Source organism: Streptomyces sp. NPDC051913 (genome assembly GCF_044593635.1).
In the GTDB taxonomy this organism is placed as follows: Bacteria; Actinomycetota; Actinomycetes; order Streptomycetales; family Streptomycetaceae; genus Streptomyces.
Genome location: NZ_JBIUCI010000008.1, coordinates 227,941 through 282,803, shown reverse-complemented (window position 1 = coordinate 282,803; position 54,863 = coordinate 227,941). Strand labels below are relative to the sequence as shown.

54 protein-coding genes and 2 pseudogenes (1 of these 56 running past the window's edge) are annotated in these 54,863 nt (G+C 69.4%); 24 read left to right on the top strand and 32 right to left on the bottom strand.

Annotated features, from left to right (window positions below):
- On the bottom strand, positions 1-390 hold the 5' portion of the coding sequence (locus ACIHIX_RS25545) for a YqjF family protein (protein WP_399960213.1). It extends 288 nt beyond the left edge of the window; the window shows 390 of its 678 coding nt (coding positions 1-390); its start codon is at positions 388-390; the stop codon falls past the left edge of the window.
- Between the two features lie 105 nt (positions 391-495).
- On the opposite strand from ACIHIX_RS25545, the pseudogene ACIHIX_RS25540 reads away from it, so the two are divergent.
- A pseudogene (locus ACIHIX_RS25540) lies at positions 496-1,034 on the top strand (methyltransferase).
- Between the two features lie 135 nt (positions 1,035-1,169).
- Here ACIHIX_RS25540 and ACIHIX_RS25535 read toward each other — a convergent pair.
- The 4 genes from ACIHIX_RS25535 to ACIHIX_RS25520 form a co-directional block, all read right to left on the bottom strand.
- The gene (locus ACIHIX_RS25535; protein ID WP_399959895.1) at positions 1,170-1,760 is read right to left on the bottom strand and encodes an alpha/beta hydrolase; all 591 of its coding nucleotides are present in this window, start codon (positions 1,758-1,760) and stop codon (positions 1,170-1,172) included.
- A 134-nt stretch (positions 1,761-1,894) separates the two neighbouring features.
- Entirely contained in the window at positions 1,895-4,714 is a 2,820-nt protein-coding gene (locus ACIHIX_RS25530) for a hypothetical protein (RefSeq protein ID WP_399959894.1), read from the bottom strand.
- Positions 4,711-5,346, bottom strand: a complete 636-nt coding sequence (locus ACIHIX_RS25525) for a hypothetical protein (RefSeq protein WP_399959892.1) — start codon at positions 5,344-5,346, stop codon at positions 4,711-4,713. The genes ACIHIX_RS25530 and ACIHIX_RS25525 overlap by 4 nt, the downstream gene beginning before the upstream one ends.
- Before the next feature lie 199 nt (positions 5,347-5,545).
- A complete protein-coding gene (locus ACIHIX_RS25520; protein WP_399959890.1) occupies positions 5,546-5,911 on the bottom strand; it encodes a hypothetical protein in 366 nt (121 codons plus the stop codon).
- A gap of 197 nt (positions 5,912-6,108) precedes the next feature.
- On the opposite strand from ACIHIX_RS25520, the gene ACIHIX_RS25515 reads away from it, so the two are divergent.
- The gene (locus ACIHIX_RS25515) at positions 6,109-7,404 is read left to right on the top strand and encodes a GNAT family N-acetyltransferase (RefSeq protein ID WP_399959889.1); all 1,296 of its coding nucleotides are present in this window, start codon (positions 6,109-6,111) and stop codon (positions 7,402-7,404) included.
- Positions 7,405-7,582: 178 nt separating this feature from the next.
- On the opposite strand, the gene ACIHIX_RS25510 is transcribed toward ACIHIX_RS25515, so the two are convergent.
- Positions 7,583-7,966 (bottom strand): MerR family transcriptional regulator, encoded by a 384-nt coding sequence (locus tag ACIHIX_RS25510; protein WP_399959887.1) that lies wholly within the window; start codon positions 7,964-7,966, stop codon positions 7,583-7,585.
- A gap of 75 nt (positions 7,967-8,041) precedes the next feature.
- Between ACIHIX_RS25510 and ACIHIX_RS25505 the strand changes: the two genes are divergently transcribed.
- On the top strand, positions 8,042-8,770 hold the full coding sequence (locus tag ACIHIX_RS25505) for an SDR family oxidoreductase (protein ID WP_399959885.1): 729 nt from the start codon (positions 8,042-8,044) through the stop codon (positions 8,768-8,770).
- A 178-nt stretch (positions 8,771-8,948) separates the two neighbouring features.
- Positions 8,949-9,095, top strand: a complete 147-nt coding sequence (locus tag ACIHIX_RS25500) for a hypothetical protein (protein WP_399959883.1) — start codon at positions 8,949-8,951, stop codon at positions 9,093-9,095.
- A 77-nt stretch (positions 9,096-9,172) separates the two neighbouring features.
- Here ACIHIX_RS25500 and ACIHIX_RS25495 read toward each other — a convergent pair whose 3' ends face one another.
- Positions 9,173-9,580, bottom strand: coding sequence for a RidA family protein (locus ACIHIX_RS25495; protein WP_399959881.1), 408 nt, complete (start codon positions 9,578-9,580; stop codon positions 9,173-9,175).
- A gap of 119 nt (positions 9,581-9,699) precedes the next feature.
- Between ACIHIX_RS25495 and ACIHIX_RS25490 the strand changes: the two genes are divergently transcribed.
- A complete protein-coding gene (locus tag ACIHIX_RS25490; RefSeq protein WP_399959879.1) occupies positions 9,700-10,080 on the top strand; it encodes a winged helix-turn-helix transcriptional regulator in 381 nt (126 codons plus the stop codon).
- 120 nt (positions 10,081-10,200) lie between these two features.
- Here the strand turns inward: ACIHIX_RS25490 and ACIHIX_RS25485 are convergent, their stop codons facing one another.
- The 4 genes from ACIHIX_RS25485 to ACIHIX_RS25470 all read right to left on the bottom strand — a co-directional run bounded on the left by ACIHIX_RS25485 (position 10,201) and on the right by ACIHIX_RS25470 (position 13,426).
- Positions 10,201-10,500, bottom strand: a complete 300-nt coding sequence (locus ACIHIX_RS25485; RefSeq protein WP_399959877.1) for a hypothetical protein — start codon at positions 10,498-10,500, stop codon at positions 10,201-10,203.
- A gap of 265 nt (positions 10,501-10,765) precedes the next feature.
- On the bottom strand, positions 10,766-11,227 hold the full coding sequence (locus tag ACIHIX_RS25480) for a hypothetical protein (protein WP_399959876.1): 462 nt from the start codon (positions 11,225-11,227) through the stop codon (positions 10,766-10,768).
- A 59-nt stretch (positions 11,228-11,286) separates the two neighbouring features.
- The gene (locus ACIHIX_RS25475; RefSeq protein WP_399959874.1) at positions 11,287-12,906 is read right to left on the bottom strand and encodes a phytoene desaturase family protein; all 1,620 of its coding nucleotides are present in this window, start codon (positions 12,904-12,906) and stop codon (positions 11,287-11,289) included.
- Positions 12,899-13,426: an SRPBCC family protein gene (locus ACIHIX_RS25470; protein WP_399959872.1), complete on the bottom strand. Its 528-nt coding sequence runs from the start codon at positions 13,424-13,426 to the stop codon at positions 12,899-12,901. Before ACIHIX_RS25470 ends, ACIHIX_RS25475 begins: the two co-directional genes overlap by 8 nt.
- Positions 13,427-13,702: 276 nt before the next feature.
- Here ACIHIX_RS25470 and ACIHIX_RS25465 point away from each other — a divergent pair, with 276 nt between their 5' ends.
- Positions 13,703-14,161, top strand: coding sequence for an SRPBCC family protein (locus ACIHIX_RS25465; protein ID WP_399959870.1), 459 nt, complete (start codon positions 13,703-13,705; stop codon positions 14,159-14,161).
- 87 nt (positions 14,162-14,248) lie between these two features.
- Here ACIHIX_RS25465 and ACIHIX_RS25460 read toward each other — a convergent pair whose 3' ends face one another.
- The gene (locus tag ACIHIX_RS25460) at positions 14,249-15,007 is read right to left on the bottom strand and encodes a DeoR/GlpR family DNA-binding transcription regulator (protein WP_399959868.1); all 759 of its coding nucleotides are present in this window, start codon (positions 15,005-15,007) and stop codon (positions 14,249-14,251) included.
- 48 nt (positions 15,008-15,055) lie between these two features.
- On the opposite strand from ACIHIX_RS25460, the gene ACIHIX_RS25455 reads away from it, so the two are divergent.
- Positions 15,056-15,439 (top strand): DUF4406 domain-containing protein, encoded by a 384-nt coding sequence (locus tag ACIHIX_RS25455; RefSeq protein WP_399959866.1) that lies wholly within the window; start codon positions 15,056-15,058, stop codon positions 15,437-15,439.
- The gene (locus ACIHIX_RS25450; protein WP_399959864.1) at positions 15,436-16,149 is read left to right on the top strand and encodes an NUDIX domain-containing protein; all 714 of its coding nucleotides are present in this window, start codon (positions 15,436-15,438) and stop codon (positions 16,147-16,149) included. The genes ACIHIX_RS25455 and ACIHIX_RS25450 overlap by 4 nt, the downstream gene beginning before the upstream one ends.
- A gap of 38 nt (positions 16,150-16,187) precedes the next feature.
- Here the strand turns inward: ACIHIX_RS25450 and ACIHIX_RS25445 are convergent, their stop codons facing one another.
- Both ACIHIX_RS25445 and ACIHIX_RS25440 read right to left on the bottom strand, forming a co-directional pair.
- The gene (locus ACIHIX_RS25445; protein ID WP_399959862.1) at positions 16,188-17,108 is read right to left on the bottom strand and encodes a YihY/virulence factor BrkB family protein; all 921 of its coding nucleotides are present in this window, start codon (positions 17,106-17,108) and stop codon (positions 16,188-16,190) included.
- Positions 17,098-17,727 (bottom strand): hypothetical protein, encoded by a 630-nt coding sequence (locus ACIHIX_RS25440; protein ID WP_399959861.1) that lies wholly within the window; start codon positions 17,725-17,727, stop codon positions 17,098-17,100. Before ACIHIX_RS25440 ends, ACIHIX_RS25445 begins: the two co-directional genes overlap by 11 nt.
- 625 nt (positions 17,728-18,352) lie before the next feature.
- On the opposite strand from ACIHIX_RS25440, the gene ACIHIX_RS25435 reads away from it, so the two are divergent.
- Positions 18,353-18,508: a hypothetical protein gene (locus ACIHIX_RS25435; RefSeq protein ID WP_399959859.1), complete on the top strand. Its 156-nt coding sequence runs from the start codon at positions 18,353-18,355 to the stop codon at positions 18,506-18,508.
- 439 nt (positions 18,509-18,947) lie between these two features.
- Here the strand turns inward: ACIHIX_RS25435 and ACIHIX_RS25430 are convergent, their stop codons facing one another.
- The 3 genes from ACIHIX_RS25430 to ACIHIX_RS25420 all read right to left on the bottom strand — a co-directional run bounded on the left by ACIHIX_RS25430 (position 18,948) and on the right by ACIHIX_RS25420 (position 23,556).
- Entirely contained in the window at positions 18,948-20,123 is a 1,176-nt protein-coding gene (locus ACIHIX_RS25430) for a PP2C family protein-serine/threonine phosphatase (RefSeq protein ID WP_399960211.1), read from the bottom strand.
- A 246-nt stretch (positions 20,124-20,369) separates the two neighbouring features.
- Positions 20,370-22,391, bottom strand: a complete 2,022-nt coding sequence (locus ACIHIX_RS25425) for an NAD-binding lipoprotein (protein WP_399959857.1) — start codon at positions 22,389-22,391, stop codon at positions 20,370-20,372.
- A gap of 211 nt (positions 22,392-22,602) precedes the next feature.
- Positions 22,603-23,556, bottom strand: a complete 954-nt coding sequence (locus ACIHIX_RS25420) for a YihY/virulence factor BrkB family protein (RefSeq protein WP_399959855.1) — start codon at positions 23,554-23,556, stop codon at positions 22,603-22,605.
- A gap of 500 nt (positions 23,557-24,056) precedes the next feature.
- On the opposite strand from ACIHIX_RS25420, the gene ACIHIX_RS25415 reads away from it, so the two are divergent.
- Positions 24,057-25,280 (top strand): phosphatidylserine/phosphatidylglycerophosphate/cardiolipin synthase family protein, encoded by a 1,224-nt coding sequence (locus ACIHIX_RS25415; protein ID WP_399959853.1) that lies wholly within the window; start codon positions 24,057-24,059, stop codon positions 25,278-25,280.
- Positions 25,281-25,555: 275 nt separating this feature from the next.
- Here ACIHIX_RS25415 and ACIHIX_RS25410 read toward each other — a convergent pair whose 3' ends face one another.
- Positions 25,556-25,819: a hypothetical protein gene (locus ACIHIX_RS25410; protein WP_399960209.1), complete on the bottom strand. Its 264-nt coding sequence runs from the start codon at positions 25,817-25,819 to the stop codon at positions 25,556-25,558.
- A 907-nt stretch (positions 25,820-26,726) separates the two neighbouring features.
- Complete coding sequence (locus ACIHIX_RS25405; protein ID WP_399959851.1) at positions 26,727-27,020, bottom strand: DUF1330 domain-containing protein; 294 nt, start codon at positions 27,018-27,020, stop codon at positions 26,727-26,729.
- Positions 27,021-27,208: 188 nt separating this feature from the next.
- Here ACIHIX_RS25405 and ACIHIX_RS25400 point away from each other — a divergent pair, with 188 nt between their 5' ends.
- From ACIHIX_RS25400 to ACIHIX_RS25385, 4 genes are all read left to right on the top strand, one after another.
- Positions 27,209-28,111, top strand: coding sequence for a LysR family transcriptional regulator (locus tag ACIHIX_RS25400; protein ID WP_399959849.1), 903 nt, complete (start codon positions 27,209-27,211; stop codon positions 28,109-28,111).
- Between the two features lie 184 nt (positions 28,112-28,295).
- Complete coding sequence (locus ACIHIX_RS25395; RefSeq protein ID WP_399959847.1) at positions 28,296-28,769, top strand: RICIN domain-containing protein; 474 nt, start codon at positions 28,296-28,298, stop codon at positions 28,767-28,769.
- Between the two features lie 28 nt (positions 28,770-28,797).
- Positions 28,798-31,029 (top strand): glycoside hydrolase domain-containing protein, encoded by a 2,232-nt coding sequence (locus ACIHIX_RS25390; RefSeq protein WP_399959845.1) that lies wholly within the window; start codon positions 28,798-28,800, stop codon positions 31,027-31,029.
- Positions 31,030-31,042: 13 nt separating this feature from the next.
- Positions 31,043-31,666 carry a hypothetical protein gene (locus tag ACIHIX_RS25385; RefSeq protein ID WP_399959843.1) on the top strand — a complete coding sequence of 208 codons (624 nt, stop codon included), beginning with the start codon at positions 31,043-31,045 and terminating at the stop codon, positions 31,664-31,666.
- Positions 31,667-31,677: 11 nt separating this feature from the next.
- Here ACIHIX_RS25385 and ACIHIX_RS25380 read toward each other — a convergent pair whose 3' ends face one another.
- From ACIHIX_RS25380 to ACIHIX_RS25365, 4 genes are all read right to left on the bottom strand, one after another.
- Entirely contained in the window at positions 31,678-32,682 is a 1,005-nt protein-coding gene (locus tag ACIHIX_RS25380) for a winged helix-turn-helix domain-containing protein (protein WP_399959841.1), read from the bottom strand.
- Positions 32,683-32,870: 188 nt separating this feature from the next.
- Positions 32,871-33,299, bottom strand: coding sequence for a hypothetical protein (locus tag ACIHIX_RS25375; RefSeq protein ID WP_399959839.1), 429 nt, complete (start codon positions 33,297-33,299; stop codon positions 32,871-32,873).
- A 29-nt stretch (positions 33,300-33,328) separates the two neighbouring features.
- A complete protein-coding gene (locus ACIHIX_RS25370; protein ID WP_399959837.1) occupies positions 33,329-34,270 on the bottom strand; it encodes a hypothetical protein in 942 nt (313 codons plus the stop codon).
- 149 nt (positions 34,271-34,419) lie between these two features.
- Entirely contained in the window at positions 34,420-34,875 is a 456-nt protein-coding gene (locus ACIHIX_RS25365; protein WP_399959835.1) for a hypothetical protein, read from the bottom strand.
- 421 nt (positions 34,876-35,296) lie between these two features.
- Here ACIHIX_RS25365 and ACIHIX_RS25360 point away from each other — a divergent pair, with 421 nt between their 5' ends.
- Together ACIHIX_RS25360 and ACIHIX_RS25355 are read left to right on the top strand one after the other, a co-directional pair.
- Positions 35,297-35,554 (top strand): STAS domain-containing protein, encoded by a 258-nt coding sequence (locus ACIHIX_RS25360; RefSeq protein WP_399959833.1) that lies wholly within the window; start codon positions 35,297-35,299, stop codon positions 35,552-35,554.
- Entirely contained in the window at positions 35,554-36,486 is a 933-nt protein-coding gene (locus ACIHIX_RS25355; RefSeq protein WP_399959831.1) for an anti-sigma factor RsbA family regulatory protein, read from the top strand. The genes ACIHIX_RS25360 and ACIHIX_RS25355 overlap by 1 nt, the downstream gene beginning before the upstream one ends.
- A gap of 104 nt (positions 36,487-36,590) precedes the next feature.
- Here ACIHIX_RS25355 and ACIHIX_RS25350 read toward each other — a convergent pair whose 3' ends face one another.
- Positions 36,591-37,655: a sodium:calcium antiporter gene (locus ACIHIX_RS25350; protein ID WP_399959829.1), complete on the bottom strand. Its 1,065-nt coding sequence runs from the start codon at positions 37,653-37,655 to the stop codon at positions 36,591-36,593.
- Positions 37,656-37,721: 66 nt separating this feature from the next.
- Positions 37,722-37,970: a helix-turn-helix domain-containing protein gene (locus ACIHIX_RS25345; RefSeq protein WP_399959827.1), complete on the bottom strand. Its 249-nt coding sequence runs from the start codon at positions 37,968-37,970 to the stop codon at positions 37,722-37,724.
- Positions 37,971-38,391: 421 nt separating this feature from the next.
- Here ACIHIX_RS25345 and ACIHIX_RS25340 point away from each other — a divergent pair, with 421 nt between their 5' ends.
- A complete protein-coding gene (locus ACIHIX_RS25340; RefSeq protein ID WP_399959825.1) occupies positions 38,392-39,018 on the top strand; it encodes a TetR/AcrR family transcriptional regulator C-terminal domain-containing protein in 627 nt (208 codons plus the stop codon).
- A 131-nt stretch (positions 39,019-39,149) separates the two neighbouring features.
- Here the strand turns inward: ACIHIX_RS25340 and ACIHIX_RS25335 are convergent, their stop codons facing one another.
- The 5 genes from ACIHIX_RS25335 to ACIHIX_RS25315 form a co-directional block, all read right to left on the bottom strand.
- Complete coding sequence (locus ACIHIX_RS25335; RefSeq protein WP_399959823.1) at positions 39,150-40,475, bottom strand: amidohydrolase family protein; 1,326 nt, start codon at positions 40,473-40,475, stop codon at positions 39,150-39,152.
- 58 nt (positions 40,476-40,533) lie between these two features.
- Positions 40,534-42,063, bottom strand: a complete 1,530-nt coding sequence (locus ACIHIX_RS25330) for an FAD-dependent oxidoreductase (protein ID WP_399959822.1) — start codon at positions 42,061-42,063, stop codon at positions 40,534-40,536.
- On the bottom strand, positions 42,060-42,965 hold the full coding sequence (locus ACIHIX_RS25325) for an alpha/beta fold hydrolase (protein WP_399959820.1): 906 nt from the start codon (positions 42,963-42,965) through the stop codon (positions 42,060-42,062). The genes ACIHIX_RS25330 and ACIHIX_RS25325 overlap by 4 nt, the downstream gene beginning before the upstream one ends.
- 19 nt (positions 42,966-42,984) lie before the next feature.
- Positions 42,985-43,818, bottom strand: a complete 834-nt coding sequence (locus ACIHIX_RS25320) for an alpha/beta fold hydrolase (protein WP_399959818.1) — start codon at positions 43,816-43,818, stop codon at positions 42,985-42,987.
- Between the two features lie 146 nt (positions 43,819-43,964).
- Positions 43,965-45,713, bottom strand: coding sequence for a glycoside hydrolase family 6 protein (locus ACIHIX_RS25315; RefSeq protein WP_399959816.1), 1,749 nt, complete (start codon positions 45,711-45,713; stop codon positions 43,965-43,967).
- An 877-nt stretch (positions 45,714-46,590) separates the two neighbouring features.
- Here ACIHIX_RS25315 and ACIHIX_RS25310 point away from each other — a divergent pair.
- The 3 genes and pseudogenes from ACIHIX_RS25310 to ACIHIX_RS25300 all read left to right on the top strand — a co-directional run.
- A pseudogene (locus ACIHIX_RS25310) lies at positions 46,591-46,944 on the top strand (glycoside hydrolase family 48 protein); the annotation flags it as partial.
- 244 nt (positions 46,945-47,188) lie between these two features.
- Positions 47,189-48,313 carry a cellulose binding domain-containing protein gene (locus ACIHIX_RS25305; RefSeq protein ID WP_399959814.1) on the top strand — a complete coding sequence of 375 codons (1,125 nt, stop codon included), beginning with the start codon at positions 47,189-47,191 and terminating at the stop codon, positions 48,311-48,313.
- Positions 48,314-48,572: 259 nt separating this feature from the next.
- Positions 48,573-49,595: a LacI family DNA-binding transcriptional regulator gene (locus ACIHIX_RS25300; protein WP_399959812.1), complete on the top strand. Its 1,023-nt coding sequence runs from the start codon at positions 48,573-48,575 to the stop codon at positions 49,593-49,595.
- Positions 49,596-49,662: 67 nt separating this feature from the next.
- Here ACIHIX_RS25300 and ACIHIX_RS25295 read toward each other — a convergent pair whose 3' ends face one another.
- A complete protein-coding gene (locus ACIHIX_RS25295; protein WP_399959810.1) occupies positions 49,663-50,058 on the bottom strand; it encodes a hypothetical protein in 396 nt (131 codons plus the stop codon).
- Positions 50,059-50,603: 545 nt separating this feature from the next.
- On the opposite strand from ACIHIX_RS25295, the gene ACIHIX_RS25290 reads away from it, so the two are divergent.
- The 4 genes from ACIHIX_RS25290 to ACIHIX_RS25275 are packed head-to-tail and all read left to right on the top strand — an operon-like array spanning position 50,604 to position 54,440.
- Positions 50,604-51,815 carry an RNA-guided endonuclease InsQ/TnpB family protein gene (locus ACIHIX_RS25290; protein WP_399959808.1) on the top strand — a complete coding sequence of 404 codons (1,212 nt, stop codon included), beginning with the start codon at positions 50,604-50,606 and terminating at the stop codon, positions 51,813-51,815.
- A 54-nt stretch (positions 51,816-51,869) separates the two neighbouring features.
- Positions 51,870-53,015: a cytochrome P450 gene (locus tag ACIHIX_RS25285; RefSeq protein ID WP_399959806.1), complete on the top strand. Its 1,146-nt coding sequence runs from the start codon at positions 51,870-51,872 to the stop codon at positions 53,013-53,015.
- Positions 53,016-53,046: 31 nt separating this feature from the next.
- Positions 53,047-53,244 (top strand): ferredoxin, encoded by a 198-nt coding sequence (locus tag ACIHIX_RS25280; RefSeq protein WP_399959804.1) that lies wholly within the window; start codon positions 53,047-53,049, stop codon positions 53,242-53,244.
- The gene (locus tag ACIHIX_RS25275) at positions 53,241-54,440 is read left to right on the top strand and encodes an NAD(P)/FAD-dependent oxidoreductase (RefSeq protein ID WP_399959802.1); all 1,200 of its coding nucleotides are present in this window, start codon (positions 53,241-53,243) and stop codon (positions 54,438-54,440) included. The genes ACIHIX_RS25280 and ACIHIX_RS25275 overlap by 4 nt, the downstream gene beginning before the upstream one ends.
- Here the strand turns inward: ACIHIX_RS25275 and ACIHIX_RS25270 are convergent.
- Positions 54,425-54,781 (bottom strand): hypothetical protein, encoded by a 357-nt coding sequence (locus ACIHIX_RS25270; protein WP_399959800.1) that lies wholly within the window; start codon positions 54,779-54,781, stop codon positions 54,425-54,427. The genes ACIHIX_RS25275 and ACIHIX_RS25270 overlap by 16 nt on opposite strands.
- Positions 54,782-54,863 lie beyond the last annotated feature (82 nt).

Sequence of the window (54,863 nt, the reverse complement as noted above, 5' to 3'; positions counted from 1 at the left end):
ACCCGCCCAGCGCGAACCGGAGTACGAGACGCTGCCCTCGCCTCGCGAGACATGCAGCGTCCCGGGGCTGTACGGCGCCCCGACGGCCCGCGCCGCCACCATCAGAGGGCATGCGACCTCGATCGACAGGAACCAGAGCCCGTCCCGCCCGTCCTCGCGCCGCACATAGGTGCGCAGGTTGGTCTCCGCGAACGTCGGCAGCCAGGGCGCGCAGGCAGGCACGACGCCCGGCCGTACGCACGACATGACGAACGGCGTCAGACTGACCCAGGCCGTTCCCTCGTACTCGTCGACGGCCAGTTCCCCGGGCAGGAGAGCCGCGACCGCCTGCGGCCGGAAGGGCCAGTGCACGAACGTCTGCGTGGCCCAACCGGCCCGCAACGCGGGCATCCTCACCCGCTGTTCCGCTCCGTAAGCCACCACACTGGTCGGGTCCCCGCCCACGCCTGCTGGAAACGTACAGGTCACGGACGCGGGAGTGGTCGTTGAGGTGGGATCACCGCGCCTTGGTCACCCAGAGTGACGCCAGCCCCTCAGCGGGACCGGGAGCGCGTCGACCCCGCGACCGACGTTCTGGACCTCGGGACCGGCAGCGGCGCGGTCGCCGCTGTCGACATCTCGCGGCTGGCCGTGTTCATCACGCGCGTCAATGCGCTGCTGGCACGACAGCGGGTGCGGGTCCGGCGCGGGGACCTCCCGAGGATGGTCAGAGGCGTGTCGTACGACCTCGTGGTCAGCAATCCGCCCTACGTCCCCTCGCCCGCGGCCAGGCTGCCGCACCGCGGGCCGGCCCGTGTGTGGGAGGCGGGCGGGGACTGCAGGGCGTTCGTGGACCGCATCTGCGAGGCGGCGCCCGGTCTGCTGCGTCCGGGCGGCGTCCTGCCATGGTGCCCTGCGGCCCCGTGCTGCGATCCCGGCGGCCCTGGCTGGTACGGCAGGGGCTGGTCGGCGTGGAAGACAGCCGCGAGAAGCTGGTGGCCGTCCGCGCCGAGCGGTCACCCGGTATGCCCACATGGTTGCCGACGGCCGGCTGACTGACTGAGCGCGACGACCGCACCCGCCCGCTCGCGGAGGCTGGCCGGGACTTGCGCCTGGTGAGCGAAGCCGGCCCCCCTCACGGCACGCTGGTCTGCCTTCCGAGCGGTGGGGGGGCAGCCAAGTGGATGGCCTCAGCGGTCGAGCGAGCCGATGAAGTCGTCCAGCCGGGAGACGACTTGCCGCAGGACGTCAACCGATCCTGCGGCATCGTCCGCGAGCTCCAGGCCGTGGTCCGCCGAGGGCACTTCCAGGACGTCGTGGCGCAGGGACGCGGCAATTCGTGAATCCCACAGCGTGTCGGCGCTTCCGCCGACGAGGAGGGTCGGCTCCGTGGTCCGTCGGAGAGCCGCGGCAACGCGGTCGATGGTCAAGAGCGGGGTGAGCCACGCTGCCGGGATGTTGCGGTCGGCCGTGACGCCGCAGGCGAGGGAGCCCAGGGACTTGCCGACGACGAGCCGACAAGCCCCCGACTCGGCTTCGATGGCTTCGGCGACCTGCCGCTCCACCCATGCGATCCGATCGTCCACCGTGAACTGCGCGAACCCATCGGGGATCCGCCACCACAGCTCCTGGACCGTCCAGCCGTGCTGAAGCAGGACGCTCCGAGCGAAGTGCAGCAGCGGCCGAGCGGGCGAGTACCCGACACCTGGAACGACAACTGCTACACGGCCTAGGCCTCCGTCGAAACGGGTGGGCATGCTGAAGGGGACGGGATCAGACATGGCCGCACACTACTAGTCAGCTGATCACGTGACTTCCCGTGCTCGACGGTCGACGCGCTGCGTGCCAGCGAGAACGCGCCACGGCGTGCAGCAGACCGGAGAGTCGCCGCGGAGTCGACGAGCGGTGGCTCGGGTCAACCCTGCGGGCACAGTTGGCGGACAGCGGGGCCGGAGGGGACGTAAGCGCGCCACTGATCCGCGTCGAAAGCGCCTCGTGCCCATCCGCACAGTGTCTGCACGGGGTCCACGGTGGCGTTCACATCCCAGAGCCGTGCGGTGTTGTCGTTGCTCCAGCTCACGAGCGTCTTGCCGGCGGGGCCGAAAACCAAGTCGGTGACGACAGCGGTGTGTCCTTGGAGCGGTGCGCCGATCTGTTGTCGGGTGGCGACGTCCCAGAGTCTGATGGTGAGGTCTCTGCTGCCGGTGGCCAGCGTTTTCCCGTCAGGGCTGAAGGAAAGGGAGGTCACGCTGTCGCGGTGGCCGGTCAATGGTTCGCCGATGTGTTTGCCTGTGGTCGTGCTCCAGAGCCGGACGGTGTTGTCCCGGCCCGCGGTGGCGAGCATGGCGCCGTCGGGGCTGAACTTCACCGCGTTGATCTCCGAGGTGTGGGCAGAGGGCGTCTCGCCGATGCGGCGCTGTGTGGTGGCGTCCCAGAGCGCCACCGTGTCGTCCTCGGTGCTGGTGGCGACGGTACGGCCGTCGGGGCTGAATTCGACGTGCGTCGCTCTGCCGTCGATCGCTCTGCCGATCTGACGTTGCGTTGCCGGATTCCAGATCCGCACCGAGTCCCCGTCGGAAACGGCGAGTCTTGTGCCGTCGGGGCTGAAGGTCATGGCGAGAACTTCTTCGGTGTGGTGGGGCAGGACCTGGCCGATCTGGCGGTGGGCCGTGAGGTCCCAGAGCATCACGTCGTAGTTCGTGTCGAAAGACGTCAATGCGAGCGTCCTGCGGTCCGGACTGACGGAGATTGTGGGGGAGATGCTCAGGTCGGCGGAGACGCGAGGATTCCTGCTCTGGCGGTGTGCGGCGATGTCCCAGAGGTGTACGGCGTCGTCGGATCCCACGGCGGCCAGGGTCTGAGCGTGGGGGATGAGTACGGGCGCGTCCAGGTCCTCCTGTGGGTCGAACGCCGTCCCGGTCTGTCGTTGGGTGCGGACATCCCACAGCCGGACCGTGGTGTCGTTACTGGCACTGGCCAGTGTCGATCCGTCTGGGCTGAAGGCCACAGCCCAGACCGTGCTGGTGTGGCCGGTGAACGCTGCCCCCACTGGGATGTGCCGGACGACGTCCCAGAGTTGGACGCTGCCGTCGTCGTATGCCGTGGCGAGCATCGTGTTGTCGGGGCTGAAGGCCACCGACTCGGCCCCTCGGTGATCGGCGATGAGCGGCTTGCCGACCGGGGCTCGGGTGGTGGTGTTCCAGAGGCGGACGCTACCGTCGAGATCGGTGGCGGCGAGGGTCTTGCCGTCCCTGCTGAAAGCGACGGACGAGATTCCGTAGCCTTCGCGTGTCAGTCCTTTGCCGATAGGGGTGCGGGAGTTGGTGTCCCAGAGGCGCAGGTCGTCGTCGATACCGGAGGCGAAGGTTCTGCCGTCGGGACTGAAGGCCAGGGCGGCACCGCCATAGGCTGGACCGCCGAGTGGCTTGCCGAGTCGGCGGTGTGCCGCCACGTCCCATATCCGTACGGAGGCGTCGGCCCCGCCTCCGGTGAGGAGGGTCCTGCCGTCAGGGCTGAGGGCGACCGCATAGATCGCTCCGGCGCGGGCGTCGAAGGCGGCGCCGATCTGCTGGTGGTCGGCGACGTTCCAGAGCCGGGCGGTGCCGTCGAAACTGGAGCTGGCCAGAGTCCCGCCGCCCGGTGCGAAGGCCAGCGACGTGATGCCGGCGTTGTGCCCGATGAGCGGGGGGCCGATCTTCCGCTGGGTCGCCGCGTCCCAGAGCCGCACGACGCCGTCGTAGCCACCGGTGGCGATGGTCCTGCCGTCCGGGCTGAAAGCGACCGCTCTCACCTGCCCGGAGTGAGCGAGCAAGCCGGACTCCGGGTTGACGGCGGCGTTGAGCACGGCGAGGCGGGATTCCGGGGTGGGGTCGATCCGCCATGCTGCCAGGGCTTTCAACCGGGAGCCGAACGGGTCGACGGTCGCGAGGGAGGAGCTCTGACTGATCAGCTGCTGGGCAATGGCGTGATCGCGCTGACGGGTGGCCTCGTCGCGTGCGATCACCGCGATCACGGACACCGAGGTCGCGATCAGGAGGAGCAGGCCCAGTACGACCGCGATGAACTTGGCTGTCTGTAGGTTGCGCTTGGTGTCGCGGAGACCTTCCGACCGCAGGTCGGCCTCTGGAAGATCACGCACGACGGAGGCGATACCGAGGGCGATTGTGTCGATGTCCGGCAGAGGATCGGCACCGCTGTCCGGGTGGCTGGGAACTGCGGTTTTCCAGGCCGGTTCATGGTCGAACTGTCCCAGCAGGCAGGCGGGCAACGCCGTTGAGCGTTCTGGATCCCAGTCGTCCCGTTGCTCGTCCCATACCAACTGTCCCGCGGTCACCACGAGCAGGATGGTCTCAGCCGACTTGTTCGTCAGCCACCAGTTGATCTCCCGGGTGACCCACTTCGATTCCTTCGCCTCCGGCGAGGCCATGACCACGAGCCAGTGGGAACGGGTGAGGCCTGCCACGATCTTCGCCCAGAGGCGGGGGCCGATCGGTACACCGCCGCTGCTGTCCAGGAAGACCCTGATCCGAGGCGGCAGGTACCAGGGGCGTGCCTGTTTCTCGATCGCCCGCTGCAGGTGCGGCAGCCACCGCCGGTCGCGGTCCCCGCTGTAGGAGAAGAAGGCTCGGCAACCGAGGTCGGTCCTGATACGCCGGCGGCGGGCGATACGGGCCCGCAGCCATGCGAACGCCCGACCGGCCCGCTGAAATGTGAGGGGCGTGCGCCTCGTCGTCATTCGGTCGGGAGGTATTCGCGGCCGTTCCAATGCAACGTGACTTTCGAGGTGGCGCCCTCGGCGCAGCTGGGGTCGCAGGAGTTCGTGTAGCTGACGATGGTGTACCGGCCGTCTCCGCCCGGGCCGGCGAGTCGGGCATGGTAGTAAGCGAGCTTTCCGCCGACGTAGTGGTTCTCCTGGTCGGTCCAGCCGGTGTCCTCGAACCCGTTTTTGGCAGGTACCAGGATCAGCACCCCGTCATAGCGTCCGGGGTTGTAGATCACGAACGTGTTCTTGGTGGCGTCGGATGCAGGGTCGGCGAATTTCAGTTCGTTTTCGTAGACCTCCACGTCGAGGGTTTTGAGGACCTGACCGCTGCCGGTGACGGATGCGACGCACCCGGGAAGGGGGTTGGAATCGGTCCGCCGCACCAGGAACACGCGGACCGTTCCGAGGTCCGGGTGCTTGATGTCGCGATGATCGAGCACCGTTCCCCGGCACCGCGCGGCGTCTGGCGGGCTGGACGGAAACGAGACGGGTGAAGGTGAAGTCGAGGGGGCGGAGCCGCTCTTGCCGTCTGTGCTCTTGCTGGATGTGCACCCGCCGACGAACGCCACCATGGTGGCCATTGCCACGGCCACTGGCAGTGCCATGGGAAGTCGACGTAAATGCCGGGAAGTCTGGAGAGGCATGCAATTCCCCCGATAGCCGCGGATTCGGCGGAGTCTATCCGGGCGGATGCTCCGCAGGGGAGAGAATGTGATTTCGGGTCAGATCCCCTTGTGCCGGCCACATCTGGCGTCCGCGGATATCACGCGCGTCTGTTTCGTGCTGACCGCCGCGCTTGGAGCGTCACCGCTCACGGTCGAACCAGGCCGTCGACTCGGGCAGGAACAACAGCACGATCACGGGTACCCCGAGCAGGATCCGTACGGCCGCGTCGAGGAACAGCCCGGGCGATTCCGCCTCGCTCAGGCGAGTGATGGTCGGCAGCACCATGAACGCCATCAGTGCGACGGTCGTCATCCGCACCCCGCCGCGTGCGCTTCCGTCGTAGGTGAGGCACAGCGCCGCGCTGACCCACACCAGCAGCCAGGGCGCCATCATCTCGCCCTGTCCGTAGGCGGTGAGGCTGTCGGAGAGCGCGAGCATCGAGACGATGCCGGCCAGCGTGAGCGTCAACAGCAGGATCTGGACGGCCCGCAGTGGTGCAGGCATCACACGTTCACGCACGTCAGACATCAGCATCATCCCCCAGGCGAAGATCGCATCGTAGCGGCCCGAACATCACTGCGGTAATCGCGCGGCGGCCTGCGCGGAGGCAGAGCGCTGCTTCGTCGGTGGGCGCCAAGTGACTGAGAGGCGCGGGAATATCTGGTTGCTCGTCCGTGAGGGCGGTGGCTGCAATGTCGGGCATGGTGACTGAGGTCCGCCCGCCCCTCCGGGATGAGATGGCCGCGTACTACCGGGCACTGCCGTTCGCGAACGGGCTGCCGAGCTGGGAGGCTGCGGACGCCGCGTGGCATGGTGGCCCGGAGCCATGGCCTCCCCAGCGCACGCCTGCGAGCGCAGAGCAGCTCGAGAAATGGGCCGCAGCCGACTTCGAGGACGGTTCCTTCCACCCGATCGCAACGTTCGTCGACGGCCGGTGTGTCGGCGCGTCAGCGATGATCTCCTTTGAGGTGACGGTTCCTGCCGAGAGAACGGTGGGGATGGCCGGCGTCACGGCTACCGGGGTGATCGCGACGCACCGTCGGCGCGGTTTCCTGCGGCAGATGATGCAGGCCATGTTCGAGGCCGCTCTGGAGCGAGGCGAGCCGTTGGCGATGCTCAGCGCGAGCGAGGGCAGCATCTACGGGCGGTTCGGGTTTTCGCCGGCGACCTACTGCACCCGGTGGGAGCTGGCGCGTCACGAAGCGGCCCTCCGTCCGGCAGACCCGGATCCCGGGTCGCTGGAGCTGGTCGACGCTGCTCAGGCGAAAGCGGCCTGGCCCCGGGTGCATGCGGAGGTGAGGGCGCGCCGCGTCGGTGAGCTCAGCCCTCCGCCTGGGCGCTGGGACGGGCTGTCCGACGAAGCAGACGGCACAAACGGACCGCTCCGCTTCCTCACCCATCGCGACCGGCACGGCAATGTGGACGGCATCGCGAACTTCCGACTGCCCTGGTCCCCGACAGCGGACCGGGCGGGCACGCTCGTGGTGGAAGCCCTGGAGGCGACGAGCTCTGTGGCCTACCGCGCTTTGTGGGGATTGCTGATCGACTTCGACCTCACCAAGACCGTCGTGGCGCCCGGCCGTCCGCGCGATGAACCTCTGCGGTGGATGCTCATGAACCCGCGAGCGATGCGCGTCACGCGGCAGACGGACAATCTCTGGGCCCGCCTTCTCGACGTCCCCCGAGCTCTGACACAACGCTCGTACCTCACACCCGGCGAGTTGAAATTCACCATCGACGACGACCAGATGTGCCCCGCGAACAACGGGACATGGCATCTCACGGCAGACGACACCGCAGCGACGTGCGCTCCGACCGACGAGAGAGCGGACCTGACCATCACGCTCCCCGCGCTCAGTTCGCTCTATCTCGGCGGTATGTCGGCACTCCACCTGGCGGATGCGGGCCACATCACTGAGCACGCCGAAGGCACGATCGGAAAGCTCGCCCGGATGTTCCGCACCGAACCCGAGCCACACAACTCTTTCGGCTTCTGACCACACTCGACCCGCCGACTTTGGGCACGTCACTCGAACACCGCATGGCCCCGACGGAGTCAGGAGCTGGCGCGAGTACCCAACGGCGCGGTGACATCAGTTCAAGTGACACGGCCAGGCCCGGCGTGCCCCCAGACCGCGGTGACGTATCGCTGATGAGACGTCTGACGGACTGCGCCTACGGGTGGTTGTCCGTGATCGCGATGACCTCGTCGAGGCGGTCCCGGGCGGCCTGGAGGTCGTCGATCTTGGCCTGGATGCGGTCGCGTTCGGCGCGCAGCATGGCTCGTTGGTCGGCGTCGGTGTGCCCGGCATCCCAGCACGGCATGAGTTCGGTGATCCTTCGGCTGGTCAGGCCCGCGGCGAACATCTGCTGGAAGAAGCGGACCCGGGAGATGGCGTCCTGTCGGTAGAGGCGCTGGCCGGAGGGACTGCGCTCCGCGATGAGCAGCCCTTGCTGCTCGTAGTAGCGCACGGCGCGCACCGAGACGCCGGCGCCCCGCGCCACCTCGCCGATGCGGATCAGTCGCTCGGTCAAGGTCGCGGTCTCGGTGGCGGTCATGGTGATCCCTCTCACTCCGGCCCTGACGACCAGCCCTTGCCTCTGACGTCAACGTCAGGTTTTAGCGTACCGGGCATGGACATCAACAACTCAGTCGCCCTTGTCACCGGAGCCAACCGCGGCCTGGGCCGCGCCTTCGCCCAGCGCCTGCTCGAACGGGGCGCCCGCAAGGTCTACGCGACGGCCCGCCGACCGGAGACCGTGGACCTGCCCGGGGTCGAGGTACTTGCCCTCGACATCACCGATCCCGCCGCCGTGAGAGCCGCTGCCGAAGCCGCCCCGGACGTCTCGCTTCTCATCAACAACGCGGGCATCAGTACGGGGACCGACCTGGTCACCGGCTCGCTGGACGCGGTGCGGCACGAGCTGGAGACCAACATGTTCGGCCACCTGGGAATGATCCGGGAGTTCGCGCCTTCGCTCGCCAGGAACGGCGGGGGCGCGATCGTCAACGTCCTCTCCGCCATGTCGTGGTTCGGGGGCAAGGGAGCCAATGCCTACCACCTGACCAAGGCCGCGGCCTGGGCCATGACCAACGGCGTCCGCCTGGAACTCGCCGAGCAGGGCACGCTCGTCACAGCGGTACACCTCGGCCTCGCCGACACCGACATGGCCGCGGGCTGGCCGGTGGACAAGATCGCTCCGTCGGACCTCGCCGACGCGGCCCTCGACGGTGTCGAGGCGGACTCCGCCGAGGTCCTCGCCGACCAGTGGAGCCGGGACGTCAAGTCCCGTCTACCGCTGACGCCGGAAGAGTTCAACGCCGCGATGGACCGCGCCCTGGCTGCGCTGATGGCGGTGTGAGGGATCTGGTCTCTTCCAGGGGCACTGGGCTTCTCCTCCGGGCGAAGTCGTCCGCGGTGACGAACTCCTCCAGCTTGGCGTAGGGGACCGCGCCTGTCCTGTCGCGGCAGCCGGCGCCGTCGCCCCGCGACCGCACCTCGACACCCCTGCCCAGCTGCGCTGACGCACTCGCTGTTGGATGCCCGCGGGCGAGATCTCCGGCGGCAACTCGAAGCTACTGGCGGCGGCTCTGGGGGTAGGCGGCACCGGCCATGTGCTGGTGATCGTCTCCTCGGCCCAAGTCCCCACCATCGCCGCCGAGTTCCTGGCAGCAGCCAGCTGCTGAACCGCCGTAGCCACAAGCAGGTGGGCAACTGAGCACACTCGTTGGCACTTCCCTGTTCTGTGGGTGAAGGGCGCTGTTCAATCGAGGATCGCGGTGGCTTCGATCTCGACCAGATGGTCGGGGACGTCCAAGGCCGCGACGCCCAGCAGTGTGGCCGGTGGGACCGGGGTGGTGCCGAGCTTCGCGGACGCCCGGGAGATGCCCTCCAGGAGCGTGGGCATTTTGTCGGGGGTCCAGTCGACGACGTAGAAGGTCAGTTTCGCGACGTCGTCGAAGGTGCCGCCGGCCTCGGCCAGAGCGGTGCCGATATTGAGGTAGCACTGCTCGACCTGCGCGGCGAGGTCGCCTTCGCCGACCGTGATGCCCTCGGCATCCCAGGCGACCTGGCCGGCGACGAAGACCAGCTTCGACCCCGTTGCGATCGACACCTGACGGTAGACATCGATCTTGGGCAATCCGCTCGGGTTCACCAGGTTGATGGCCATGCTGTCCGACTCCTTGTCCTGAGCGCCCAGGCGCCTTCGGTCTCTTGTGGTTACTCAGGAACCGTAGGAGAGTGAGCGCTGACATGGAAGAACGCACTTTCCAGTGACTGGGGAACCCTATGGTGACCAAACAGGTCAAGAGCCTGTCCGAGGAAGCAGACCTCAGGCGCGCGGACTCGTTGGCGCGGGAGATCTTCTCGGACGTCGCCAACAAGTGGGCGTTCCTGATCATCGAGACTCTCGGTGAGCGCACCCTGCGCTTCAGCGAACTGCGGAACGAGATCGAGGGCATCAGCCACAAGATGCTCACCCAGAACCTGCGCATGCTGGAGCGCAACGGCCTGGTCGACAGAAAGGTGCACGCCACCGTCCCGCCGCGTGTCGAGTACACCCTCACCGAGCCGGGCCAGGGCCTACGCGCAACCGTCGACGGGATGTGCGACTGGACGCACCGCTACTTCGGGTACATCGAGTCCGCCCGCAACCGCTTCGACGCCTGACAGTTACAACGAGCGCGCTGCCGCGGCGCGCTACCCGGCCGTCCCGATCGACCGGGTGCGCATTCGTCCCGTGCCCAGGTCCGGCGTCGGTCGTGTGCGGCGCCGGATCCGTTTCTCATCTCATGCGGCGCCGGTGACCCCCGGGGCGACGAACCGCCGGTACAGGGGGCTGAAGGAGGTCTCCGGGGCGCCGCTGATGCCGGCCTTCTCGACCGCGAGGGCCAGTCGTTCGGCGAAGAAGGTCTGGAAGGCCTCCTCCGACTCCCAGACGTCGACCACATGCAGTCCCTGCGCGTCGAACCAGGCCACATGGACCTCGCCGCCAACCGGCGCGGACTCCTCCCAGCCGACCGCCTCCTTCACCACGTCGTACTGCTCGGGCGTGACCCCGGCCCAGTTCATCGACATCACCACGGACATGTGCCCACCCCTTGGTCGCTGTTCTCCGCATCGTCCTCCGGGACCGGACGCGGGACGAAGAGCGTGCGGAAGCATGACGGAGCGGCTGCCGGACCCCGCGCGCCCGGCGCGCCGTTCCCGCAGGGTTGTGTGCCGGCCGGTGTCGCGGATCGTGTCGGTGTCCGTCCAGTCGAGGTAGGCGTTTCACACCCCAATGCCTCGGATGTGTGGGCGCTCCCGATGCGATTGACCCGACGACCCCGCTCCAGACGTCCGCCGTCGAGGCTCAGAGATCAGCGTTCGGCAGGCCCGAGCCGTGGTCGGGATGCCCGGGTGTGCGGCGCTCCTCCTTCATCTGCGCCTCGTACAAGTGGTCCCGGCCCTGGGCGAGTTCCTGGACCGCGCTTGTCTCCAGCTGCTGGAAGGGCCGGTAGTAGGTGGCGTTGTAGGCCTCGACGATCTGGAACGTCCAGTGACCCGGGATGACATTGCGTCCGAGGATCTCCGAGCGGACCTTCGCGGCCCATTCGGGATGCCCTGCCTCCTCCAACAGCCGTACGGCTCGGTCGAGTTGCAGGTCGGCGCTGCCGGTCAGCTGGTGGAAGTCGTACAGGCGGCCTCTGGCCCGTTCGGTCGTCTCCAGTGCCTTGGACAGTGCCCCGAGGGCCTCGACGGTCGTGTCGTCGACGCCTGTGGGGCGCTGGTGGTCACGGTCGGGGCCGTCGTGGTTCTCCTGCGGCTCGTTCATGGGTCTCCTCGACGGGTAGGGCCGCGGTACGGCCGCCGCGGTGGGGCGGTGTCGTGGGGTCAGTGTCTGGTTCCGGTGCGGTCGCGGTGGGTGAGCAGGCGTTGGGCGCGGGTGAGGCCGGGGGGCCGGTGGCGGTGCAGGGCGGCGCGTGCCGCGTTGGCGCCCGGGGCGCCGTGCACTCCGCCGCCGGGGTGGGCGCCGGAGGAGGCCAGGAAGAGGCCGGGGACCGGGGTCTCCGGACGTCCGGTGCCGGGCACGGGGCGGAAGACGAGTTGTTGGTGGAGGGCGGTCGTGCCGCCGTTGATGGCGCCGCCGCACAGATTGGCGTCCAGGGCTTGCAGGGTCGGGGGCGCCAGGATGCGACGGGCCCGGACGAGGGCGCGGAAGCCGGGTGCGAAACGCTCCACCTGGCGCTCGACCCGGTCGGCCATGAGCTCCTGCTCCTTGGCGTCCCAGCGCCCGGTGATGCCCTCGTCGGCGGCGTCGGCGGCGATCTCGTGGGGGATGTGGGTGTAGGCCCAGGCCGATTCGGTGCCGCGCGGGGAGCGGGTGGCGTCCGAGGTGGTCATCTGTCCGAACAGCAGGAAGGGACGGTCGGGGACCTGACGCATGGCGATCTGGGCGGCGAAACGGGTCAGTTCGTCGATGCCGTCGGCCAGGTGCACGGTGCCCGCGCGGGACGCCTGCTCGGCCTGCCAGGGCACCGGTCCGTCGAGCGCCCAGTCGACCTTGAAGGTGGCGAAGTCCCACTGGAAGCGGCGCAGGTCGTCCAGGAGCTGCGCGGGCAGGTGCTCCGCGTCGACGAGACGGCCATAGAGCGCGGGCACCGACACGTCCGCCAGCACCGCCCGGCGTGCCGGAACCGCGTCACCTGCGGCCGTACGGACGCCGACGGCCCGTCCGCCGCGCACGACGACCTCGTCCACCCGCTGTCCGCAGCGGACCCGCCCGCCGAGGGTCCGCAGACGCCTGGTCAGGGCTTGGGTCAGGGCGCCGGAGCCGCCGACGGGGACGGGGAAGCCGTACGTCTGTCCCAGCATGGCCATGAGCCAGCCGAAGCCGCCGCTGCCCGCTGATTCCGGGGCGAGGTCGGCGTGCAGGGCGTTGCCGACCAGCAGGAGCCGGCCGCCCTGCCCACAAAACTCCTCCTCTCCCATCCGCCGTACCGGAAGTGCCAGCGTCCGGGCCATCCGCAGCCCGCCCGCGGCCCGCAGCCGCCAGGCCAGCCGGGCCGTGGCGCGCACCGGCGGGAACGGCGTGAACAGGGCGTCCAGCAGGTCAGGGCGCAGGCGCTGCCATACGTCGTGCAGGCGCCGCCATCCCTCGCCGTCGCCCGGCGCGAAGACGTCGAGGGACGCGGCGGTGGTGTCGAGGTCACGGTCCAGCAGGGCGCAGCTGCCGTCGGTGAGGGGGTGGGCGAGCACGCTGGGGGAGTGGCTCCACCGCAGTCCGTGGTCCTGCAGGCGCAGGCCGGCCAGCACCGGGGAGGCGGCGGCGAGCGGGTAGAAGGAGCTGAAGAGGTCGTTGACGAATCCGGGGTCGACCCCGTGGTCGTGGCGGACCGCGCCGCCGGGTTCCGGCTGCTCCTCCAGTACCTCCACGCTCCACCCCGCGTCCGCCAGCACGTTGGCGGCCACCAGGCCGTTGGGGCCAGCGCCGATCACCACGGCGTCAGGCATGAGCGGGCCCCTCCCGTCCTGATCCGGCCCGGTCGACGGGGACGAGGTGCGGCGCCTTTCGGATGTCTCGGGCATCCCGCTCGTGCGGGGCCCGGTTCTCGCAGAGACGGGCGAGCCGGGCGAGCATGGTGCGGTGGCGAAGCTGGATCAGCGCGTCGAATCCGACGTTGTGGAGCGTGCCGCCCACTCCCCGCAAGGGGTGCTCGTCCACGATGACCAGGCTGTGCTCGCCCCACTCCCGCAGCTCGATGGCGATGCGCGCCGTGCCCAGCACGCCCGCGTGGGCCTCCAACTCCAGGGCGACGCCTTCCTCGCAGTGCCGTACCACCGTCTCGTTGACCAGTCGCAGCGGGCCGAGTGGGACCTGGAAGCGGATGGCCGCGTCCCGGCGCGGCCATTCACCGCGGACCGGCTCGGACCGTGAGGTCCCCACGACCCACTCCGCATAGCGGTGGCCGTCCGCGAGGACGTCCCACACCACGCTCGGGCTGACTTGGATCAGACGATGACGACGGGCCACGAATACCTCCCGGACTGCCTCGGGCAGCGTGCCCTGCGGCGGCGCTCCGAGTGCCCGTGGATCCAGAGGTCAACCAGAAGTGGAGGCCTCGTCCCGGACCGGATTTCGGTGCGCTGTACAGAGAACTTCCGCGCTCTCCGCCTGGGCGGATGCGCCGCGGGCTCCGCAGGTCTCGCGTGGTGGCCCGCCCTCCCGTAGGGTCACTGTGCCGTCATGGCAGAACCGCTCATTAAGGCTAGCCACGCACCGTCGTGGCTCGACCGATGAGGAGTGCCCATGTCCGGACAGTTCGAGGCGGTCGTCGAGATCGACCGGCCCGTGAAGGAGGTGTACGACTACCTCGCCGACGGGCGCAACGATCCGCAGTTCAGCCCGCGGGTCCTCAGGATCGAACGGATCCCGGAGACGCCGACCGCCGTGGGCACGGTCTTCCGCAGCACCGTGAAGGACGCCGGAATGAAGACCGCTCGGGAGTTCCGTATCACCGAGCTCGACGCTCCGGTGAAGATCCGCTGGACCGAGGCGTCCAGGAACAGCGTGACCGTGCGCGAGGGCGGCTACGACCTGGAGGCCCTGCCCGACGGCAGGACGCGCGTCCGCATCTTCAACGTCCTGGACGGTCATGGTCTGGGCAAGCTGCTGGTCGGTCTGGCACTGGTCGCGGCCCGCAAGGACGCGACTGCCTTCGGGGCCCGGATCAAGGCGGCGGCGGAGACGGCGATCCCGCCTGGCTGACTCGGTCGGAGACAGCGACGGGTCCTTTCTGTCGGAGGCAGCCGCCGGTCCTCGTACCGGGAAGGGCTGTCGGTTCCTCGTCCGGTTTCAGCCGGCTACGAGGACGTCCACGCCCAGTGCTTCGAGCTGCCCGATGACCGGGTCGTGTGAGTCGGTGTCGGTGATCAGTCCGGTGACCTTCTCCCAGGGCAGGACGCGGTACTGCGAGGCCGTGCCGATCTTCTCGGAGGAGGCGAGGATGTAGGTGTCCGCGGCCCGCGCGGACAGGGCGCGCTTCATCGCCGCCTCGTCGGCGTCCGCGGTGGTCAGTCCCGCTTCGGGGTGAACGCCCGTGACACCGAGCAGGCAGAGTTCGGCGGAGACGTTCTGCGCGGCCTCGACCGCGGCGGCGCCGCAGGTGACCGCCGAGTGCTTGAAGACGCGGCCCCCGAGCAGGAAGAGTTCCGCCCGCGGGTGGTCGATGAGGGCCGTGGCGATCGTCGGGCTGTGGGTGATCACGGTGCAGGCGAGGTCCTTCGGGAGGGCCCGTGCCACGGCGAGGGCGGTGGTGCCGCCGTCGAGGATCACCGAGCCGCCCGGCCGTACGAGTCCGGCGGCCAGGGAGGCGACCTTGCGTTTGCCGTCCGGGGCCACTGTCTGCCGGGCGTCGTAGTCCGCCACCGCGGGCGACACGGGTAGCGCGCCGCCGTAGACCCGCTGGCACAGTCCCTCGGCGGCGAGGTCTCGCAGGTCGCGCCGCACGCTGTCCTCGGAGATGCCCAGGTCGGCGGCGACGTCCTTGGCCACGATCTTTCCCGTGCGGGCGAGCAGATCGAGCAGGTGTTCGCGCCGTTCAGCAGCCAGCATTCACGTTCCTTCCTGTTCTTGCACGATTCTGCGTGTATGTTAGCAGCCATGACCGACAAGGCCCTGCTGATCCTGATCGCCGGCCCGTACCGCTCCGGCACCAACGGCGACCCACAAGCCATGGCCGCCAACCTCGCCCGCCTCGAAACCGCCGCCTGGCCCGTCTTCGCGGCCGGCCATCTCCCCGTGATCGGCGAGTGGATCGCTCTGCCCGTCCTCCGGTCCGCCGACGCGGGACCCACCGACCCGCTCGCCGACGAGGTGCTCTACCCGACCGCCGACCGACTCCTCGCCCACTGCGACGCCGTGCTGCGCCTGCCGGGCGAATCCGCCGGCGCCGACCAGGACGTCGCCACCGCCCGCCGCCGCGGCCTGCCCGTCTACCACGACGTCGCGGAGATTCCCCGCCGCGTCCCGCAGGAGACCGTGTGACCAGCCGCCCGGGCATCGACATCCCCGACCATCGCGGGCGCACAGGTCTTCACCTGGCCGGGCGCGGCCTCGACCGCAACCCCGACGTCCGGATACGCGACGTCGAAGTCACCTCCCAGGGCTGGCACGTCCTGCGCCGCACCACCTTCGACTACCGGCGCCGCGACGGACGGTGGCAGACCCAGCAGCGCGAGACCTACGACCGTGGCAACGGCGCCGTCGTCCTGCCCTACGACACCGAACGCGGCTGCGTCCTGCTCACCCGTCAGTTCCGCTACCCGGCTTACGTCAACGGCCACCCCGACGGCATGCTCATCGAGGCGGCGGCGGGACTGCTCGACGCGGACGACCCGCACACGGCGATCCGTCGCGAAAGCGCCGAGGAACTCGGCGTCAGACTCGGCGCACTCACCCACGTCCTCGACGCCTACATGAGCCCAGGCTCGGTCACCGAACGCCTCCACTACTTCGCCGCCCCCTACACCCCGGCCGACCGAACCGGTACCGGCGGAGGACTCGAGGAGGACGGCGAGGACATCGAGGTCCTCGAACTCCCCTTCTCCGAGGCCCTCGCCATGACCCGCAACGGCCGTATCACCGACGGCAAGACCATCCTGCTCCTGCAGTGGGCGGCCCTGCACGGGCCCTTCGCCGGCGACAGGGGCCAACAGGCGGTCCAAGCGGACGTGGTGACTCGCGGAGGCGGGTGAGGCCTCGAGCGTCAGCTCCCCGCGACGGCGATGACGTGCTACGACGCGGAGCCCTTACCGGTGCCGTGTGCGGAGGCGCCCTTGCTCAGTTCGGCGGTGAACTGCGCACCGCTGAGCAGCGCGAGGTTCGACAGCCACAGCCAGATCAGGAAGACGACGACGCCGGCGAGAGAGCCGTAGAGCCTGCTGTACGTGCTCAGAGTGGAGGCGTACACCGCGAAACCGGTGGAGACGGTCAGCCACAGCACGGCGGCCAGGACACCGCCCGGCAGACTGTTCGCCCGCAGACGGGCCTCGGCCGGGCCGGTGTGGAAGACGACGATGACCAGCAGCCCCACCAGGAACAGCAGCAGCGGCCACCGCAGCACGCTCCAGCCCCAGGCCACCGTGGCGCGAAGCCCGAGTACCTGGCCCAGGTCCTCGGCCAGTGGCCCGGTCAGCAGCAGGGCCAGGGAGCCGGTGAGCAGCAGGACCAGCAAGGCCAGCGCGGTGAGCAGGATGCGGTGGGCCCGCCGCCAGGGGGAGCGCTGGTCCTCGACGCGGTGCATGTGATGCAGCGCGCGGCGGAAGACGGCGAGATAGCTGGAGGCGGACCACAGCGCGCTCACGGTCCCGGCGACCAGCAGCGGCCACGCCGTGCTGTCCGCGCCCAGCATCCGCGACAGCGCGGCGTGCAGATCGCCGGCGGACTCGGCCGGCGCGTACGCCGTGACCTGGGTGACGAACTCCTGTGCCGTGCCCGGGCTGATCAGGCCGAACGACAGGACCGTCACCAGCAGCGCGGGCAGCACGGAGAGGATCGCGTAGTACGTCAGCGCTGCGGCGTAGTCGGATATGTCGTCGTTCCACAGCGACACCGGTGTGCGCCGCAGGGCCGGCCACCAGGCGGCGCCGAGTCGGGGGTGGCCGGTACGGGAGAGCGCGGGGCGGGTGTCGCCGGCGTAGGGGTCAGCGGACATGGGGTTGGCGATTCTCTACGGCGCTGAGGCGCAGGCGGGTGTGAGGGCTGTACGGCGCGGTCACCTTCTCGGTCTCGGCGGCCGAGCGGTCCACCGTCGCTGCGACCCGAGGGCCGGGGGAGCGGACGGTCCTGGGTCGGCGCGGTCCGGGGGCGACGGCGAGCACGATCATCCACAGGCCGAGCAGTGCCGTCAGACCGCTCGCCAGGGTCACCGACGGGTCACCCGGCCCGTGTTGCCACAGCCGGCGGGCGGCGTCGCTTGGCCAGAGCGCCGCGGAGCGCACCATGATCAGGTCCAGGACGAGGGCAAGGGCGCCGCAGGCCACGGTGGCCACGACGGCCGGCACGGCGGCGGTCGGCACGCGCCGCCGGGACCACAGGCGCCGGGGCCTGCGGCCGGTCATCGCGGCCCGACGCTCCTCGCTCACGCCCATGGCGGGAGCGAGCGAGGTCACCTGGATCCGTGCGGTGACCACGTCGAGCCCGTTCAACTCCCCTGTGTGGCAGGCGACATGCCCCATTCGGCTCGATGTGGTCTCTCCGGCGGCCCACGCGGCGATCTTGGGGACGGTCCGGTACGTGAGCGTGGTGGTGTCTCGCTGCGCTGCGGCGGTCATCGAGTACTCCGCTCGAACGCGTCCTGTACGTCCCGTACGCTGCCGCCGCCCTCGCCCCAGCGACCCGCCGCCCAGTCGAGGGCGCTGAGCGCGACCCGTGCAGGAACGCGCCGAAGCCGCCGAAGAACCCGGCGAACGCGAGGGCCATTTCCACGGTCATCCCTACGAACGGTGCGTTCACGCCACCGTTGTGTCCCGGGACGTGCGGGAGAAGCCCTCCACGACCAGCGAGGCCTGCGTCGAGTAGTGGCGACGGGCACGCCGTACTCGACGATCGGATCGGGGTCGATGGCCGTCTGCCGTTCGCCGACCTCGACCTGGCCGGCCTCGGTGGCGCCGCCTGCTACGGCGGTGGTGGCGTCGATCGGGCCGCTGGTCCGTGGTGCGGGTGCGTCCTTGACGGATGTCGGGGTCTGCGTGGTCATGGTCGTGCCCTTTCTGCCGTGACTCGTTCGTGAGGTGCCTGTACTCGTTTCGACCCGCAGCGGCCGTCGCTGTGACGCGGATGCCCGGAAAAGACTCCGAGGAACACCCGGCGGGGCCGCGAGCTGGGTGGCATTCCGCTGGAGCGTGGCAAAGGACGAAGGACGGCTTCGCGGCCCTCGCGCAGCGTCACGCGTCGGGCTTGGTGCGGCTGACGGCCCTGGTGGCGGCGGCGGAACAGCGCGCCTGCTGGGTACTGCGCGAACTGGACGGCCGGTCCTGCGAGTTCATCGCGGATGCCGTCGGTATGGGCCAGGAGGCTGTTGAGCCCGCGACTTCCTTGCACGCCGCTGCCTGACACACACGCACGTGGGGCCGACAATCACCCCCCCCACACCGACTCGCCCGAGGACGCCAGGGCCGACGCAGACGACAGCGGCTGCCGGCGCACGACCGCTGTCGCAGGTCTGGGACGACTGGGAGTTCTGGGCGAACCCGCTCAGGACCTATCGGTCATGGAGAGGGTCGGACCCCGGTGACGACCACCCTGGCTGGCGCCGTCGAGGTCGCCTCGACATCCATGTGCCCGCACACGAGGGCCGCGGCAACTCGCGGAGCGGGTTCGGCGGAAGGGGACACGGCGTGAGCGCGGCCACGCCGCCCACCGGGCAGGCCGTCCTCGTCGAGGACATCGCCTGGGACCGCATGGTCGGGGCCGCCGCAATGAACGCGCCGGCTTTCACCGATCGGCCGGTCTCACACATGTCAGGCGGGAACGACCGCGTCCCGTCCAAAGGTCACTGCTTACGCGGCTGCCACTCGAACATCATGATGGTCGCGTCGTCCCGGAGCCGACTGGTCTCCGCGTCCAGGATCGAGTGGATCAGCCGCCGCAGGGTCTCCGGCGCCAACTCTCCCGCGGCGGTCGCGCGGATGACGTAGTCGGCGAACCGCTGGAGCCCGAACAGTTCCCCGTGCAGGGTGCGGGCTTCGGTGACGCCGTCGGTGTACAGCAGGACCCGATCGCCCGGTTGCAGGGCCACTTCGTGGATCCGGCGGTCGCGATCACTGAGCAGGAACGGCAGACCCAGCGGCGGGTCCGCCTCTCGTTCCAGCGCGTCCTCCACCATCTGCTGGTCTCGGATGAGCAGGGGCGCGGGGTGCCCGCAGTTGCACCACCGCAGAACTCCCGAGGCGAGATCCAGTTGGGCGAGGATGCCGGTGCAGAACTGGTCGGGCAGCCATTGGGCCAGGGCCTCGTCCACGGTCTGCACGAGTTCCGGAAGTTCGGCTCCGATCCGGCGCGCGTTGCGGCAGGCTGCCAGCGAGAGGGCGCTGGTGAGGCCGGAGGCGAGATTGTGTCCCATGGCGTCGAAGACGGTGGCGTGAAGGGTCGTCTCGGTCAGCGCGTGGTCGAAGGCGTCGCCACCGATCTCGTAAGCGGGTTCGAGGACGGCAGTGGAGACCACGCGCGCGTTGCCGATCGTCCGGGGCGGCAGGAAGGCGCGCAGCATCTCGGAGGGCAGTTGCATGTGTTCGGTGCGGGTGCGCTGGACGTAGGAGTCCTTGAAGGTACGCCGTGAGGTGACCATCATCGCCACGAGCGTGGCCAGGGCCTTGCCACGGTTCAGGCAGGCGGCGGTGAGGGAAGGGCCGTGGACGGCCAGGACTCCCAGGCGCTCGGCGCCGTCGAGCAAGGGGAACCAGGCCGTCACCGCGCCCGACTCCGCGGGCTCGACCCGCAGGGACTGGGTGCGGTAGGTCCAGCCGGCCAGGGAGTCGTCGATGGGCAGTGTCGCGGTCACGTCGGTGAGCGGGACCAGGTGACGCTGCTGGATGTCGGCGAGGTAGGCGACCGCGTGATGCAGCCCAAGGGCCTTGGTGCAGCGGGCCATGGCGGTGGTGAGGTCGACGGTCCGGTTGGCCGAGTCGGCCAGGAACTGGTGCAGTTGGTCGTCACCGGCATCGGGCATGCTCACCCCGTCTCGCCTCCCTCGCGCCGTGTGCCGTCCGGCGCACGCCATCCAGCAGTCTCACACCGGGCGTACGAGGGCGCACTCGGACGGCGGTTCTCGGGTGACGCGGGGCGCCGGAGTTGGAACCAGTATCGGCGCCCCGCGACCGGCCGTGGTGCCGTACGCCTTCGAGGAACGCGGTGTGGTCTCGGGCCCGCGCCCAGCGTCGTAGGCAATGGACCGGCGGCTCCCACGCCAGGTCTTTCATCCGTGGGGCAGCTCCGCCGCGGGGGCGTCGTCCTGGTGGGGGCGCCTGGCGAGGGGGAGGGAGAGCGGGTCGGCGTCGCCGGGGGGAGTGGTGCCGTGGCCGGGAGTCAGGACCAGGACCTCGTCCTGGGCTGTCCACACGCGTCGTTCGGACTGCCCGGGGCAGAGACGGACCCCCGGCGACTGGGAGTCGGCGCAGGGATCGTTGCTGCGGTAGCCGATCGCGGCCTGGCCGCGGGCGAGTGCCGCCGCCGTGACCGTGGCGAATGACGCTTCGAGGCCGGGGCGGATGTAGTCGGTGGCGCAGCGCAGGGCCAGTGCTCCGCCGCGCGCGGTGAAGATCTCCTCGAACACGGCGGCGAGGTCGGGGTTGTGGGAGATCTGGGTCATGAGGAGCGCGGTCAGTTCACCACGGACGACTACGTCCGACGTGGTACCCAGGGGGGCCAGCAGCCGGGCGCGGTGGTCGTGCAGCTCGGCCACGACATGCATGCCTCGGCCTGTCTCCTGTTCGTGGGCCTTGAGCATGAGCAGGGTCAGGAGGGTCTTGTCGTCGGGCCGTGCGGGGGCGGGAGCGTTCTCGTCGGGCAGAGGGTTCTCGTCGCGCAGGACGATGACGCTGTCGTAGCGGGAGGGATCCAGCGCGCGGAGGGCCGCGAAGCAGGTGGGGTCACCGGTGTGGTGGCGGACGCGGAGGCGGCTGGAGTCGTCGGAGTGCGACAGGTGGGTGGCTGCCTCAGGTGGATCTGTGTCCGGATCGGTGACGACGTCCAGGACGGAGCCCGGCTGGGAGGTCCGACGCAGGATCTCCGCGACGAACTGCGCCCTGCGGTTCCAGCCCAGCAGCAGGGTGCGCGTCGGGCCGTCAGCCTGTTCGACGGCGGCTGCGAGGGCAGTCGCGTCGATGTGGTCGCGGCAGTCGGTGGCTGTGCCTGAATGGTCGTCATGGGCGACCGTCACCAGCCGGTCGCCGGGACGGAGCACGGTGTCCGGCGGCGGGGTGAGGTGAGGTGTGCCGTCGGCTCGCAGGATCCCGACCACGCACGCGTCCTCGAAGGACAGGGCCAGTTCCTCGTACGGCCGGTCCGCCGGACCCGGGACCTCGACGGTGTGGAACTCGGCTCCGGAGAAGTCGAGGAGATCGTGCAGGGCGGCCGGCAGGCCCGGCTGGCGCGCCGACTGGACGAGCAGCCGAGCCGCGGTCCGATCGGCCTCCAGGACGGTGCTCCGCGGCCCGGCTGCGAGGCGTGCGGCATGCAGGTGACGGCCGTCGCGCACCGTCGCCACCAGGCGCGGTCCGGTCCGGGGGCCGAGCAGGGCGCGCAGTGCCAGGAGTGTGCGGATCACTCCTGTGTCGGAGTCGTCACAGGGAAGGATCAGTACCGACCGTGCCGCGCCCGGGTTCACGAGCGCGAGTGCCTCGGGATCGGTCGGTGCGCCGGTGCGGCACACCAGGCGGGAGGTGTCCGCGATGCCGAGCCTCGTGGTGAGCTCGGTGTGCATGTCGGCCGAGTCCCGGTCCGCGAGTACGGTGACCACGTGTCTGCCGCGTCCGGAGCGTGCCGTGAACAACTCGGCGACGACGGTGAAGACCAGCTCGGACCAGCCGAGGACGACGGTGTGACCGTGTTCGACCACGGTGGAGCGGCCTCGGCGCAGTTCCGCCAGCCGGTCGCCGAGGCCCGTGGTGATGACACCCACGACCGTCGACACGCACAGCAGGGCGATGAGGCCGAGAACGGCGGCGAGCAGCATGCGCAGGGGAGCGCCCGTCACCCCGCTGAGCCGCAGTGTCTCGGCGCTGGTACGCCACACGGCGGTGAGCCGTCCTGTCACGGTGGGCGGCGCCTGCGGGTCCGTCCACACCAGCAGCGCGCTGACCGGGACGACGAGCGTCAGACAGCCCAGGGCGAGCCAGCCGAGCAGCGCTCCGGTGCTGCGGGCCAGGGTTCTGTCGAAGAGGTACCGCGCCCGATCACGTAAGAGAGGCGTCTCCTGACGCCGTCCCGTCTCCGCCACCTGTTCTCCTCACTCGGCGTTCGGAGACGAAGCGTGCAGAATCCGACACCGGCGACACGCCGCCTCACCGGGACATTCATCCTTTCGAGCTGACGGGCGGGGCTGAAACCCCGCGGTGGCGCTCGGAGTTCACACCGGGGAACATGTTGCGGCCACGGTACGAAGAGGACCGTGCTGAGGCAGGTGCCGCAAGGCTGCGTCGGCGCCCAGGTCAGACCCCTGGGTCGTCCTGGACCGGTCCGGGGCGCCGGCCGCGTGCCGCTTCCAGCTGTGCCGCGAAGGACAGTCCGAGCAGCAGGGCGATGGACGTGAGGTAGGCCCACAGCAGCAGGGACATGAACGCGCTGAGGGGGCCGTAGACGGTGTCGAAGGAACCACTGAGGTTCAGGTAGAGGCTCAGCGCCCAGGTGAGGGTCATCCACAGCACGAGATAGACGGCCGCGCCGAAGGCGAGCCAGGTGTAGCCGGGTTGGTCGCGGCGTGGCGAGCGGCGGAAGATGACGCTCGCGGAAATGAGGGCGAGCAGGAACCCGAGGGGCCAGCGCAGGATGTCCCAGGCGTGCAGGGTGCCGTCGTCGAGGTGGTAGACGGTGACCGCCGCCGCGGCGAGGGCGTCGCCGGCCACCATGAGGACGAAGCCGAGGCCCAGCGGCAGCCCGGCGCTGAGCGCCATCACCAGACCGCGCAGGTACTTGAGGTGGAAGGGACGGTCGCGTTCGTTGCCGTAGATCCGGTTGGCGCCCCGCTCGATCTGGCACATGGCGGTGGTGACGTTGACCAGGGAGAAGACGGCGCCGAACCAGAGAGCGACCTCGGCACCGGCGCCGGAGTCGCGTCGGCTGCGGTCGAGTGCGTCGTCGACGACTGCCGCGCTCGGGCCCTGGGCTATCCGGTGAATCGTCAGTTCCGCGAGCCTGCCGACGCTCTCGGTGTGCAGGCTGGTGGACAGGCCGACGAAGGCGATGGCGAGGGGGACGACCGCCAGGACCGTCTGCAGGGCGAGGGCCCGGGCGTGGCTGAAGCCGTCGGCGTAGCGGAAGCGGATGAAGGCGTCGCGCAGCAGGGGCCAGCCGCCGTATCGGCGCAGGGCCGCCCAGGCCTCGTCGCCGGACAGTTCCTCTCCGGCCATGTCGCGTGTCTCGGGGACCTTCGTCGCCGTACCCATTCACATTCCCCGTGCGGGCAGCAGCATCGTCAGCGCGCCCGCGCCCGGAAGAGTCTCCACGCTCAGGCGAGGGCCGGATGTCATCGGGGCGCCGTCCAGTGCGCGGGGCCGGGCGCGGGCGGTGCGCCGAACAGCCGGGGCGTCGGTCGGCCGTACTCCCAGAGTCATCGGCGGAGTGCGCCTTATGGTCGTCGGCATGCGTACTCCCCAGATCAACGTGTCACGGCGATGGCCGGCCCGAGGCTCGCCCTCCGGCTTTCCGCCGTATGCCCACTGAACCTCGACCCAGACCCGTCGTGATCGGTACTGATGCGTGGGCAGGCGGCCGGTGGACGAGTCGGCCGCCGGGTATGGGGCCCGGTCAGGGACCGGCGTTCACCGCTTCTGCACAAAGGTGTCTGTGGGGAGGAGTGCCGCGGCCTCGGCAGGGCAAGCGGCTTGTCGGGCTTGCCGTGCCGGCGTGCACCGAGCCCTCTTCATGATCCGACGGGAGACAGCGCGTGATTCTTGACGGCATACCCACAGCACCCGCCGACGCCCCGGCTTCCGCCACCGCACTCGCCACACCCGAGGCGCGCAAGCAACGGCTGCGCCGCCGTCTGGAGCGGCTCATCGGTGTGGCTGCCACCGAGGGCAACGAGCTCGTGCGGCTGCGCAACGGTGATGAGATCTTTCCCGCGATGCTCGAAGCGATCCGTTCGGCCCGGCACACGATCGACATGATGACGTTCGTGTACTGGCGTGGTCAGATCGCCCGGGACTTCGCCCGTGCCCTGGCCGATCGCGCACGGGCGGGAGTGCGGGTCCGTCTGCTTCTGGACGGCTTCGGCGCGCAGAAGATCGAACGGCAGCTGCTCGACCTGATGGACGAAGCGGGCGTGCACGTGGCGTGGTTCCGTAAACCCGTGTGGCTGTCGCCCTTCAAGCAGAACCACCGCTGCCACCGCAAGGCCCTCGTCGTGGATGAGCACACCGCCTTCACCGGCGGGGTCGGCATCGCCGAGGAATGGTGCGGCGACGCCCGGGGCCCCGGGGAATGGCGGGACACCCATGTGCAGGTGCGCGGTCCGGCCGTCGACGGCATCGCGGCCGCGTTCGCGCAGAACTGGGCCGAGTGTCATGAGGAGCTCTTCGACGACCGCGACCGTTTCACCGAACACGAGCAGGCCGGTTCGGCCGTCGTCCAGGTCGTGCGCGGGTCGGCCAGCATCGGCTGGCAGGACATGCAAACGCTCATCCGCGTCATGCTCACCTCCGCCGAGGAACGCTTCCGGCTCGCCACCGCCTACTTCGCACCCGACACGTACTTCATCGATCTGCTGTGCCGGACCGCCCGGCGCGGCGTAGAGGTGGAAATCCTGCTTCCCGGGCCGCACACGGATCAGCGTGCCTGCCAGCTGGCCGGTCAGCACCACTACGCGCGTCTTCTTCAGGCCGGCGTGCGCATCCGGCAGTACCAGCCGACCATGATGCACGCCAAGATCATCACGGTGGACTCGGTGGCCGCGCTGATCGGTTCCACCAACTTCAACCGCCGGTCCATGGACCACGACGAAGAGGTCATGCTCGCGGTGCTGGACGAGACCTTCACCGCCTCACTCGACCGCGACTACGAAGAAGACCTGAAACACAGCGTCGACATCGATCTCACCCGCTGGAGACGGCGCGCCCTGCTCCAGCGCGCCAAGGAAACCGCCGTCACCCCCGTCCGACGGTTCCTGTGAGGTTGCTCCGGCGTCGTGACGAGGCCCGCACAGCGAACGACCAGCCGCCGCACTCGGAACACCCTCGCGGGTGCGGGAAGTAGATCCCCCGAACAGGGCGGTGGCCCTCTCGCATGGCACGGGCGAGTCGTCGACGGCGACACGTGGGCGGGGGAGTGGCGGACTGTCAGGTGGGTGGCATGCCGGGCCGGGCCGGCCCCAGATCGCGCCGCCGGACTGATCTGCCGAGGGGAGCGGGCGGCCCGCCGGTGTTGTCGCTGTCGGGGTGCCGCCGGTCAGCCGCCCGCGTTGCGTTCCGCGATCCGCAGATTGTTGGCGATGTCCATACGCACCGGATGCCCGGCCGACAGGCTCATGCTCTGAGCGTGGGCGGTGCGCAGGGCGGTGAGGCCGTCGCGGCGCAGGCCTGCGGCGAAGAGTGTCGCGCCGAGGGTGTTGGCGGTGGTGAGGTTGGATTCGGCGCCGGCTCCGAGACTTCGGGCGCGGCGCTGCCAGGTGTCGTCGAGAACCGCGACGGCCGCGGAGACATCGCCCTGGATGGCCAGGGCCGCGCCGAGGTTGTGAGCGCAGTCGAGGGTCGCGGGGGCGTCGGGCAGGCGCGGGCGGCACGGTCGGTGGCCTCGCGGGCGATCTGCGCGGACGCGGAGGCTTTGCGCTGCTGGTAGCGAGTGGAGCCGAGCAGGTTGAGCAGGCCGATGGTCTCCTCGTGGTTCGCTCCCAACTCCGCCTCGCAGTCGGGCAGCAGGCGGCGTAGGAGCACCTCCGCCGCTTCGTGGTCACCGGTGTCGAACAGGACGCGCGCGGTGCGTAGTTGCCGCCGCAGGCCGGTGCGGTTCGGGCCCTTGCGACGCCACACGACGCCCCCTCGTCCACGGCGTTGTCGCCTCGTCGTTGTTCCGGTGGTGCGGTCGACCACCGTACAACTGCGGCATGTTGATCGGGGAGGGAACGGGCGTGGGCCGCGGTGTCACGATGGGGCGGGCACGGTAACGGGAGGACCTTCCTCCGGGTTGCTGGGGCTGTTCGGGCGGAACGACCCATCCGGGCGGGATCCGCTGGTCGCGTCGTTGGAGGGTGAGGCCGCGCTGGTGTCCGGGGCGGAGGATCAGGAGGCTGCACGGCGACAGTTGGCGCCGGCGCGTGGCAGTTGCGGCTGGAGCAGTTTCTCGCGCGCACCCGGAGGCGGCCGACGAGGTACGTGAGTTGACTCGGCGATTGCAGGACGAGCTGCCGGTGCAACAGCGCCACTGGGTGCAGCGTGTCGAGGCGCGCGATCACGGGTAGGCGTTCGGCGCGCAGGGTGGGAACGTGATCGTCCATCAGGAGCCGGGCGTCGGCCGCGGTGACCGCGCGACGTGAGTGAGCAGCACGTCAGCGCGACGGGCGACCCCGAGGTCCGGCTGGCTGCCGCGATCGGCTGACTCTGCCTCACTGACCAACCCCCAGTCAGCCGATGCCTTCGATGATGCGGAAGTCGCGCTCGACGCCTTCGGGGAGGGCCACCAGCGCCTTCTGGTACGCCTCGCTCTCGTATGCCGCGACGGCCTGGTCAAGGCTGTCGAACTCGATCAGAACGACGCGTTGCGTGATTCCGGCCTCGTGGGCGACGACTCGACCCCCACGGGACAGCACACGCCCGCCCCCGGCCTGGACAGCCTGACGGGCCAGCTTGTCGTAGGCGGTAAGCCCCTCTGGGTCGGCGATGGCGGGGTAGACGCTGACCCAGTAACCCTTGGCCATGGAAACCTCCTGTGTTCGGCCGTTCCCGTCCGACGTCGGACCGACACTCGGATCGATCGATCCCGGGGACGGCCACTGCGGTAGGTGGAACCGTCATTTACGCAGGCTAGGGCTTGATCTGCGGCCGAGGGAAAGACCGGTTCGGCATAGACTCAGAACGGATCGTTATCAATCGGCGGGGAGGGTACGTGGCGCCCGATACGGTGAGCCTGCGGTACTTCCTGGTGCTGGCGCAGGAGTTGAACTTCACCCGCGCGGCCGCCCGGATCGGCATCGCACAGCCCGCACTCAGCGCCCGGATGCGCCGACTGGAGGCGGAACTCGGTACCACCCTGCTGATCCGCGACACGCGCAGCGTCGTATTGACCACGGCCGGTGCGGCGTTGGCGGAGTCCGCGCCACCTGCGCTGGCGGCGCTGGATCGGGCATGGGACACCGCCCGGAGCGCGGCGGCCGGTGAACTGGGGACGCTGCGCATCGGATACAGCCTCAGCGCCGGGGCCGAGACGGCACCGGCTCTCGTGGACCGGCTGATACGCGACAACAGTGGCCTCGAGGTCGGCGCGGTCCCGATGGCGACACCGGAGATCTCCCCCGCGGTCGCGGACGGCCGCATCGACGCCGGGATCACCCGCGGTGCACAGCCAGGCCGTGGCGTGCGCCGCTACCTGCTGCGGCGTGCGCGCATCGGGGTCCAGCTGGCGCAGCACCATCCGCTGGCCGAACACCCGGAGATCGAGATCGCCGACGCAGCCGAGTATCCGTTGCGACTCCCGGACCGTGCGGCCAACCCCGTGATCCACGATCAGCTGTCCGCGCTGTTCCGAGACATCCGACCACACCCCCGATTCCACACGCCCGCGGTCTCTTTCGACATGTCTCAACGCGACCTGCGCGACGGGGCCACCCTCGCCCCGTCCGGAGAAGCCGCGCTCACGGCACAGCCGGCCGGTCTCACCTGGCGACCGCTGCGGGGCGCACCCAGCCTGACGATCCACCTGGTCCTGCCACGTGAGCAGTCGCCGCTGCACCGCCGCGTCCGTGCCGTCGCCAAAACCCTGGTGCGAGAGCTGCACTGGTTGCCGGACTGACGCGCAGAAGACCGATCCAGGCGACGCCTGCGGTGGCGGGGCGGTGATGACACGATGCGGTCGCCCTACGCAGCCTCCACCTCGCCAACCTCCTTTCGGCTATAGCTGAAACGTCTGGTGGCCGTGGGACCCCGGTTCCAGTCTTGGCGTGCGAGTCCGACCACTCAGCCATCCGGGGGATGACATGAAGTCACTCAAGACCGCCGCGGCGGCCCTGCTCTGCGCGGGCGCACTGGTCACCACGAGCGGCAGCGCCGAGGCCGTGCAGGAGTCCCAGGACGGCGGCAGCACCGTCCTGGTCGTGAACACCTTCCAGAGCCTCGGCACGCAGCGCTGCATGGACGACAGCCGGGAGTACGGGTTCCGTACGTTCCCCTGCAACAGCGGCGCCTACCAGCAGTGGGACGTCCACGTCTTCAACGACGGAACGCGCCGCTTCCAGAACAAGGTCACGGGACGCTGCCTCTACGACGGCCCGGCCGGGTTCAGCGCGCAGTACTGCGACAGCTCCGAGTACGTGAGCTGGTACGTCGTCCGCCACCACTCGGTGCGCCTCACCTTCCGCAACCAGTACACCGACGACTGCATCGACGACAGCGACGACAGCGGATTCCGCACCACCGGCTGCAACGGCGGCATCTACCAGGACTGGGTCTGACGCCCCACCACAGGGAGAAGAGGCGCACATGGCCGACGAGATGGTGGAACGCGCGCAGCAGTTCATCAACTCCTACAACGTGCCCGGCATCCCGAAGGTGGAGGTCAACGGGCGCACCAGCTGGACGGTGATGTACGGCCTGACCCGGGCGCTCCAGTACGAGCTGGGCATCACCACACTGTCGGACTCCTTCGGTCCGACGACGCTGAGCCAACTCCAGTCCCGGTACGGGGCGCAGATCGACGACCGGACCCGGCACGAGAACATCTACCGGATCATCCAGGCGGGCCTGTACTGCAAGGGCTACGACGGCGGCGGCATGGACGGCACCTACAACGGCAGGACCGCGGACTCGGTCGCCGAGCTCAAGTCCAACATGGGTGTGGGCGGGGCCTATCCGGGCAGCGGGCTGCAGCCGAAGGTGTTCAAGGCGCTGCTCACGATGGACCCGTACGTGCGCGTGGGCAACGGCACCGAGCAGGTGCGCCAGATCCAGCAGTGGCTCAACGGACGGTACGTCCAGCGACGGGAGTTCTTCATCTGCCCGGCCGACGGGAACTTCTCCCGGGACGTGCAGAAGGCGCTGGTCTTCGCCCTCCAGTACGAGATTGGCATGAGCGACGACGTCGCCAACGGCCGTTTCGGCCCCGGTACCCAGGACGGCATCAGGACACAGGCGATGCTCGGCTCCGGCTCGGCCGACGGCGCCAAGCAGTTCGTGCACCTCTTCCAGGCGGCGATGCGGTTCAACGGCTGGGACGTCGCGTTCGACGGCTTCTACTCGGGGTCGCTGCTGAGCACCGTCGTGGACTTCCAGCGCTTCGCCCAACTGCTGCCCACCACTGGCACCGCGGACTTCCGTACCTGGGCCTCACTGCTGGTCAGTACCGGCGACCCGAGCCGGCCCGGCACCGCGGCCGACTGCATCACCGAGATCACCCCGGCCCGCGCCCAGGCGCTGCGCGCCGCCGGATACACCACGGTGGGGCGGTACCTGACCAACGCGAACGTCACGAACCCGAAGAACAAGAAGATCCAGCCCGGTGAGCTCGCCAACATCGTCGCGGGCGGCCTCTCGGTCTTCCCGATCTACCAGACCAATGGCGGCGATCCGGAGTACTTCAACGCGCAGCAGGGTGCCACGGACGCCCTGGCGGCCCTGGAGGCGGCCCGCGGGCACGGCTTCCGTGCCGGGACCATCATCTACTTCTCCGTCGACTACGACGCCGTCGACGAGGAGATCACCAGCCGGGTCATCCCGCACTTCCGCGGACTGACGGGCCGTATGGCCGCCTACGGCAGCGAGTACCGCGTCGGTGTGTACGCGCCCCGCAACATCTGCAGCCGGCTCGCCAAGGCCGGTCTGACGACGGCCAGTTTCGTGTCGGACATGTCGACCGGCTACAGCGGCAACCTGGGGTTCCCGCTGCCGAAGGACTGGGCCTTCGACCAGATCGCGACGATCACGGTGGGCTCGGGTACCGGGTTCATCGAGATCGACAAGGATGTCGCGTCCGGACGCGACACCGGGCAGACCCTGTTCACACCCAGGGGGCCGGACACCGCGCTGGACGTGCCCTTCGACATGAGCCGTCGGGGTGCCCTGACCTCGGATCTCGGCACCTACATCGTGGCCAACGGCCACGACGACTGGTACCGGGACCGCACCCCCGCGGAGTGCATCGGCAAGGTCCTCGACATGGACGCGCTGATCACAGGTCTCGCCCGGTCCTTCCGGATGCGCAAGTCGCTGATCCAGGCCGTGGTCTTCTGGGAGTACCAGGCCGACTTCACTGACGAGGCGGTGGATGTGCTGGTCGCCGCCTACTTCGCCTGGGAGGAGGCGCAGGCCGCCTGGGAGCAGACCCCCGTCGGGGAGCCGCCCGCCCCGCCGGCCGTGATCAAGGACGACTCCAGCACCGGCGTCGCCCAGATCTTCGGCAGGACCGCGATCAGGGCCCGTAACCACTGCATCCGCGCGGACGTGATCTCGGGCCCGATCCAGGACACGGAGGACTGGCGGGCACGCCGGGCGGTCTGGGACCAGCTGCGCAACGACGACGACTACAACGTGGGCACCGTTCCGCTGATCCACATCTGGTCCGCCGCTCTCGCCGGCGTCACCGCCGACCGGCTGAGCTACTCCGACGCCGACATCGTCAAGGTGCTCACCCTGTACAACGGCGCCGGCGAATACGGTCGCCGAGCTCGCGACCTCTACAGCATTTTCGAGACCTACAACGCGGCCCTGCGCGGCTGAAGGGGGAATCGGCATGCAGATCAGAGACACGGACAGACCAGGCGGCGGAGGCCTGCCCCGGCGGGCCCTGCTGCTCACCGGACTCGCCGGGGCGGTGGCGGCCGGCATCTCCTTGCCGACGGCCACCCCCGCCTCGGCCGCGGCCCGCACCACCAGTACCAACGGATGGCCGGTCACCACCACCGGCATCAGCACCCTGCCGGTGCCGGGTGCCCCGGCCTCCGTCGCACTGCTGGAAGGAGACGTCTCCACGGTGCTCGTCCACGTCATCCGCCGCTTCCACTACGAGGTCGAGGAGGTCGCACGCCACGAACTCGCCGGACACCGCCCCGCCGCGGGGCTGACGGGACACACCACCAACTACGCCTCAGGCACGGCCGTCGAGATACGCCCGGCCGCCTACCCCCTGGCCGCGACCGGTGTGCTGTTCCCCCAACAGCTGGCCGTGGTGCGCGACATCCTCAAGGAGTGCGGGGGAGTGGTGGCCTGGGGCGGCCACCTGCGCCGACCGCACGCGGCGCACTTCCAGATCGCCGTACGCCCCGGTGATACCCGACTCCGCAGCCTCGCCCAACGGATCAACGGCTGGACCCAGGCACCGGGACAGGGCGCGGGAGTGCTCACCCTGGGCGCCTGATCAGAGCCGCGTCACCCGGACGTGACCGGTGGAATGCCGCGTCGGCCGCCCACCAGCGCCTCCCCCAGCGGGGTCGCGCTGTGGTGGACGGACGGTCCGCGGCGCCGGGTGACGATCAGCCCGGAGTCACGCAGAGCGGCGGTGTGCTGCGACACCGAGGCGGGGGAGACGATGAGCCTCTGCGCGAGCTCCCCGGTCGACCCGCCGCCCGCGGCGAGGGCGGCGAGCAGATCGGCGCGGGTCCGGCCCAGGAGGGTGCGCAGGGCCTCCCGCGGGTCGCGGAGCAACTCGGCGTCCGGCTGCGCCCAGCCCAGGTCGTGGGCTATCGGGTGGACGATCACCGGAGGCAGACCGGGATCGCGCAGGGTGATCGGAGCGCGCCAGCAGAAGAACGACGGCAGCAGGACGAGGCCCCGCCCATCGAGGTGGATGTCGCGGTCGCAGGCGCTGGTCATGGTGAGCTGACCGGACCGCCAGCGCAGGTCCGGGTGCAGGGTGGCCAGCATCCCCTCGACACCTCCGTCCGTCACGGCCCGCATCCGCAGCGCGCGGTCTCGGTCGAAGGCCGCGCGCACCCGGGTCCAGTGCGGCCGCAGGGCGATGGCGAAGTATGCGCGCAGGGTCCGGTCGAGGCGGCGCAGGGTGCCGAGGTCCCCCTCGGCCAGGGGCCGGATCCAGGTACCGGGACGCTGGGCGGCGTTCAGGCCCCTGATGTCCCGGCACAGCACTCGGCGCGGAGTGGACAGAACGGCGTCGAGTCCCGCTTCCAGCCCGTCCCCGCCGGGTGCCGGGGTGAGGAAGTCGGCTGAGTAGCCCCGGGGCGGGGCGAGGTCGAAGAGCATATGGACGGCGGCGGCGAGCCGCGACCGCACCTGTCTCTTCCACGGGCCGAAGACGACCGCGCCGTCGTCGCCCGCGACCAGATGCAGGCTGAGCAGCAGTTCCCACATCGGATCCGGTCTGCTCGCCACCCGTACGCGCGCGATGTCCGCGCTCGTGAAATGGAACGTCAACATGTCATCCCCCGAAGTGCGAGGCAGGCCCTGGTCAGAGGCCTGGAAATGGTTCCGCGAGTGTTGGAGCGCCACGCTGGGACGAGGGTTGTGGGAGTGGCCGATACCGGCTGGAGAATGGCGGGTTCTCCGGCAAGGCTCGGATCCTGAACGAGGTAGGCGGCGCGGAAAGCCCCTGCGGGCGCCTCGACTCAGGGCAGGTTCGTCCACCGATGTGAGGAGATGTTGTCGTTGAGCCATTCCCCTGACCCAGGGCCCGTGTTCGCGTCGAAGGTCCACTGACGCAGGTCGCTGAGTCCTACGCCGTTGTAGACGCCCCGGCGGGCGCCGGTGTAGTTGAGGCCCCAGTACACCCAGATGTCGTCCAGGTTGCCGGGGTAGCCGTTGTTCCAGAGCGAACTCACCTGGTTGCGGCAGCTGCCCCAGTCCGGGGCTTCTCCCGACCAGTCGTCGCACCACCCCGAGTAACCCGTGTTGTAGTAGACGTGGAGAAGACCATCGGCGACCCGGCCGGCAGAGGACCGGGGAACGGGTTCCGATGCCTGCGCGGCGAGCGGTGTGGCCGCCACCGTCACAGCGGCGAGAGCCGCGCCGATAAGAGTGGTGCGTAGTTTTCCCATGTTCTTCCCTCTCGTTGCGGAATTCGGGTTCATGAGGATGCGCCGGCCTTCTGTATGAGAGCGCGGGCGCCAGGCAGCGCGTTCAGTTGTAGTTCCCGGTAGGTACGCACGGCCGCGTGGTATTGCCGGGCAAGGCTGCGGGCGTACTGCCGGTCCAAGGCCCGTGCGGTCTTGGCCAAGCCCGAAGTGTGGGCGCACCGCGCCTCGGTGACGGCAAGTGCGATTTCCTCGGTCCTGGGAAGAGGGGACTTTCGCGCACCGGTCGCCGTTCGCAGGTCGGCCGGGCTCGTAGCGGGGTGATCGGCTGCCCGCATACACGCGGACCAGGGCTTGACCGCCTCGGCGAACCGCGGATCCGCGGTGACCCCGGCACGGCGGAGTTCCGTGAGCGCGTCCGCGGTGACTTTCGCCTGGAACCATTGCCGCAGGTTTCCGTAGAGTGCTGCGTCGGCCTCCGACTGGCAGCCCTTGGGGCTCCGTTGGAACACCATGCCGTCGGGGGCCTTGGCCGACACAGTCAGAGGGCGAGAACCGTTGGCCGCTGTCAGAGCCGCTGCCCGCCGCTTGGCCGGCAGCCCGCGAAAGTACCGCTGATTGACATCTGTTGTGCGCAGCTCGGACAGCTCCTGCTGTATATCCGTCCCGTAACCGTGTTCGCGAGCCCACGCCACGTCGTCGAGCACGTATGGGAACTCCCGGGCCTCCGGAACCGGGTTCTCCTTGACCGGCTGGTACTTGAATCCCTTCTGCTGCATGCAGTCACGCAGCAAGATCTGACCGGCGTCATGCAGAAGGGTCAACTCCTGCCGTGACGGTTCACGCGGTTCTTGGCCGGCCGCAGCAGTCGAGGAGGACGTCGAGGAATCGGTGGACGCGTGAATGCCGCCAGCCACGGCACCCAGGGCCGCGCACAGGACACCGACCACCACAAAGCGGCCGCCTGCGCCGGAAGTTCGCCGAAGTTCCGCCACTGATCGCGCCCCCTTTTGCCGCATACCGGTAGGTCGCCTGTTCCGGCACGAAAGTGTCACTCCGGTAGCACCAGCGGATACTCGCGTAACCATTCGGCGACCGGCAATGGATTCGATGACGATGGAAATGTTGGGACAGTGACGGAGGATCACGTACACGGCGATGCCGTCGGGGTGGTGGCTTCGAGCAGTACCTCTTCGACCACGTCCGGATCGTTGAGGGTGCCGTTTCCGTCCGGCGGCACCAGCCAGCGCGCCTCACGCGCGGCGCGGCCGGGACAGGGCACCCAGATCCACGTATCCAAACCCGCGGTCCAACACACGTCACGCGGCCAGCGCTCCGTCGAGCCCGGCGGAACGAAGACACCGATCCGGGCGCCGGCAATGTCAGCCAGCACCGGCCCCGGTGCCCCGCTGCGCCTTTCCAGCAGGTCGAAGACCGCGTGACCGAGCTGTCCGGGGACGAGAAGCACGTCCCAGCGCAGACCGGCCGGGAGCAGCACGGTCGTAAAGGGGTTGTCCTCCCACGTCTCACGGCAGGCGCGCGGATCGGGTGCGGCCGACGCCAGCCATTGCATCGCCGTCTCGGCCGTTGATTCGATCACAGGACTGCCTCTCGCTCGTACGGGCCGCGAACTGCGGCGTCACCCGAGAGAGGTGTCCACGTCCTGGGCATTACGCGCCTACGTCGAGCACCCCTCGAGCGAGGCATGCACTGGACACTCGTGCTACAGCACCTGCTCTCGAAGGCGGCAACCACGGAAGGCGCGTGGTGACAGGCGCGTACCGCGCCAACACAGCGACCGCTCGCTCCGACTTGCCGATCCAGGGGCGCGTGTGCCTCCTGGCTAGACTGTCGCGTTGGGTGGAGTCTTTGGTGCGCCCGTGCCGGATGTGTCGGCAGGCGGCGTGATGTGAAGGAGTGCGAGCGTGGATGCCCCACATGTGGTGGGAGGGCCTCGGGCGGCGTTCGGGAGTGCCGCTTTGGAGGTGAGCCCGTTGCCCGGTGGTCGTTCCGGGGTCCGTGTGCGTGGTGAGATCAGCGCCCTCACGAGTGCGCCGTGGGAGCGGGCACTGTCTGAGCTGGCCCGGCGGCATGCGGGTGTGTCGTACGTGGAGTTGTCGGATGTGGCGTTCGTCGACGTGGCCGGGGTGACCGCGCTGGCCCTCACCGCCATGAACCTGCCTGAGGGGAGGGTTGTGGTGGAGAACCCCCCGCCGCAGCTGCAGCGGGTTTTGGAGTTGTTCTGGCCGGACCTGGATCGGATCGAGGTGGCTCTGTGATGAGCACGGTGACCACCCATGAAGCATTCGTGCACCCTGCGCTGTTCTACCGCACCGAACAGGAGTACACGCGGCAGACGGTGTCCTTCCTGCGCGAGGGTCTGGCTTGTGGCGAGCCGATGGCCGTGGCGGTGCCGGGCCCCAACCTGGAGCTGATCAAGGCGGGTCTGGGCGGGGACGCCGAGGGCATCCTGTTCCTGGACATGGCCGAGGCGGGCCGCAACCCGGGGCGGATCATCCCCAAGGTGTTGCGTGGATTCGCCGACGCCCACCCGAGCGGGCGTGTGCGGATCATCGGCGAGCCGATCTGGGCCGGGCGCAGCACGGTGGAGTACCCGGCGTGCGCGCAGCACGAGGCGTTGATCAACGCCGCGTTCGAGGGGCGGGCGGTGACGATCCTGTGTCCCTACGACGAGGTACGGCTGGACCCCGAGGTCATCGCCGATGCGCGGGTTACCCACCCGACCCTCATCACCGGGGACGGACGTGAGTCGGTCAGTGACAGGTACGACTGGCGGGCGGTCGTCGACCGGTACAACGAGGCGCTGGCGCCTGCACCGGATGCCGCGGTCTTCTCCTACGGTGTCGAGGACCTTCCGGCGGTCCGCCAGTTCGCTCTCGCGCAGGCGATGCGGCTGGGCCTGGGCGAGCGGCGGCTGATGGATGTGGAGCTGGCGGTCGCGGAGCTGACGACCAACAGCGTGGTCCACGGCGGAGGCGGCGGAACACTCGCGGTCTGGGCCGAGCACGGTCAGCTGGTGTGTGAGGTCCGCGATGCGGGCCGACTGACCGATCCACTGGCCGGGCGTCGCCCACCGGAGCACGGCCAACTCGGGGGCCGGGGCCTGATGCTGGTCCACTGCGTGGCCGATCTCGTACGGCAGCACACCGGCGAGGACGGCACGACCCTGCGTTTCTACCTCAGCTTGTGACCACGCGTGGGCGGCCAACCTGAATGATTGGCCGCTCACCCCGTGTCGCGGCGGCATGGTCCGGGGAGAGTGCCGTGAGTTCGTTCATGGCCGGCGAGGGCGGATCAGGTGGCGATGGTGGCCAGCCCGGCGATGCCGATGAGGTAGATGACGATCGCGGTGATGCTGTCGATGCCCATCCGCGCGTACTGGCGTCGAGGGCGGAAGACGAGGCCGGCCATGTAGACGACGGTGAGGATGATGCCGAGCGCGGTGAGGTAGATGTCGGTGTCGTGTGCTGCGGGCAGGACAGGCTTGCCGGAGATGACGGTGGCCAGGAGGAACAGCACGGGCAGGAACGCGTTGCCGCCGAAGATGTCGCTGATGGCGAGCTGGTAGTCGCCGAGCTTGGTGGAGGTCAGGCCCGTGCTGATCTCGGGCAGGGAGGTGGCCGCGGCCAGGACCGTGGCCCCGAAGAGCACGCCGCTGAGGCCCTGGCGGGCGAAGAACTCCTCGCCGCTGCGCTCGATGACGACGCCGGCGACGAGGGTGGCCAGGGCCGCGGCACCGAAGATGAGCGCCGCTCGTCCGGTGCGGATGCCCTGGTCGGTGGCGGCCTTCTCCTTCTTGCCGCGGGAGTGGCCGCGTGGTTCGGGCTGGCTGTCGGGCGCGTCGCCGCCCTCTCGCCAGGGCAGGCCGCGATCGGCCCGGTTGAGCAGCATCAGGCCGATCAGCCATATCACGGCGATCGCCAGGGACGCGGGGGCCAGTCGGGCAGCGTGCAGGCCGGGTGAGAGCTGGGTGCCCATCACGACGACGGCCAGGACGACCACCACGAGCGCGCCCTCCAGGACGAGTTGGAGGCTGGCGGCCAGGCGGGTCAGCGGGGCGCGTGGCCGTACACCGGCGGCGTCCAGGATCGCCAGGACGACGGTCTGGAGGGCGATGCCGCCGAGGATGTTGCCGACGGCGACGTCGAGCCGACCGGCCAGGGCGGCGCTGATGGTGATGGCGATCTCGGGCAGGTTGGTGGCGATCGCGAGGAGTATCAGCCCGCCCAGCGCGGTGCCCAGGTGGAGGCGTTCGGCGAGCACGTCGGTGTGGTCGGACAGCTTGACGCCCGCATACCAGATGACGGCCGCACTGGCGGCGAACAGCAACAGCAGCACTGGTGAGCTCAGAGATCCCATGCCGCAGCGGGTACCCGATGACGCTGCCGGCACGGGATCCGCACGGCCTTCGGGATGGCGGGTGCGTCACACTGGGTGGCCTGCGGGGGTCACGGTCCGATGGTCCTGGCTCGCCTCCACTACTTCGGGGAGCGGCAACGAAAGCGCCTGAGCCAGTTCCGCGAGCTCTTCAGACGTCGGGTGGATCGGTCCGGCGGCTCCGTCTTCGACGAACGCTTTGATGCGAGGGACACGGATGCCGGTCGCGTAGGCGAGCGCCTCGGTACTCAGGTGCTTGTCCCGCATGGCGTCTGCGAGCAACTCGGTCAGGTCCACTGGTCGACCTCCCTCAGTCGGCATGGCAACGGCCCCCCGGATGTGTCCGCGCCTTCCAGGTGGCTGGGCACAGGTGTTTCGTATGCCCAGTCCGCGCTGTGGCATGAGTGAGCGATGGCTGCGGGTTTATTTCTGCGGCGTTGTGTCCGGGCCGGGCCAGTAACCCCGATGCTTCCGACCACAGTGCCCGTGGCCGCTTCGACTACGCGCAGCCCAAGATCTCCGGTGTTCGCATGACCCGGCACAGGAGCGGGTCCTGCACGCTCTGGCGGCCCGCGAGGTCCAGGAGCCCCCGTGCTTTCATATCGGATACGGTGTTGCTGTTACGGTGCCGTCCGAGGAGGTGAAACGTTCCGTGGCAGCAGCTGATCCAAGGCGAGCGGGCGCTGCGCCGGCGCGGCGTTCCCCTGGTCGCCCGCCCATGCCGTTGGAACGCATGGTCTCCACGGCCCTGCAGATCGTGGACGAGGAGGGCGCCGACGCTCTGTCGATGCGGACGTTGGCCCAGCGTCTGGGTTCGGGCACGGCCACGCTGTACCGGCACTTCGACAACCGGGCAGCGCTCATCGCTCACGTCGTGGACCGCATGTTCGGCGCGGTGGAACTGAACGGCGACGAACTCCACGCGATGGCCTGGCAGGAGGCGCTGCGGACGGCCGCACACGCCATGTTCGACGCCTTGTCCCGGCACCAGAACGCGGCACGTCTGATGGTCGAGCAGGTTCCCCTGGGGCCGAAGGCCATGGCAGTGCGGGAGCGTTGCGTCGCGGTGTTGCTCGGCAGTGGCTTCGAGCCGCGGCAGGCCGCGCACGCGTATGCGACCCTGGCCCGCTATGTCCTCGGATTTGCCGTACAGGTCAACCGGCACGAGGGGGCGGGCCAGTCCGAGGATGCTCAGGCGGCGGCTGTCTTCCAGAGCGTGGATCCGGCCCTGTATCCGGCGACCCTCACCGTTGCCTCCGTGATGCCCATTCCGATCGAGGACGAGTTCTCCTTCGGCCTCGAACTTCTTCTCAGCGGACTTGAACGCCTGCGCGAGGAAGGCTGACCGAACCAAGCGACGTGTGCACGAGATCGGACGGGCATCCCCAAGGGGGCCGAAGCGTGCCCGCCGCGCCGGCGAGGGACAGCAGGTCGTGCACGTCGGCGCCCGTTTCGTACGTCGGTCCGCCGCGCGGGTCAGGCGTGGCTGCGCACCTTCCCGATGCCGCGCAGCAGCCGCTGCCCGGACGCGCGGAGCTGGTCCCTGAGTTCGTCGAGGCCGGGTGCGAGCAGGGCGTGATCTCGTTTGCGCCAAATGCCGGCGACCAAGACTGCTTCGATGTTGGCGATGTCGGCGTGCAGCACGGTGGCGATGGGGTCGTGCGCCGGCCACAGGTTGAGTGCCCGGGCGTCGACGGCGACCAGGTCGGCCTGCATGCCGGCCTCGATCCGGCCCACCCGGTCGGCCAGGCCGAGTGCCTTCGCCCCTTCGACCGTGGCCCAGGCGAGTGCCTGTCTGGCAGTGACCGAGGCCGTGCTTGCGTGCATACCGGTGGTCTCTCGGTACGCGGCGTGGTCCAGGCTGCGCTGATGGGCCAGGGCGATCCGAGCCGCCGTGAGGACCTTGCCCGGTACGGCGGTGTCGATGTCCGTGCCCAGGGAGGGCGCCGCGCCCAGGCGCAGCAACGCCCCGGTGACGGGGGTGCCGTGCCCTTGCCCGAGTTCGTTCTCTGGGGTGGTGGTGAAGGTGACGCCCGCCTCGACGAGCATCTCGATCCAGGCGCCGGGCAGGTCGGCTCCGTGCACGACGTTGGTCCGGGAGCTGAACAGCCCGGAGGCCCGCACGGCCTCCCAGCCGGGGGAGAGTTCTCCGCCGCTCTGGTGCATCGAGACGACGAGACCGCGGTCCGCGCCGGCTCGGAAGTCGGCCACCGCGATCTCCGGCGAGGAATACTGCGGCCCTTGCAGAGCCATGCCCAGGGTCAGCAGGGCATGCTCGCGGACGGGGCCGTCGAGCAGCCTGTCGATCTCGGCGAGTGGGTGAGGGGTCTCCGGTGACCGGTAGGGCGTGCCGTGCAGGAAGACGGCACGGATCCCTGCCTGGACCAGTCCCTCCACGGCCGCGTCGGCGTGCTCGGGCGAGAGGGCGTTGTGGCACCAGTCGCCCACGGTGGTCGTGCCGCAGTTGATCTGGTTCAGTGCGCCGGCCAGGTTGCTGATGTGCATGTCGGCCGGGGTGTAGTGGCCGACGCACTCGCCGTGGAGGTGGGTGAAGTACTCCATGAGCGTCCAGTCGGCGCCTGCGGAGCGCAGCGCTGTCTGCCAGGTGTGCAGGTGGGCGTTGACCAGGCCGGGCAGGACGATGCGGCCGGAGAAGTCGATGACTTCGGCACCGGACGCCTCGATGTTCTCGCCGATGGCGGCGATGCGGTCGCCGTCGATGAGGATGTCGAGGTGTTCGGCGTCGGGCCGGTCCGGCGCCATGGTGATGACCTGCGCTCCGCGCAGCAGCGTGCGGCTCACGCGGCGGCTCCCGAGTTGGGGCTCATGCGGGGGTGTTGGAACATGTGCGGCTCCTTGCCTACGGGGTCACGGCCCTTACGGCTGTCTGTGTGGTGGTGAGGAAGTCCGACGTGGCGATGTGCCCGATGTAGCCGTCGGGACGGATCAGCAGCAGCGTGTCGCCGGTCAGGCCGTACGCACGCCGCAGTGTGTGCTTGGCGTCGGCAATGGTGAAGCCGTCTGCGGCCACCGGTCCGACGACGAGCCGCTTCAGCTGGGCGCCCGTCGTCGGCCAGACGAGCTGCTCGAGGCCGCGGGCGGCCCCGGGGCCGTAGGCGAGGGCGGTGAAGTCGGGTCCTTGCAAGAGGTCGAACAGCCGGGTCCGGAGGCCGTCGGCGCCGAGCAGTTGGGCGTCCGGGGCGCGGTCGCCCACGCGAAGGGTCGTCGTGCGCATGCCGTCGGCGGGGGCGAGCGGGCCGCCGTAGTAGGTCAGGGCGAGTTGCTGCTCGTCCTTGCCTCGTTTCATGCTCGACGGGTCGAGCTTGGCGATGCCGCCCCACTTCGCCGTGGACAGGCCCAGGACCCCGGCGGCGATGGGCTGCCGCTCGGCCTCGTAGGTGTCCAGCAGGGTCGGGTCCGCCCCGGCGAGGACCTGTCCGAGTTTCCAGCCGAGGTTGTAGGCGTCCTGGACACCGGTGTTCAGGCCCTGGGCGCCGGCCGGGGTGTGGACGTGTGCGGCGTCCCCGGCGAGAAACACACGTCCTCGGCCGTAGCTCTCCGCCAGGCGGATGTTGGGCCTGAACACCGAGGTCCAGTGGATGTCGTGCAACTGGATTCGCCTGTCGCGGGTGTGGTCGCGGATCCGCCGGAGGATGGCGTCCCTCTCCGACGGGGGTTCCTCGTCCGGCGTGAGACGGATCATCCACTGGAACATGTCGCTGTGGGGGAGCGGGCAGGCACCGATGAGTCTGCCGCCCAGTCCGGGCCACATGTGCCAGCGGTCACGGCCCAGACCGGTCACCGAGGCATCGACGATGAGCATCCGGTCGCTCTCGTGTGTCGTCCCGGCGAAACCGATGCCGAGCTGCTTGCGCACCGCACTGGAACCACCGTCCGCGCCCACGGCGTAACGGGCGACGATCTCCTCCGTACCGTCCGGGCCCGCCACCGTGGCGACCACCGTGTCTTCGCCCTGCGTCAGCTCGGTCAGCTCACGGTCGAACTCGACCTTGAGGCCGAGCTCGCCCAGCCGGGCGTGCAGTGCGCGGTCCGTGCGGAACTGGGGGATCAGCCAGGTGTTCGGGTAGGGGACGTCGGCACTCGCCTCCTTGTGGGGGAACATCTTCCACGGCACGGCGAGCGGTCCCGCGTGCAGCCCGAGCTTGGGGTAGACGCTGCCGCCGGCCAGCACCTCGTCGAGGGCGCCGAGGTCTTCGAGGACTTCGAGGCTGCGGGGCTGGATGCCTTTGGCGCGGGAGCCGTCGAAGGCATGGGGGGACCTGTCGACGATGCGCACATCCAGCCCCCGACGCAGGAGGTCGATGGCCACGGCGGAACCCGAGGGGCCCGCGCCGACGACCAGGACGTCGATGACCTGAGGGTGGTTCATGAGTCGAGCCTTTCGGTGCGCGCGGCCACGAACGGGGCGATCTGGTCGGCGACTTCGCGGGGCCGTTCGAAGGGAGCCATGTGGCCGCATTCGGCAATGACCCGGTGGTGCTGAGGCCTCAGCAGCGCGCGTGCGGTGTCGAAGTGAGCCATGGGTGTGACCTCGTCCTCGTCTCCCCACAACAGCAGCGTCGGTATGCCCAGTGCCCCCGTTTGGCGGAAGAGCTCGTCCCGGCCGGAGACGGGCAGGTGCTGGAGCGTGTCGAAGACCGCGTACAGCGAGCCCTCGAAGCGGAACGCCTCCAGGACCATGTCGGTCAGCTCCGCGCTGAGTTCGGGGTCGCGGACGTTGTGGCCCAGGTGTCCCTGGAGTATCTGTCGGCCGCGCCGCCGGGCGACGAGGCCGGCCAGAGCGTCGTTGCGCAGCAGCCGGTGAGGGGAGGTCAGCCGGGGTTTCGCGAGACCGGCGGGGCCGACGAGGGTGAGGGTGGACACGGATGAGGGGTACTGGGCGGCGTAGGTCATGCTGACCAGTGCGCCCATGGAGGTGCCGACGAGATGCAGGGGTCGTGCCGTGAGATCGAGTCGTTCCGTGAGTTCGGCCAGCTGTCGCGCGAACAGGTTCTCGTCGTATCGCGCCCGTACTCGGTCCGAGTAGCCGCGGCCGTACGCGCTGCAGGTCAGGGTTCGCAGTCCGCGGGAGTTGAGTTCGGTGGCGAGGCTGTCCCAGTAGAACAGCGGGATGGTCAGTCCGCCCGCCATGACGACGACGTCCCCGTCCTCGGGGCCCCTCAACTCGTAGTGGGTGACGCCGTCGGACAGCTCGATGAAGCTGCCGGGCAGGGCTTGCCGTGCTTGGGCGGTGAACCGGCGGTCCTCGCCCGATGCGACGAAGTACTTCATGGAACGGTGCTCCTTGGCGTCAGTGCGTGCGGCTGTCGGCGGCAGAGCCGAGGAACTCGGCGATCGCCTGCGCGACCCATTGGGGTTCCTCTTCCGGCAGCAGATGACCGCCGTGGGGGTGCACCAGCTCCGTGGCGCCGGGGATGTCGCGGGTGAAGTGCTGGCCGTCGATGCTCGCGCTGCGCAGCACGAGTGTGGGCACCGTGATGCGTGAGATCTGCGCGGAGCGGTCGGGCTGGTCGGTGTTGCAGAAGTCGACGAAGGCTGAGCGGTTCCCAGGTCGGCTCATGAGCGCGTGGGCGCGGTCGATCATGGCCGTGTCCACGACGGTCGAACGGGGGCCGACGGCCGAGCGCAGATTGCGTTCGATGGCGCCGCGCGGCATCACGTGCCGCAACACAGGGCGCAGCAACGGATTGCGGATCAGGCGCATGCCTGCCGGTATCGCCTTCTCCGGATATCCGGTGGCGTTGACCAGCACCAGTCCGGTCAGTCGCTCCGGGTGGTCGAGTGCGAGGTTCCAGGCGATGTTGCCCCCGAGAGAGTTGCCGGCCACGGCGTAGCGGGGGACTTCCAGGGCCTCCAGCAGTCCCGCCACTGTCGCCGTGTAGGTCGGGATGCGGTAGTCGCGGTCGTGGCGAGGTCCGGTCAGGCCGAACCCGGGCAGGTCGGGGCGGATGACGTCGAAGGACTGCGCCAGTGCTGCCGCCGCACGGTCGAAGTGCTGGAGTGAGGAAGCGCTGCCGTGCAGCAGTACCAGTACGGGACCTCGTCCGGTGCGTTTGTAGTGGATCTGCTGGCCGTCCACGACGACGAAGCGGGAATCAGGCTGCGGCTCGGACCAGGTACTCATAATGGTTACAGTGTTGCCGATAATAAGGTTCTGTCAAGCGGATGCCAGTGCGCGACCTCGCCGAGGGGGAGTGGGAACGATGCATGCCTGAGCCGGGGCCGGTCGCTCAACGACCGGCCCCGGCGACCACTCACCGCGTCACAGGGTTACGGCAGGGGCGGGTAGGCGTTCTGCATGAGCTGCTGGAACTGGGCGGGGAACCAGTGCCCGGCGAGCGGTGCGTTCGCCAGCGCGCCGGTGGGGTTGTTGCCGTTGCGGGCGTTGCCGCCGTAGGTGGGATCACACATCCGGTCGAAGCCCTTGCCCTCGTCGTTGGGGATGGCGGCGCTGTTGCCGTCGGACTCCCCCGGGGGCTTGACCCACACGTAGGCGTCGATCCCGGTGGCGGGCGCCGCGGTGGGTCGTTCACCGATGCCGGCACCGCTCTGGTTGCACCAGTTGCCGGCGTGGATGCGCCGGTCGATGCGGCTGCCGTCGACGTAGGCGTCCACGGAGGTCAGCGGGCCGGGGCCGGCGGGCCGGGCCGTTCCGCCCCAGCCGTTGCGGGAGGTGTCGATCAGCATGCCGAGACCGGAGTCGAACCCGGCCGCGACCAGCTTGTCCCGCAGCCCGATCGCGAACGACTGCTCGTCCACGTACTGGTTCCAGTCCACCCACTTCGACTGGCGTATGGTCTGCCCGTTCACCGAGTCGGTGACCTTGAAGTTGGGCTCCTTGGCGGGGCTGTAGTTGGCGGTGTTGACGATGAAGCCGGTCACATCGCTCATGCTCGCGCCGTTGGAGGTGGCGACCTTGGCGAACTCCTGCACGGACGGGCCCAGGTTGCTGTCCCAGCCGAGCCATCCGTGGTGGCCGGCGTCGATGTAGTTGTAGACGTTCGCCAGGGCGCCGAGCTTGTCCAGGGCGTAGGAGACGCCCTTCTCGTAGTTGCCGTTGCTCTTCATGGTCACGCACGCGTCGGTGGTGGTGTTCGTCCCGCCCGCGTTGGTGATCAGGTTGGGCAGCGAGTCGGGCTCGATGACGGTGGCGATGCGCAGGCCCGCGTACTTGGACTCGGACAGGATCGAGGTGATCGGGTCGATGTACTGGGACTTGTACTTGTCGAGGTCGTTCGGTCCCAGTTCGCCGTTGGAGGCCAGGGCCGCGCAGTCACGGCCGGGCAGGTCGTAGATGACCAGCTGGACGACGAGTTCACCGCTTCCCTTCTGCTTCAGCGCCTCGTCCAGGTGAGCGCGCAGGCCCATGCCGCCGTTGACGCCGTTGATGGCGGCGATCCGGTCCAGCCACACGGCGGTGGGCTGGCTGGAGATACGGCTGCCGCCCGGCTCGGCGGCCGCCTTCGCCGACCACTCCGGGTTCACGTACACCTTGGCACCGACATAGGGGTTGGCCGCCTTCGACCCGCCCGGTCCGGGATCGGTCGGCCCCGGATCCGTCGGTCCCGGGTCCGTCGGTCCGGGGTCGGTCGGCCCGCCGCCGTCCACGTTGCAGGTGGCGCCGTCGAGAGTGAACGTAGCCGGAATCGCGTTGGTCCCGCTGTAGGACGCCTGGAACCCGAAGCCGGCCGAACCACCGGTGCCGAGCGTGCCGTTGTAGCTCTCGTTGGCGGCTGTGACGGAGGCGCCGCTCTGGCTGACCTTCGCGTTCCAGCCGTTGCTGATCTTCTGGTTCCCGGCGTACGACCACTTCAGCGACCAACTCGACTTGGCCGCACCGTTGTTGGTGATCGTGACGGCGGCGGTGAAGCCGGTGTCCCACTGGTTCTGCACCTTGTAGTCCACTGTGCAGGGCGCGGCCGCGGTGCTGGCGTCGGCAGGGACGGCGATGAGCGCGGCGCCGGAGGTCCCGGTGAGCAGGGCCAGCGCGGTGAGCAGTGACATTCTTGTGCGACTCATGAGAGGAGTTCCTTCTCCTTCTGGGTGCGAGCGGCTCCAACGCGGGCAGGCGAATGCCTGCCCGGAGCGGTGAGGGTGCAACTGCCGCCATCAGGGCAGGGGCAGGCGTTCGGGCGAGATGTCCACGGGTGAAAGCGGTCCCGTCGGATCACTGCGCGGCGGCCATGTGCCCGGTGGCGGACAGGTGTTGGGGTGACGGCGTGCTGGGTGGCCTGCGGTCAGGCTCTGGGCAGCGCTGAAGCGGTAGCCGTGTGCGGGTTCGGCGACGAACGCCGTGTGCCGCAGGCGTCGACGAGGCCGAAGTGAACGCAGCCCGTACGGGCGGCGATGAGAGGTGCTGTGTGCGGCGGGTGGCGCATGAGCGAGTCCTTTCAGCCGGGCGCATCGTGATGGCTGCGCCTAGTGATGGAACCGCTCCCACTGGTGCGACGGACGCTAGCGCCAACGGCCGCAGTTTCACAGGGTGGTTGCTTAGTTTTTTGTACAGCGAATCGGTTCGAACGATTCAACTCCTCAACGTATTGACGTGAACGGTGTCCGTCCTCAATATGGGAGCGCTCCCACTGGTTCAGGCCTTGACCCCCCACCGAGCCGTATACGGCGAGGAGGAACCAGCACATGGATCCCGGACGTAAGCGCAGAGCCGCGCGGCGGTTGTGGACGGCCGTCGCAGCCGCGTTCGCCCTACCCCTGCCGATGTTCGCCGTCGGCCCAACGCCTGCTCAGGCGGCAGGTGTTCAGTGCGACGACTAACGGATCAGCGAACGGGGCTCCGGCTTCGCCGCCGATCTCACCCCCACCCGCCCCGGAACGGACGCCGTCAATGGCTAGACCGTGACGCACGGCCACACGGGCAGTCAGAAGCTTGTGACAGGCTCCCGCCATGCTCCAGTGGTCGGGCAAGTCCGACCCGTGGAACGCCTCAAGCCCCGGTGGCGGCAGCGGGCGTCACGGCACCGTTGCCGACTGCACCGATGACTCTGGTGTGTCCGCCGCGTACCACGGCGTCCACGCGTCGAGCGGCTGGGCCGGCACGATACCCAACGAGGACGCGATCAGCCCCTCGTCGACCTTTCCTCGCCTCCGGTCCTGCTGCGGGAACGATCCGGCATGGTCGACGGTCGGGGCCCCTCTGAAAGCCCGCGCGGTCCCCGTGCTCACCCACCACCGGTACTGGGCCCAGGCCGACATCGCACTGGCCATGGGCTCGTACGCGGAGCTTTTCGGATAGCCCCCGCCACGGCTCCGCGTACCTGACCCCGCCGAAGGCGGACGGGGTCACCAGCCGGACGGCCCCGCCCCCGGGGCCGTCCGGCGCTCGACATCAGTCGCGGCGCACCCGAAGTGCATGAGGACGACCCGGCACCGTCTTGTCAGGGCCATGCACGCAATCGCAATTGTCCGCGTTTTGGGAGCGCTCCCGAACCAATGGCCAACGATCTACCACCTCTTGAAAGCACCCGCGGAGGAACTGCATGCAACCCGTACAGCACAAGCCAGGAACGCGAGCCCTGTGGGGCGCCGTGCTGACCGCTCTCGTCGCACTCGCGGCGCTGCTCGGCTCGGCTCCCGCATCGCAAGCCGACACGACGATCTGCGAGACGTTCGGCAGCACCACCATCCAGGGCCGCTACGTCGTGCAGAACAACCGCTGGGGGACCAGCGCCACCCAATGCATCTCCGTCACGGACTCGGGCTTCAGGATCACCCAGGCCGACGGCTCGGTCCCGACGAACGGTGCCCCGAAGTCGTACCCGTCCGTGTACAACGGCTGCCACTACACCAACTGTTCGCCCGGCACGAACCTGCCGGCCCGGGTCAGCTCCATCGCGAGCGCACCCTCGGGCATCTCCTACAGCTATGTGAGCGGCGCGGTCTACGACGCCGCGTACGACATCTGGCTGGACCCGACACCCCGCACCGACGGTGTGAACCGCACCGAGATCATGATCTGGTTCAACCGTGTGGGCTCCGTGCAGCCGGTGGGCTCACCCGTCGGCTCCGCCACCGTGGCCGGGCGTCAATGGCAGGTGTGGTCCGGCAACAACGGCGGCAACGACGTCCTGTCCTTCGTCGCGCCGTCGGCGATCGACAGCTGGAACTTCGACGTGATGGACTTCGTCCGCCAGGCCGTCTCCCGCGGACTCGCCCAGGACAACTGGTACCTGACGAGCATTCAGGCGGGCTTCGAGCCCTGGCAGAACGGCGCGGGGCTGGCGGTCAACTCGTTCTCCTCCAGTGTGAACCTCGGCGGCGGCACCGGCGGAGGTACGGGTGGCTCGTCGGCCTGCAAGGTGGCCTACGGCACGAACGTGTGGCAGGGAGGGTTCACGGCGGACGTCACCGTGACCAATACGGGCTCCTCGCCCGTCGACGCCTGGAAACTCGCGTTCACGTTGCCGTCCGGGCAGAAGGTCACGAGTGCGTGGAGCGCCCAGGTTTCCCCCTCGTCAGGAGCTGTGACGGCCGGTGGTATGGCCTACAACGCGTCCATCGCACCGGGCGGCCAGGTCTCCTTCGGGTTCCAGGGCACGTATGACGGAGCCTTCGCCAAGCCGTCCGCGTTCACCCTCAACGGCACGTCCTGCGCCACCGCGTGAGGAGACCGGGACGGACAGTCCGGTCCCGGCCGTCCTGAGGGCCTGCCCGCGTCCGACCGCGCGCCCCGGCACCGCGGATCCACCCGGCTGACACGTCTACGGCTGGGCGGATCCGCGGTTCCTCCCCGTGGGCTCCGCCAGAGCGGACCCCGCGATCGAGACCCCTTTCCGGCCGAGCCCGGTCGATCATGTCCGGAAGGCATGTGCCCAAGTGCTCCGCCCCGTAAGATCGGTGATCTCGCGGGTGGGGGAGGTGGTCATGACCGGGCGACGACCTGGAGCGCCGACTCTCGAAGAGGTGGCTGCCCACGCCGGGGTGGGACGAGGCACGGTTTCCCGGGTGATCAACAACGCGGCCGGTGTGAAGGAGTCGACGCGCCGGGCCGTGCAGCGAGCCATCGAAGAACTCGGGTACGTGCCCAATCTCGCGGCCCGTTCCCTGGCCGCCCGGCGTGCGGACGCCGTCGCCCTCGTACTGACCGAGCCGGACTGGAGACAGTTCGCCGAGCCGTTCTTCTCGGAGATCGTCCGCTCACTCGGCGATGCGCTGGCGGACACCGGGATGCAGCTGATGCTGACCCTCGTCCCCTCGAAGATCGAACGGCAGCGCTTCCTGGAATACGCGCGAGGAGGCCGCGTCGACGGCGTGCTGCTGATGTCGGTGCACGCCGACGACAGACTGCCGGACATGCTCGCCGAGGCGCGGGTGCCGACCGTGCTGATGGGGCGTCGCTCGGGTGACGAGTACGTGAGCTATGTCGACGCGGACAACGTGGGCGGCGCCCGCAATGCCGTGTCCCACCTTCTGAAACAGGGCCGCAGGGCGATCGCCACCATCACCGGACCACTGGACATGTATGCCGCGCAGTGCCGACTGCGCGGCTATCAGGACGCGTTGGCGCTGGCCGGCCACAAGACATCACGGTCCTGGGTCGCGGAGAGCGACTTCTCGGAGGAGAGCGGGCGCCGCGCCATGACGCAACTCCTCGAACGGCACCCCGAGATCGACGCCGTCCTCGCCGCCTCGGACACCACGGCGGCCGGGGCGCTGACCGCACTGCGCGCGGCCGGACGCCGGATCCCCGAGGATGTCGCCGTCATCGGTTTCGACGACTTTCCCCTGGCCCAGCGCACCGAGCCGCCCCTGACCACGGTGCGCCAGCCACTGGAGCAGATGGGGCGGGCCATGATCAAGTTGCTGCTGGAGGAGATGGAGGAGCAGTCCGTGGCCTGGCGCCACGTCATCCTCCGCACAGAACTGGTCGTCCGAGAGTCATCCTGACGGCCCTCCGCCTGACGGCTTCAGCAGAGTCCTCTCGTCCCGGTCCCGCGGCCGGCCCGTCGCGGCCCTAGTCGTCGGCGTAGGTCCATTCCTCAATGACCCAAGCGTCGGCGGCAGTTGATCGCCACGCGACGTGTCCAGGTGGCATGGTGGCCAGCGGGGCAAGCGATGGGTCCAAGTCCACGACGTGCTGGAGGTGGAGGACTGACGAGGCGCCCTCGCCGTTGGGATCGTGGACGCCGTCGCTCACGAGCCAGTCGTTCTCGTCATCGTGGATCACCGTCAGGGCTGGGAACTCCCCAGCCGAGACGGTCCTTTGGATGATCGCGAGCAAGGTACGAGGGAAGACCTCTCCTTCGAACGGCCAGCTCAGCTCAGGTTGCATCGATCCCATTCGGGTCATTCTGCGTTCAGCAGCGCAGTGCAGCAACCACAGCCGGCCCTGCTCGGCAGTGGTGGCCACGATCTCAATTTCGACCGATGTGACCGTGACCGGCTGTTCGCTGCAACGCCCCGCTCATCCTCGGCGCAGCAGCGCAGGACCGATGAGTTCTCGCGCGCCTCCCATGTGCCTCTCGCGTGCCTCTTGACGGAGCATTCTGTCAGGCTTGATGATTCCCTCAATTTGGCGTCGTTGTGTACAGGCACTGGCTCGCTGCGGCTGACGGCGGGTGGCGGGTGGCGGATGCCGTCGTCACACAACCCGGGCGGGCAACGGGACGGGGCGCGGAACTCCCACCCCTGCCCTCTGGCCACCCACGGGCCTGCCCGCCGCACAGGCTCGCCGCCGCGCTCCAACGGCTCCTTGAGGAGGACTGTTCATCGGGGCCTTCCTTCGTGGATACCCCGGCCTTCAGGCCGGGGTGGGGGTACCTCCCGCTTGCGGGGGAGAAACGAAGCTCCTGCGGAGCCGGGCAGGGGGCGTCGGTTCGCCGCCGGTGCGGACCGGCGCCCACCGCTTATCGGCCGACTCCTGCTGCTCACACGGGAGTTGGTAGGGTGTGAGGTATGGCGCGGCAGGTCAAGCGGGCGTTCAGGTACCGCCTTTACCCCACGGATGAGCAGGCGGCTGAGCTGTCGCGCACGTTCGGCTGCGTCCGTCTCGTGTACAACAAGGCGCTGGAGGAACGCACCCGGGCCTGGTACGGCGAGCAGCGTCGGATCTCCTACGTGCAGTCCTCGGCCGCGCTCACGCAGTGGAAGAAGACGGAGGAATTGGCCTTCCTGTCGGAGGTGTCCTCGGTTCCGCTGCAGCAGGCGCTGCGTCATCTGCAGACGGCGTTCGCCCACTTCTTCGCCAAGCGTGCGCAGTATCCGCGCTTCAAGTCGCGGAAGAAGTCCCGGGCGTCGGCCGAGTACACCCGCAGCGCCTTCACCTGGCGGGAGGGGAAGCTGACGCTGGCCAAGATGGCCGAAGCCCTGGACATCCGCTGGTCGCGCCCCCTGCCCGAGCAAACGGAGCCGACCACGGTGACCGTGTCCCGGGATGCGGCGGGCCGTTGGTTTGTGTCCCTGCTGTGCGAGGACACCGTCACGGCGGCTCCCGCGACGAGTGCGGCGGTCGGTCTGGACGCCGGGATCACCTCGCTGGTGACTTTGTCCACCGGGGAAAAGGTAGCCAATCCCCGGCACGAGCGCCGCGACCGTGCCCGCCTTGCCCGCGCGCAGCGGGAGCTGTCGCGCAAGGCGAAGGGCTCTGCTAACCGGGAGAAAGCCCGGCGCAAGGTCGCCAAGATCCACGCGCGGATCGCTGACCGGCGCCGCGACTTCCTGCACAAAGTGACCTCGCGCATCGTCCACGAGAACCAAGTGGTCGTGATCGAGGACCTGACCGTCCGCAACCTGCTGAAGAACGGCAAGCTCGCGCGCGCCATCTCGGATGCGGCCTGGACGAACCTGCGGTCCATGCTGGAGTACAAGTGTGCCTGGTACGGGCGTGAACTCGTGGTGATCGACCGGTGGTTCCCCTCCAGCAAGCTGTGCGGGAACTGCGGCATGATCGCGCCGGAGTTGCCGTTGAACGTCCGCGAGTGGACATGCGGGCACTGCGGTGTGGTGCATGACCGTGACGTGAACGCGGCACGTAACATCCTGGCCGCCGGGCTGGCGGCGTCTGCCTGTGGCGACGGTGTAAGACCTCAACGGGAGTCCTCCCGGACGGGGCGGTCGTCGGTGAAGCAGGAACCCCAGCGGGCGACCGCTGGAATCCCCCGCCTTTAGGCGGGGGAGGAAGTCAAGCCCACACGTAGGGAGATTCCCGTCTACCACCCCGACTTGTACTCGGCATCGGCCATCCGCGACACGTATCCGCACTACGCCGCGTTGCGCCACCTGGGCCCCGTGGTCTGGCTGAGCAAGCACAAGGTCTACGCCCTGCCGCGATACGCCGAATGCAAGCAGGTGCTGCTCAACGACGAGACCTTCGTCTCCTCGGGCGGCGTCGCCCTGAACCCCGTCACCAACCGCATGGGCCAGGGCACCACCCTGTTCAGTGACGGCGACGACCATGCCCGCCGCCGCTCCCTGCTCGCGCACCGCCTCACCCCCAGGGCGCTGCGCACCATGAAGGACAGGGTCGACCAGCAGGCGGTCGCCGTGGCCGGGGCCGCTGTCGCCCAACGCACCGTCGATGCGGTGGAGGTCGCCATGGCCCTGCCGATGTCCGTCGTCCCCGACCTGGTCGGCTGGCCCGGACAGGGCCGCGAGCATCTGCTGCGCTGGGCCGGCGCCACCTTCGACGCCCTGGGCCCGCTCAACTGCCAGGCGGTGCGCACACTTCCCGCGTCCGTCGGCATGCTGCGCTACGCGCGCGGTGTCGTCCGCGACCGGTCGGTGCTGGACGGCAGCCTGGGCCACGACCTGCTGCGCGCCACCGACGAGGGCCGGATCATGCCGGCCGACTGCGCCAGCATGATGATCGACTACCTGGCACCCTCCCTCGACACCACCATCAGCGCCATCTCCAGCGCGCTGCACCTGTTCGCCACCCACCCCGAACAGTGGCGCCTGCTGAAGGCGGATCCCGACCTCGTGGCGAACGCGGTCAACGAGGTCGTACGGTACGAGTCCCCGATCCGGGGCTTCTCCCGGACGGCAGCCCATGACACGGAACTCGCGGGCATCCTCCTGCCCAAGGGCTCCCGGGTGCTGGTCCTGTACGGCTCCGCAAACCGCGACCCGTTGGAGTGGGACGACCCGGACACCTTCGACATCCGCCGCGACGCCGCCCGCCAACTCGGCTTCGGACAGGGCACCCACGGCTGCGCCGGCCAGGGCCTGGCCCGCATGGAGACCTCCGCGATGCTCCGCGCCCTGGTCGAGAAGGTCGACCGCATCGAACCGGCCGGCACACCCGAGTGGGCCCTGAACAACGTCATCCACCGCCTTGAGCGCCTGCCGCTCGAACTCATCCCGGCCTAGACCCCACCGCACGCCCTGTGAGGACCGCACCATGAAGATCTCCGTCGACTACACCCGCTGCGAGGGCCACGGCCTGTGTGCGGAACAGGCTTCAGGTGTTTTCAGCCTGGACGACGACGCCGAACTCACCTTCCACTTCGAGGGCGCCGAGGTTCCCGAGGAACACCGGCCTGCCTCCCACGCGGCGGTCAACGCGTGCCCGGTCGCCGCCCTGCGAGTCCTGTCGTGACCGCACCGCACTCGGTGCTCATCGTCGGCGAGTCACTCGCCGGCACCTCCGCCGCCCGCCACCTGCGCACCCTGGGCCACACCGGACCGGTCACGATCATCGGCGCAGAAGAAGAAGGCGCCTACTCCCGCCCGCCCCTGTCCAAGGCAGTTCTGATGGACCCGACCGCCGACCACACCCTGGGGCTGTCCCTCGACGGGCTCGGCATCGGCGTCATCCGCTCGGCCGCCGTCGCGGCCGACCCTCGGCACCGCACCGTCACGACCGCCGACGGCCGCCGGATCGGTTACGACGCACTGATCATCGCCACCGGCGCGGACGCCCGCCGACTCGCCGCCCCCGACCAGCGGGGCGAACTCGTCCTGCGCACCCTCGACGACGCCCGCCTGCTCCGCACCCGCCTGGCCGACGCCGCTACGGCGATCGTGATCGGCGCCGGCTTCCTGGGCATGGAGGTGGCCAGCGCCTGCGCCGCCCGCGGCATCGCGGTCACCGTCGTGGACACCGACCGGCCGCTGCAACGCATCCTCGGCGGCTACCTGTCCGCCGCCATCACCGCACGGGCTGCGGCGCACGGCATCCGCTTCGTGCAGTCCACAGGCTTTGCCGCCCCCGCCGGGGACCCGGTGCGCGGCGTGCTGTTCCCTGACGGCATCGAGCTCACCGCAGACCTCGTGGTGACCTGCGCCGGAGAGGCGCCCTGTATCGACTGGCTGGACGGGACGGGCCTCGCCGACCGCCTCGGCGTCGGCATCGACGACGCCTGTGCCACCACCGTTCCCGGCGTGTTCGCCGCCGGCGACGTCACATACCTTCGCGGCAACGCCACCCGTCCCCACCGGCGCGCGCCCTTCTGGTCCAACGCCGTCGCCCAGGGCAGGACCGCGGCCGCCTCCGCCCTCGGTCTCCCTCCATCCGGACCGTCGCAGGACGACTACTTCTGGACCGAGATCGCCGGTCTGTCCGTCAAGATCGTCGGCCATCTGCCGCTCCTGGGCGAACCGACCACGGTCGAGGGCAGTGTGGCCGAGGGACGTGCACTGCTGACCTGGACCCACACCGACGGAACAGCGACGGCGGTCGCGTACGGACGGCGCCAACCCATAACCGCGCTAAGGCGCTTGGCTGCCACATCCCGGCTGCCGGTCGACTTGGCGCAGCCCGCACGCGTCGCCGTAGCTCAGTGGTCGGAATAGCTGAAGTCGCCCACGGTCCAGGCGCTGACGTCCTCGATCGCAACCCGGTACATCCCGCCGGTCTCCGGAATTCCCATAGCGCCCTGCAGGATCCGGGCTACATGGAAGTGCAGATGCGTAGGCGGCCCGTGCGTCGCGGGGGTGTTGAAGACAGTGGCGAACTCGCCCACATGGGCGGAATCCGTCAGCACCTCCGAGACCCTCTGTCGCCACACTGCTTCCGGAGCCAGCCGACCGGTGATGACAGCACCACCGGTGACCACGGTCAGGGACATCTGATTGCTCTGGCCGGACTCCACCAAGGCGGCGAGGTCAACCAGCAGTTCGTCAGGCTTCGACACGAGGCGGATTATATTCACCCGCCGACCGGATGCCCGACGGGTGACGGTCTAGGCGTGGGCGACGCGACCGGCGGCAGCTCTC

Excerpts from the sequence above, each read along its gene's own strand:
- ACIHIX_RS25520 (WP_399959890.1), bottom strand. The coding sequence starts at position 5,911 with ATGCCTGCACCACTGCGGGCCGTCCAGATCCTGCTGTTGACGCTCACG.
- ACIHIX_RS25505 (WP_399959885.1), top strand. The coding sequence starts at position 8,042 with ATGGACATCAACAACTCAGTCGCCCTTGTCACCGGAGCCAACCGCGGC.
- ACIHIX_RS25320 (WP_399959818.1), bottom strand. The coding sequence starts at position 43,818 with ATGAGTACCTGGTCCGAGCCGCAGCCTGATTCCCGCTTCGTCGTCGTG.
- ACIHIX_RS25530 (WP_399959894.1), bottom strand. The coding sequence starts at position 4,714 with ATGACGACGAGGCGCACGCCCCTCACATTTCAGCGGGCCGGTCGGGCG.
- ACIHIX_RS25385 (WP_399959843.1), top strand. The coding sequence starts at position 31,043 with ATGCAGATCAGAGACACGGACAGACCAGGCGGCGGAGGCCTGCCCCGG.
- ACIHIX_RS25460 (WP_399959868.1), bottom strand. The coding sequence starts at position 15,007 with ATGCTGGCTGCTGAACGGCGCGAACACCTGCTCGATCTGCTCGCCCGC.
- ACIHIX_RS25510 (WP_399959887.1), bottom strand. The coding sequence starts at position 7,966 with ATGACCGCCACCGAGACCGCGACCTTGACCGAGCGACTGATCCGCATC.
- ACIHIX_RS25495 (WP_399959881.1), bottom strand. The coding sequence starts at position 9,580 with ATGGCCATCAACCTGGTGAACCCGAGCGGATTGCCCAAGATCGATGTC.
- ACIHIX_RS25380 (WP_399959841.1), bottom strand. The coding sequence starts at position 32,682 with ATGTTGACGTTCCATTTCACGAGCGCGGACATCGCGCGCGTACGGGTG.
- ACIHIX_RS25445 (WP_399959862.1), bottom strand. The coding sequence starts at position 17,108 with ATGTCCGCTGACCCCTACGCCGGCGACACCCGCCCCGCGCTCTCCCGT.
- ACIHIX_RS25515 (WP_399959889.1), top strand. The coding sequence starts at position 6,109 with ATGGTGACTGAGGTCCGCCCGCCCCTCCGGGATGAGATGGCCGCGTAC.
- ACIHIX_RS25280 (WP_399959804.1), top strand. The coding sequence starts at position 53,047 with ATGAAGATCTCCGTCGACTACACCCGCTGCGAGGGCCACGGCCTGTGT.
- ACIHIX_RS25430 (WP_399960211.1), bottom strand. The coding sequence starts at position 20,123 with ATGCCCGATGCCGGTGACGACCAACTGCACCAGTTCCTGGCCGACTCG.
- ACIHIX_RS25350 (WP_399959829.1), bottom strand. The coding sequence starts at position 37,655 with ATGGGATCTCTGAGCTCACCAGTGCTGCTGTTGCTGTTCGCCGCCAGT.
- ACIHIX_RS25420 (WP_399959855.1), bottom strand. The coding sequence starts at position 23,556 with ATGGGTACGGCGACGAAGGTCCCCGAGACACGCGACATGGCCGGAGAG.
- ACIHIX_RS25490 (WP_399959879.1), top strand. The coding sequence starts at position 9,700 with ATGGTGACCAAACAGGTCAAGAGCCTGTCCGAGGAAGCAGACCTCAGG.
- ACIHIX_RS25325 (WP_399959820.1), bottom strand. The coding sequence starts at position 42,965 with ATGAAGTACTTCGTCGCATCGGGCGAGGACCGCCGGTTCACCGCCCAA.
- ACIHIX_RS25480 (WP_399959876.1), bottom strand. The coding sequence starts at position 11,227 with ATGAACGAGCCGCAGGAGAACCACGACGGCCCCGACCGTGACCACCAG.
- ACIHIX_RS25485 (WP_399959877.1), bottom strand. The coding sequence starts at position 10,500 with ATGTCCGTGGTGATGTCGATGAACTGGGCCGGGGTCACGCCCGAGCAG.
- ACIHIX_RS25500 (WP_399959883.1), top strand. The coding sequence starts at position 8,949 with ATGCCCGCGGGCGAGATCTCCGGCGGCAACTCGAAGCTACTGGCGGCG.
- ACIHIX_RS25440 (WP_399959861.1), bottom strand. The coding sequence starts at position 17,727 with ATGACCGCCGCAGCGCAGCGAGACACCACCACGCTCACGTACCGGACC.
- ACIHIX_RS25305 (WP_399959814.1), top strand. The coding sequence starts at position 47,189 with ATGCAACCCGTACAGCACAAGCCAGGAACGCGAGCCCTGTGGGGCGCC.
- ACIHIX_RS25315 (WP_399959816.1), bottom strand. The coding sequence starts at position 45,713 with ATGAGTCGCACAAGAATGTCACTGCTCACCGCGCTGGCCCTGCTCACC.
- ACIHIX_RS25395 (WP_399959847.1), top strand. The coding sequence starts at position 28,296 with ATGAAGTCACTCAAGACCGCCGCGGCGGCCCTGCTCTGCGCGGGCGCA.
- ACIHIX_RS25300 (WP_399959812.1), top strand. The coding sequence starts at position 48,573 with ATGACCGGGCGACGACCTGGAGCGCCGACTCTCGAAGAGGTGGCTGCC.
- ACIHIX_RS25290 (WP_399959808.1), top strand. The coding sequence starts at position 50,604 with ATGGCGCGGCAGGTCAAGCGGGCGTTCAGGTACCGCCTTTACCCCACG.
- ACIHIX_RS25475 (WP_399959874.1), bottom strand. The coding sequence starts at position 12,906 with ATGCCTGACGCCGTGGTGATCGGCGCTGGCCCCAACGGCCTGGTGGCC.
- ACIHIX_RS25455 (WP_399959866.1), top strand. The coding sequence starts at position 15,056 with ATGACCGACAAGGCCCTGCTGATCCTGATCGCCGGCCCGTACCGCTCC.
- ACIHIX_RS25465 (WP_399959870.1), top strand. The coding sequence starts at position 13,703 with ATGTCCGGACAGTTCGAGGCGGTCGTCGAGATCGACCGGCCCGTGAAG.
- ACIHIX_RS25375 (WP_399959839.1), bottom strand. The coding sequence starts at position 33,299 with ATGGGAAAACTACGCACCACTCTTATCGGCGCGGCTCTCGCCGCTGTG.
- ACIHIX_RS25535 (WP_399959895.1), bottom strand. The coding sequence starts at position 1,760 with ATGTCTGATCCCGTCCCCTTCAGCATGCCCACCCGTTTCGACGGAGGC.
- ACIHIX_RS25340 (WP_399959825.1), top strand. The coding sequence starts at position 38,392 with ATGCCGTTGGAACGCATGGTCTCCACGGCCCTGCAGATCGTGGACGAG.
- ACIHIX_RS25405 (WP_399959851.1), bottom strand. The coding sequence starts at position 27,020 with ATGGCCAAGGGTTACTGGGTCAGCGTCTACCCCGCCATCGCCGACCCA.
- ACIHIX_RS25330 (WP_399959822.1), bottom strand. The coding sequence starts at position 42,063 with ATGAACCACCCTCAGGTCATCGACGTCCTGGTCGTCGGCGCGGGCCCC.
- ACIHIX_RS25390 (WP_399959845.1), top strand. The coding sequence starts at position 28,798 with ATGGCCGACGAGATGGTGGAACGCGCGCAGCAGTTCATCAACTCCTAC.
- ACIHIX_RS25525 (WP_399959892.1), bottom strand. The coding sequence starts at position 5,346 with ATGGCACTGCCAGTGGCCGTGGCAATGGCCACCATGGTGGCGTTCGTC.
- ACIHIX_RS25355 (WP_399959831.1), top strand. The coding sequence starts at position 35,554 with ATGAGCACGGTGACCACCCATGAAGCATTCGTGCACCCTGCGCTGTTC.